The 57,671-nt window shown below is 69.8% G+C and carries 45 protein-coding genes, 1 CRISPR repeat array and 1 riboswitch (1 of these 47 running past the window's edge); of the genes, 6 read left to right on the top strand and 39 right to left on the bottom strand.

Annotated elements, in window-relative coordinates:
- The 15 genes from ABD848_RS11595 to mraZ all read right to left on the bottom strand — a co-directional run.
- Window positions 1–630, bottom strand: the 5' portion of a protein-coding gene (locus ABD848_RS11595; RefSeq protein ID WP_344970854.1) for a YggS family pyridoxal phosphate-dependent enzyme. The gene continues 99 nt to the left of window position 1, outside the view; only the first 630 of its 729 coding nucleotides appear in the window; it begins with the start codon at window positions 628–630; its stop codon lies off the left edge, out of view.
- Window positions 631–651: 21 nt separating this feature from the next.
- Window positions 652–1,377 (bottom strand): peptidoglycan editing factor PgeF, encoded by a 726-nt coding sequence (gene pgeF / locus ABD848_RS11590; RefSeq protein WP_344970852.1) that lies wholly within the window; start codon window positions 1,375–1,377, stop codon window positions 652–654.
- Window positions 1,378–1,822: 445 nt separating this feature from the next.
- Window positions 1,823–3,274 (bottom strand): cell division protein FtsZ, encoded by a 1,452-nt coding sequence (ftsZ, locus tag ABD848_RS11585; protein WP_344970849.1) that lies wholly within the window; start codon window positions 3,272–3,274, stop codon window positions 1,823–1,825.
- 406 nt (window positions 3,275–3,680) lie between these two features.
- Window positions 3,681–4,424: a cell division protein FtsQ/DivIB gene (locus ABD848_RS11580; RefSeq protein WP_344970847.1), complete on the bottom strand. Its 744-nt coding sequence runs from the start codon at window positions 4,422–4,424 to the stop codon at window positions 3,681–3,683.
- An 82-nt stretch (window positions 4,425–4,506) separates the two neighbouring features.
- Window positions 4,507–5,964, bottom strand: coding sequence for a UDP-N-acetylmuramate--L-alanine ligase (gene murC / locus ABD848_RS11575; RefSeq protein ID WP_344970845.1), 1,458 nt, complete (start codon window positions 5,962–5,964; stop codon window positions 4,507–4,509).
- Window positions 5,961–7,130 (bottom strand): undecaprenyldiphospho-muramoylpentapeptide beta-N-acetylglucosaminyltransferase, encoded by a 1,170-nt coding sequence (gene murG / locus ABD848_RS11570; protein ID WP_344970843.1) that lies wholly within the window; start codon window positions 7,128–7,130, stop codon window positions 5,961–5,963. The genes murC and murG overlap by 4 nt, the downstream gene beginning before the upstream one ends.
- A complete protein-coding gene (ftsW, locus tag ABD848_RS11565; protein ID WP_344970841.1) occupies window positions 7,127–8,488 on the bottom strand; it encodes a putative lipid II flippase FtsW in 1,362 nt (453 codons plus the stop codon). Before ftsW ends, murG begins: the two co-directional genes overlap by 4 nt.
- A 214-nt stretch (window positions 8,489–8,702) precedes the next feature.
- Entirely contained in the window at window positions 8,703–10,100 is a 1,398-nt protein-coding gene (gene murD, locus ABD848_RS11560) for a UDP-N-acetylmuramoyl-L-alanine--D-glutamate ligase (protein WP_344971153.1), read from the bottom strand.
- A gap of 80 nt (window positions 10,101–10,180) precedes the next feature.
- Complete coding sequence (gene mraY / locus ABD848_RS11555; RefSeq protein WP_344970839.1) at window positions 10,181–11,242, bottom strand: phospho-N-acetylmuramoyl-pentapeptide-transferase; 1,062 nt, start codon at window positions 11,240–11,242, stop codon at window positions 10,181–10,183.
- A complete protein-coding gene (locus tag ABD848_RS11550) occupies window positions 11,239–12,654 on the bottom strand; it encodes a UDP-N-acetylmuramoyl-tripeptide--D-alanyl-D-alanine ligase (protein WP_344970837.1) in 1,416 nt (471 codons plus the stop codon). The genes mraY and ABD848_RS11550 overlap by 4 nt, the downstream gene beginning before the upstream one ends.
- A 266-nt stretch (window positions 12,655–12,920) precedes the next feature.
- Window positions 12,921–14,540 carry a UDP-N-acetylmuramoyl-L-alanyl-D-glutamate--2,6-diaminopimelate ligase gene (locus tag ABD848_RS11545; protein WP_344971151.1) on the bottom strand — a complete coding sequence of 540 codons (1,620 nt, stop codon included), beginning with the start codon at window positions 14,538–14,540 and terminating at the stop codon, window positions 12,921–12,923.
- Between the two features lie 811 nt (window positions 14,541–15,351).
- Window positions 15,352–17,037 (bottom strand): peptidoglycan D,D-transpeptidase FtsI family protein, encoded by a 1,686-nt coding sequence (locus tag ABD848_RS11540; protein WP_459112879.1) that lies wholly within the window; start codon window positions 17,035–17,037, stop codon window positions 15,352–15,354.
- A 613-nt stretch (window positions 17,038–17,650) separates the two neighbouring features.
- Complete coding sequence (locus tag ABD848_RS11535; RefSeq protein WP_344970832.1) at window positions 17,651–18,130, bottom strand: hypothetical protein; 480 nt, start codon at window positions 18,128–18,130, stop codon at window positions 17,651–17,653.
- Between the two features lie 70 nt (window positions 18,131–18,200).
- Window positions 18,201–19,157: a 16S rRNA (cytosine(1402)-N(4))-methyltransferase RsmH gene (gene rsmH, locus ABD848_RS11530; protein ID WP_344971149.1), complete on the bottom strand. Its 957-nt coding sequence runs from the start codon at window positions 19,155–19,157 to the stop codon at window positions 18,201–18,203.
- A 274-nt stretch (window positions 19,158–19,431) separates the two neighbouring features.
- On the bottom strand, window positions 19,432–19,863 hold the full coding sequence (gene mraZ, locus ABD848_RS11525; protein ID WP_344970830.1) for a division/cell wall cluster transcriptional repressor MraZ: 432 nt from the start codon (window positions 19,861–19,863) through the stop codon (window positions 19,432–19,434).
- Between the two features lie 303 nt (window positions 19,864–20,166).
- Here mraZ and ABD848_RS11520 point away from each other — a divergent pair, with 303 nt between their 5' ends.
- The 3 genes from ABD848_RS11520 to ABD848_RS11510 all read left to right on the top strand — a co-directional run bounded on the left by ABD848_RS11520 (window position 20,167) and on the right by ABD848_RS11510 (window position 25,024).
- Window positions 20,167–21,168: an AAA family ATPase gene (locus tag ABD848_RS11520; RefSeq protein WP_344970828.1), complete on the top strand. Its 1,002-nt coding sequence runs from the start codon at window positions 20,167–20,169 to the stop codon at window positions 21,166–21,168.
- A gap of 89 nt (window positions 21,169–21,257) precedes the next feature.
- The gene (locus ABD848_RS11515) at window positions 21,258–22,499 is read left to right on the top strand and encodes a DUF58 domain-containing protein (RefSeq protein ID WP_344970826.1); all 1,242 of its coding nucleotides are present in this window, start codon (window positions 21,258–21,260) and stop codon (window positions 22,497–22,499) included.
- A 161-nt stretch (window positions 22,500–22,660) separates the two neighbouring features.
- On the top strand, window positions 22,661–25,024 hold the full coding sequence (locus ABD848_RS11510; RefSeq protein WP_344970824.1) for a transglutaminase TgpA family protein: 2,364 nt from the start codon (window positions 22,661–22,663) through the stop codon (window positions 25,022–25,024).
- 112 nt (window positions 25,025–25,136) lie between these two features.
- Here ABD848_RS11510 and ABD848_RS11505 read toward each other — a convergent pair whose 3' ends face one another.
- The 10 genes from ABD848_RS11505 to ABD848_RS11460 form a co-directional block, all read right to left on the bottom strand.
- Window positions 25,137–25,538: a DUF3040 domain-containing protein gene (locus ABD848_RS11505; RefSeq protein ID WP_344970822.1), complete on the bottom strand. Its 402-nt coding sequence runs from the start codon at window positions 25,536–25,538 to the stop codon at window positions 25,137–25,139.
- Between the two features lie 532 nt (window positions 25,539–26,070).
- The gene (locus tag ABD848_RS11500; protein ID WP_344970820.1) at window positions 26,071–26,847 is read right to left on the bottom strand and encodes a methyltransferase; all 777 of its coding nucleotides are present in this window, start codon (window positions 26,845–26,847) and stop codon (window positions 26,071–26,073) included.
- A gap of 37 nt (window positions 26,848–26,884) precedes the next feature.
- Complete coding sequence (gene nusB, locus ABD848_RS11495; RefSeq protein WP_344970818.1) at window positions 26,885–27,298, bottom strand: transcription antitermination factor NusB; 414 nt, start codon at window positions 27,296–27,298, stop codon at window positions 26,885–26,887.
- Between the two features lie 43 nt (window positions 27,299–27,341).
- Window positions 27,342–27,905 carry an elongation factor P gene (gene efp / locus ABD848_RS11490; RefSeq protein ID WP_344970816.1) on the bottom strand — a complete coding sequence of 188 codons (564 nt, stop codon included), beginning with the start codon at window positions 27,903–27,905 and terminating at the stop codon, window positions 27,342–27,344.
- A gap of 237 nt (window positions 27,906–28,142) precedes the next feature.
- Complete coding sequence (aroB, locus tag ABD848_RS11485) at window positions 28,143–29,246, bottom strand: 3-dehydroquinate synthase (protein ID WP_344970814.1); 1,104 nt, start codon at window positions 29,244–29,246, stop codon at window positions 28,143–28,145.
- Window positions 29,243–29,776, bottom strand: a complete 534-nt coding sequence (locus ABD848_RS11480) for a shikimate kinase (RefSeq protein WP_344970812.1) — start codon at window positions 29,774–29,776, stop codon at window positions 29,243–29,245. The genes aroB and ABD848_RS11480 overlap by 4 nt, the downstream gene beginning before the upstream one ends.
- A 58-nt stretch (window positions 29,777–29,834) precedes the next feature.
- Window positions 29,835–31,013 carry a chorismate synthase gene (aroC, locus tag ABD848_RS11475; protein WP_344970810.1) on the bottom strand — a complete coding sequence of 393 codons (1,179 nt, stop codon included), beginning with the start codon at window positions 31,011–31,013 and terminating at the stop codon, window positions 29,835–29,837.
- Window positions 31,014–31,177: 164 nt separating this feature from the next.
- On the bottom strand, window positions 31,178–31,972 hold the full coding sequence (locus ABD848_RS11470) for a prepilin peptidase (protein WP_344970808.1): 795 nt from the start codon (window positions 31,970–31,972) through the stop codon (window positions 31,178–31,180).
- An 86-nt stretch (window positions 31,973–32,058) separates the two neighbouring features.
- On the bottom strand, window positions 32,059–32,763 hold the full coding sequence (locus tag ABD848_RS11465) for an SseB family protein (protein WP_344970806.1): 705 nt from the start codon (window positions 32,761–32,763) through the stop codon (window positions 32,059–32,061).
- Window positions 32,764–32,834: 71 nt separating this feature from the next.
- Window positions 32,835–33,311, bottom strand: coding sequence for a MarR family winged helix-turn-helix transcriptional regulator (locus ABD848_RS11460; protein ID WP_344970803.1), 477 nt, complete (start codon window positions 33,309–33,311; stop codon window positions 32,835–32,837).
- A 138-nt stretch (window positions 33,312–33,449) separates the two neighbouring features.
- Here ABD848_RS11460 and ABD848_RS11455 point away from each other — a divergent pair, with 138 nt between their 5' ends.
- Window positions 33,450–33,995 (top strand): YceI family protein, encoded by a 546-nt coding sequence (locus ABD848_RS11455; protein WP_344970801.1) that lies wholly within the window; start codon window positions 33,450–33,452, stop codon window positions 33,993–33,995.
- 102 nt (window positions 33,996–34,097) lie between these two features.
- Here ABD848_RS11455 and ABD848_RS11450 read toward each other — a convergent pair whose 3' ends face one another.
- Entirely contained in the window at window positions 34,098–35,294 is a 1,197-nt protein-coding gene (locus ABD848_RS11450) for a CaiB/BaiF CoA transferase family protein (RefSeq protein WP_344970799.1), read from the bottom strand.
- A 244-nt stretch (window positions 35,295–35,538) separates the two neighbouring features.
- On the opposite strand from ABD848_RS11450, the gene ABD848_RS11445 reads away from it, so the two are divergent.
- Together ABD848_RS11445 and ABD848_RS11440 are read left to right on the top strand one after the other, a co-directional pair.
- Complete coding sequence (locus ABD848_RS11445; RefSeq protein WP_344970796.1) at window positions 35,539–38,154, top strand: protein kinase domain-containing protein; 2,616 nt, start codon at window positions 35,539–35,541, stop codon at window positions 38,152–38,154.
- 194 nt (window positions 38,155–38,348) lie between these two features.
- Window positions 38,349–39,290, top strand: a complete 942-nt coding sequence (locus ABD848_RS11440) for an aldose 1-epimerase family protein (RefSeq protein ID WP_344970794.1) — start codon at window positions 38,349–38,351, stop codon at window positions 39,288–39,290.
- A gap of 27 nt (window positions 39,291–39,317) precedes the next feature.
- On the opposite strand, the gene ABD848_RS11435 is transcribed toward ABD848_RS11440, so the two are convergent.
- The 13 genes from ABD848_RS11435 to ABD848_RS11375 all read right to left on the bottom strand — a co-directional run bounded on the left by ABD848_RS11435 (window position 39,318) and on the right by ABD848_RS11375 (window position 56,662).
- A complete protein-coding gene (locus tag ABD848_RS11435; protein WP_344970792.1) occupies window positions 39,318–39,950 on the bottom strand; it encodes a nucleotidyltransferase family protein in 633 nt (210 codons plus the stop codon).
- Between the two features lie 255 nt (window positions 39,951–40,205).
- Entirely contained in the window at window positions 40,206–41,363 is a 1,158-nt protein-coding gene (locus tag ABD848_RS11430; protein ID WP_344970789.1) for an XdhC family protein, read from the bottom strand.
- Window positions 41,356–42,510, bottom strand: a complete 1,155-nt coding sequence (locus ABD848_RS11425) for a vWA domain-containing protein (RefSeq protein WP_344970787.1) — start codon at window positions 42,508–42,510, stop codon at window positions 41,356–41,358. The genes ABD848_RS11430 and ABD848_RS11425 overlap by 8 nt, the downstream gene beginning before the upstream one ends.
- 5 nt (window positions 42,511–42,515) lie before the next feature.
- The gene (locus ABD848_RS11420; protein ID WP_344970783.1) at window positions 42,516–43,451 is read right to left on the bottom strand and encodes an AAA family ATPase; all 936 of its coding nucleotides are present in this window, start codon (window positions 43,449–43,451) and stop codon (window positions 42,516–42,518) included.
- A gap of 3,219 nt (window positions 43,452–46,670) precedes the next feature.
- A CRISPR array of direct repeats spans window positions 46,671–47,678; the repeat unit is 28 nt; unit sequence GTGCTCCCCGCGCGTGCGGGGATGGTCC.
- Window positions 47,679–47,953: 275 nt separating this feature from the next.
- Window positions 47,954–48,370 carry a PH domain-containing protein gene (locus tag ABD848_RS11415; RefSeq protein ID WP_344971147.1) on the bottom strand — a complete coding sequence of 139 codons (417 nt, stop codon included), beginning with the start codon at window positions 48,368–48,370 and terminating at the stop codon, window positions 47,954–47,956.
- A 436-nt stretch (window positions 48,371–48,806) separates the two neighbouring features.
- Window positions 48,807–49,283, bottom strand: a complete 477-nt coding sequence (ribH, locus tag ABD848_RS11410) for a 6,7-dimethyl-8-ribityllumazine synthase (RefSeq protein WP_344970779.1) — start codon at window positions 49,281–49,283, stop codon at window positions 48,807–48,809.
- A gap of 120 nt (window positions 49,284–49,403) precedes the next feature.
- A complete protein-coding gene (locus tag ABD848_RS11405) occupies window positions 49,404–50,666 on the bottom strand; it encodes a bifunctional 3,4-dihydroxy-2-butanone-4-phosphate synthase/GTP cyclohydrolase II (RefSeq protein WP_344970777.1) in 1,263 nt (420 codons plus the stop codon).
- A gap of 41 nt (window positions 50,667–50,707) precedes the next feature.
- Window positions 50,708–51,325 (bottom strand): riboflavin synthase, encoded by a 618-nt coding sequence (locus tag ABD848_RS11400; protein WP_344970774.1) that lies wholly within the window; start codon window positions 51,323–51,325, stop codon window positions 50,708–50,710.
- Window positions 51,326–51,425: 100 nt separating this feature from the next.
- Window positions 51,426–51,556, bottom strand: a riboswitch (FMN riboswitch).
- Between the two features lie 157 nt (window positions 51,557–51,713).
- The gene (locus ABD848_RS11395; RefSeq protein WP_344970771.1) at window positions 51,714–52,736 is read right to left on the bottom strand and encodes a phosphatase PAP2 family protein; all 1,023 of its coding nucleotides are present in this window, start codon (window positions 52,734–52,736) and stop codon (window positions 51,714–51,716) included.
- Between the two features lie 252 nt (window positions 52,737–52,988).
- Window positions 52,989–53,663, bottom strand: coding sequence for a ribulose-phosphate 3-epimerase (gene rpe / locus ABD848_RS11390; protein ID WP_344970769.1), 675 nt, complete (start codon window positions 53,661–53,663; stop codon window positions 52,989–52,991).
- Window positions 53,664–53,771: 108 nt separating this feature from the next.
- On the bottom strand, window positions 53,772–55,199 hold the full coding sequence (locus ABD848_RS11385) for an RsmB/NOP family class I SAM-dependent RNA methyltransferase (RefSeq protein WP_344970767.1): 1,428 nt from the start codon (window positions 55,197–55,199) through the stop codon (window positions 53,772–53,774).
- A 229-nt stretch (window positions 55,200–55,428) separates the two neighbouring features.
- Window positions 55,429–56,076: a class I SAM-dependent methyltransferase gene (locus ABD848_RS11380; RefSeq protein ID WP_344970764.1), complete on the bottom strand. Its 648-nt coding sequence runs from the start codon at window positions 56,074–56,076 to the stop codon at window positions 55,429–55,431.
- 424 nt (window positions 56,077–56,500) lie between these two features.
- Window positions 56,501–56,662 carry a hypothetical protein gene (locus ABD848_RS11375; protein WP_344970762.1) on the bottom strand — a complete coding sequence of 54 codons (162 nt, stop codon included), beginning with the start codon at window positions 56,660–56,662 and terminating at the stop codon, window positions 56,501–56,503.
- Window positions 56,663–57,671 lie beyond the last annotated feature (1,009 nt).

Below are 57,671 nucleotides of genomic sequence, written 5' to 3'. Positions count from 1 at the left end.
CGCAGAGATCATCGTGGCCTGAGGGTAACGATCGCGGACCCGCTCAGCGACCGCGGCTAGGCGGCCGAACGCGGCTGCGGGGTCACCCGTGCGGGGAGCCACAGCCATAACCCCGCCCAAAACGAGCCCCTCCTCATCCTCGATGGCGCCAGCGACGTCGAGGACGTCACGGGGATCGGCGCCGCCACGCGGACCCAATACCCCCTCTGCGGAAGCAGGATCTAAGTTGACCTGCACCAAAGACGTGATTTCCCGTCCGTGGAGGCGAGCACCGGCTCCCAGGGCCCGGACGAGCTTGCCCCGGTCCACCGAATGGACGACATCGGCGTACCGAGCCACCGAACGTGCCTTGTTGGTCTGGAGTTGACCCACGAAATGCCATGTCAGATCCAGATCACGGCACTGCTCGGCCTTGTCACCGGCCTCCTGGTCACGGTTCTCGGCGACTTCGGTGATGCCGGCCTCGGCGAGCAGGCGCACGTCGGAGGCCGGATAGGTCTTCGTAACCGCGACGATGGTCACATCGGTGACAGAGCGCCCGGCTGCGGTACACGCCGCAGCAATGCGGTGACGCGCGGATTCGATATTGGCGGTGACCTCTTTGGCCCGCTCACTCACGGTTTCTGCCATATTCGCGCTCCCCCGTGCCATCTAAGAAGACTGCCAGACGTAGCCGGCAAACCGGCCGGTCGGTGCATCACGCCGGTGGGAGAACAACTCCGGAGTCTCGAAGGTACAGCGCTCATCGGAACGGATTTGGCCGATTCCGGCCTGCTGGAGTTGTACGGTCACCGCGGCCCGAAGATCGATCCCCGAACTGCCCCGGTGCGTCCGGCATCCCGCCTCAGCTACGACAGTAACGGCCTCCCGCCACATGTGATCGGGGACCTCATAGCAGCCACCGCAGACGGCAGGCCCCAGCACAGCAACGGTAGCCGCCGGATCGGCGCCATTGCGCACCATCTCCTCCACCAGCGCCGAAGCGACGCCGGCGAGCATGCCGGCGCGGCCCGCGTGCGCGGCACCCACCACGCCGGCGCCGGCGTCGGCAGCCAGAATGGGCAGACAGTCGGCAGCCATAGCGGCCAACACGAGATCGCGTTGGGTGGTCACAACCGCATCGACGCGCCCGGCGTTACCGGGCTCGGTAACAACGGCGACGTCGCGGCCGTGCACTTGGTTCATCCACACCACCCGGCTGGCGTCGATACCGCGGGCGGCAGCGGCGATCTTACGGTTCTCGATGACGGCCTCGGGATCGTCGCCCACGCCCAACCCCAAGTTCAGAGCCGCATACGAGCCCAGGCTGCGACCCCCCTCGTAGCGGTCGGTGAAGCTGGCGCGCACGCCTGGTCCCAACGTGAAAACGGCGCTCATGGTCTGAGGATGTTCCTCCGAGAGGGGGACATGGACGGATACGGGCGGCGCTCCCGGCGAAGCGGCCATCGGCACTCGCCCGAATGAACCTCGCCGGCGCGACCGCCCACCCCGCCGTTGTTTTTCGGCTTGGGGCGGCAAGGGGGCTACGCCCGCGCCCGCCCGAGAGACTGAGGTTTTCTGGCTTCACGGGCCGTTGTCGAGTCGACTCCGGACCAACGGCCCCAGCGTAGACCGCGGGTATGCGCCCGGCTGGCGACGCTGCGACGGTGCGGTTCCCGCCGCCGATTCAGCAGCAAGGTACAAGCGTTCGAGAGGTGGGGCAAGCGGGAACGCGACGCGGCTGCGGCCCGTGAGAGGCCACGTGGCCAGGGCAACCGACCGTGGCGCGCCGCGGTCGCCGTGCCCCTGACAAAGCCGCCGCGGGCTGGCTCGCCCAACCGGATTATTTAAGAAAATCCGGGACGTCCAGGTCGTCGCCATCCTCGAAAACGACGCGGCGCCGCGGTGTGGGAACCTCGCCAGAGCGGGAGAAGGGGCTATCAGTGCCGGTACGCCGCCTCGTGCCGTAACCGCTGTCGCCCACGGCGCGGATGTTGCGCGGCTGGTAGCGCTCGTCGTCGCCACCGGCCTCCTCATCGGATTCGGCCTCGGCCGCCGCGGCGGTGGCCTCCTCATCGGTCTCCTCGCCGCTGTCGGAGTCGGCCGCCGCGGGCGCCGAGGACGCTGCGGCGCTGGCAGGCCGCGCCTCCGGCTCTGGCTGGGCCTCCTCGCGGGAAAGGGCGGTCCGCGGCTCCTGCCGGGACCGCGGCTCGGCGGAAGCGGGAACCTCGGGTGCCGGTTGGACCGGCCGCTCAGCCCGCGGCGGCGTCTGGGGCGCGCTGGGTTGGGCGGCCGGCGGGCTCGTGGGCGCGGTGGCCGACACGTGGGGTGGGGGCACGGTCTCGGTGGCGGGTTCGTCGAAGCCGGCGGCGATGACGGTCACGCGCACCTCGTCGCCCAAAGCGTCGTCGATGACAGCGCCGAAGATGATGTTGGCTTCGGGCGCCGCCGAGTTCGCCACAAGTTGGGCGGCCTCGTTGATCTCGAACAGCCCCAGATCGGAGCCGCCTTGGATGGAGAGCAGGACGCCATGGGCCCCGTCGATGCTGGCTTCCAGCAAGGGTGAGGAGATCGCCATCTCCGCGGCTGCCACGGCACGGTCGTCCCCCCGCGCCGAACCGATCCCCATCAGCGCTGACCCCGCACCCGACATAACCGACTTGACGTCGGCGAAGTCGAGGTTGATCAGCCCTGGCGTGGTGATGAGATCGGTGATGCCCTGCACACCGGAAAGCAGCACCTGGTCGGCGGCCTTGAACGCATCGAGGACGCTGACCTGACGGTCCGAGATCGACAGCAGGCGGTCGTTGGGGATGACGATGAGGGTGTCGACCTCTTCGCGCAGCATGGCGATGCCGGATTCGGCTTGGGTCGCGCGGCGCTTGCCTTCAAAGCCGAATGGGCGCGTGACCACGCCGATCGTGAGGGCGCCCAGCGAGCGGGCGATATCGGCGACCACAGGGGCGCCGCCCGTACCGGTGCCACCGCCCTCGCCGGCGGTCACAAACACCATGTCGGCGCCTTTGAGGACCTCTTCGATTTCCTCGCGGTGATCCTCGGCCGCCTTGCGGCCGACGTCGGGGTCGGCGCCGGCGCCGAGCCCGCGCGTCAGTTCTCGCCCGACGTCGAGTTTGACGTCGGCATCACTCATCAGCAGCGCCTGAGCGTCGGTGTTGATGGCGATGAACTCGACGCCCTTGAGTCCCTCCTCGATCATGCGGTTGACGGCATTGACGCCACCGCCGCCGATACCGACGACCTTGATGACCGCGAGGTAGTTCTGCGGTGCTGCCACGACGAGGGGCCTTTCCGCTCGCTCCTTGCCAGGGTGCCATGGTCTCCGGGTGGGAAACGCCACTGCGTCACCACCGGTGTCCCGGCCGCTTAGCTGTCCGGTTCTTCTCGTGCGCTGATTACGGTCCCATGACCGTGGTCAGGGGCCTTGGGGTAGCGGTTCCGCGACTGCGCAACCGGCTCGCGCGCGCCCCGCCAATGTCGAATCCACAATTCCTGCCAACACTTATGTCAACCGAAGTTTGTGGTTATCGACAGTAAGACGGGCGCCTACCACCGAGCAACCAGCACGACCTCAGACTATCGGCGTGTCGGCCAGGGAGGCGATGCGCGCTCTCGGCGCGTCGCGCCACCGATTATCGCAAGAAAGGCTGGTGCACGTAGCCACGCCCGCGCGCAGCCGGACCTCACTTGACGACGGCGACCTCGGGGGTGCTGACATCGTAGTGGCGTCCCGCCTCAGGTGTGTGGTGACGCAGCAAGATTTCCAGGGCACGAGCCTTGCTCTGGATGTGGGTGTCGTCGCCCCACAGCACGGTGGCCCCGCTGGCGAGTTCGAGCGTGAGCTGCTCGCGGTCGGTGGCGCGGATCGTGGCTACCTCGCCGAGGATCGCAGGTGGAAGCCCCTCGACGACGGCGGCGGTCGCGGCGATGGCAGGGTTGCCCTTGGCCTCCCCCGTGATCTGCACCAAGGGGTACTTCTGGGGACGCTGCTCGGCGTCGGCCACGCGCACCCCGTCATGGTCGACGAGGCGGTAGCCCCCACCGACGTCGATGCTGAGCACCGGTCTCCGTTCGGTGACCCGCACCCGCAGCGTAGCCGGCCAGCCACGGGAAACCTGGGCTGATTCGACCAACCGCAGCCGCTCGACGCGGCCGGCGGCGGCGCTGGTGTCGACCCGCGCCAGGGGGGTGCCGGTGGCCACGTCGACGGCGGCGACGACCTCGGGGGCGTCGATACGGGACACGCCGCTCACCGCAACCTCGCGCACGACCAGCAGCCGCGAGCCCAACAGCACCCAGGTGACGACGGCGAAGACGCCGACAGTGAGAAGAGTGACGAACGCGACCTGCCACGGGTTGGGGTGGCGGCGCACGATGGCGCCGCCGGTGTCGCTCCCGTGGGTCTCGGTCGTTGCTGACGGCTGCACCGCACCCCCTCAATCGGCTCCGCGCCCGCCGGCGTGTCCGTGGGCGCCCCCGGTGCCCCGGGGCAGTGGCGCCCCACCGGGCTCAGTCCGCGGTCACCTCCAGTGCCGCGACAATGCGTGGTCCGAGCTCGGTGATGTCACCAGCCCCCATGGTGAGGATGATGTCGCCCTCGCGCGCCAGGGTGGCGGCTTGGGCCACGGCCGCTGCCGCTTCAGTGTGAGGATGCACACGTTTGTGGCCGATCCGCTCGGCGATGAGGTCGGTGGTGACACCGGGCTCGGGATCTTCCCGTGCGGCGTAGATGGGCAGGAGGAGGACCTCGTCGGCCAGGGTCAGCGCCTCGGCGAACTCGGCCGCGAAGATCCGGGTGCGGCTGTAGAGGTGGGGTTGGAACATCGCGAGGACGCGGCCGGGGGTGGCGGGGGCCGTGGTGTCGGTGCCCGCGCGTTGGCCGGTCGGCGTCGAGTCCAGCGCCGCCCGCGCCGCACGCAGGTCGGCTTCGATCTCGGTGGGGTGGTGGGCGTAGCTGTCGTAGACGCGCACCCCCCGCGCGGCCCCCTTGAGCTCGAAGCGCCGGGCGGCGCCGGTGAAGGTGGTGAGCCCGGGGACCGCGACCTCGGGGTCGTAGCCCAACTCGTCGGCGACGGCTATGGCCGCGGCGGCGTTGAGCGCGTTGTGGCGCCCGGGCAGGGCGAGGGTGCACGAGAGCGCCTCTCCCTCGGGCGGAGTCAGGGTGAAGGCCGTGGTGAACCCTTCGGCGGTGATGGCACTGACGCGGTAGTCAGCCCGGGGCGACTCACCGAAGGTGCGCACGGGGTGGCCACGCTCGCGCGCGATCTCGGCCACCCGCCGCGCGCCAGGGTCGTCGATGCCCACGATCAGCGCACCGGCGACGCGGTCGACGAAAGCGGCGAACTTGTCGTGGATCTCGTCGAGGCCGCCGTAGTTGTCGAGGTGGTCGGCCTCGACGTTGGTGACCACCGCCAGCGAGGGGGCCAGCATGAGAAACGAACCATCGCTCTCGTCAGCCTCGACGACGATGACGTCGTCGGCGCCGGCGTCGGCGCCCACACCGGTGGTGACGAGCTGGCCTCCGATGACGTAGCCGGGATCAGCCTCGACGTGCTGGAGCACCGCGGTAAGCATGCAGGTGGTGGTGGTCTTGCCGTGGGTGCCGGCCACGGCCACACCGCGCCGGCCCAGCAGCAACGCGCCCAGCGCTGCGGCACGCGGCAGAATCCGGATGCCGCGCCGGCGGGCTTCGACCAACTCCGGGTTGTCGACGCGGATGGCCGAGGAGACGACGAGCGTCTCGACGTCACCGAGGTTTTCGGCAGCGTGACCGATGTGGACCTTGGCTCCCAGATCCTCCAGGGAGCGCAGCGTGTCGCTGTCGCGGGCGTCGCTGCCGGAGACGGCCACGCCGCGCTGGAGCAGGATGCGGGCGATGCCCGACATGCCGGCCCCGCCGACACCGACGAGGTGGACCCGCCCCAGGTGCTCCACCGGGACCGGATCGGTCGGTTCGACCAGACTCATCGCTCGTCCTTGCCGTCATCGGGGAGGTCTCCGGCGGCCAAGTCCTCCTCGGGGTCGTCGATGGGGACCTCCGGGGTTGGGGTTTCGCCGCGAGCTATGGCCATGACTTCACGGGCGAGTTCCTCATCGGCGTCGCGCCGGCCCATGCGCGTGGCGGCCTCGGACATGGCGACGACGCGGTCGGTGTCGGTGATCAGCGGCACCAGGGTGTCGCGAATCCACTGCGGGGTCAGCTCGGAGTTGGCGACCATCAGGGCGCCGCCGGCATCGACGATCGGCTCAGCGTTGAGACGCTGTTCGCCATTGCCGATGGGCAGCGGGACGAACGCGGCCGGCAACCCCACAGCGGTCAGCTCGGCGCAGGTCATGGCGCCAGAACGGCACATGGCGATGTCGGCGGCGGAGTAGGCGAGGTCCATACGGTCGACGTAGGGCACGCACACGTAGGGGACACCGTCGCGGGTGCGGTCCTCGGGCTCGCTGAGGTTCTTGGGGCCCACAACGTGCAGTACCTGCACCTCGGCGTCGCGGAAGTGGTCGCTGGCGGCGAAGGCGGCCTCGTTGACCGCCTGCGCCCCTTGCGAGCCGCCGAAGATCAGCAGAGTGGGCAGTTCGGGGCGCAGTCCGAAATGGGCCCGGGCTTTGTCTCCCATGGCCAGCCGGTTCAGCGTGGAGATCTGCTCGCGCAGCGGGATGCCGACGAAGCGGCCGTTGCGGATGTCGGCGTGGGGGTGGCCGGTGAAGACGTGGGTGGTCAGCCGCGCGCCCAGCCGGTTGGCCAGCCCGGGCAAGGGGTTGGCCTCGTGGACGACGATGGGGATGCGGCGCCTGCGGGCGGCCAGGTAGCCGGGGGTGGCGACGTAGCCGCCGAAGCCCACTAAGACGTCGGCGCGCAGCGCGTCGATGTGGCTGGAAGCGGCGCCGATGGCGTTGGCGAGCTTGCCCGGAACGGTCAGTAGTTGGGGGGTGAGCCTGCGGGGCAGGGGCACAGCCGGGATGTGGGCGAGTTCGTAGCCCCGGTTGGGGACGAGCCGGTTCTCCAAGCCGCGCTCTGTACCGAGACAGAGGATCTCGGTGTCGCGGTCGAGGCGCCGCAGCGCGTCAGCTAGGGCGAGCGCGGGCTCGATATGTCCGGCCGTGCCACCTCCGGCGAGGATTACCCTCATCGTCGCCGATTCCTCCTCGCTTGAACCTGCGTCGGACGCGATCTGTTCGTTGCCTGGTTCGTGGTCGTGTTGGCGCTGCTGCCGCCTCGGCCAGTGGTGTCCAGGCCCAGCCAGCTTAGGGCCCTTTGCGTGCGGGTGGGACCGCGAGCGGCCAGGGCTTTGCGTGCGTCGGGCTCGTTTTTGGCGATGGCCAGCAGGATGCCGAGCGCGAGCATCGTGGGGATCAGCGACGATCCGCCCGCTGATACCAGCGGCAGGGGAATGCCGGTGATGGGTAGCACTCCGATAACCGTACCGATGTTGACTGCGGCCTGGACCGTGATCCAGGACGTCAAGGCGGCAGCGGTCAGCCGCAGGAACGGCTCCCTGACCCGGGACGCCACGCGCAGCCCAGCGTAGCCCAGAAGACCGAACAGTCCGACGACGAGGAGGGTGCCGATCAGCCCCAGTTCCTCACCGATGATGGCGAAGATGAAGTCGCTCTCGGGGTGGGGCAGGAACCCCCACTTCTCCCGGCTGCCGCCGATGCCCACGCCGAGCAGGCCGCCGGTGCCCAGCGCGTAGAGGCCGTGGATGAGCTGGAATCCGGCGTCGTAGGGGTCGGCTTGCGGGTTGAGGAACGAGGTGAGGCGAGTGACGCGGAAGTCTTCGACCCCGACCATGATGGCCACGAGAACGGCCACGAGGGCGAACATGGCCAGGAACAGCCGACCGGGGGCGCCGATCACCCACAGCAGGGCCAAGAAGATCACCAGCAGCACGAAGGTGGTGCCCAAGTCGCTGCCGAGCAGCACGAGCAGGACGAGCACCCCGCATCCAGGCAGCAGCGGCATGAGCAGTTGGCGCCAGTCCACCAACTGGTTGAGTTCTTCCTTGCGGGCCAGCACGGTCGCGCCCCACAGCGCGAAGGCCAGCTTGGCGGGTTCCGAAGGCTGGATCGTCAGCCAGCCGATCTCCAGCCAGCGGGTCGCGCCGTAGTACTCCTGGCCGCGCAGCGAGGTGAAGACCAGCAGCGCGATCGAGACCAGCATCGCCGGGTAGCCGATGGCGCGGAACACCTTCGTGGGGGTCTGGGCGGCCAGCAACAGCAGTGGCACGCCGATGGCCGCGGCCGTGATCTGTTTGCGAAACAGCGAGAAAGCCGAGCCGGTCTCGGTGTAGGAGTCGACCATCGACGACGACAGCACCATGAGCAGACCGAGCGCGACCAGCAGCGCACTGCTGCCAAAGAGCAGGTAGTACGAGGTCAGGGGGCGGTTCAACCGCCGCGACAGATAGCCCAGCCTCGCCGGCCACGCTTTGGCCCCCTCTTGGCGCCCGCCCGCTCCGCGTGGCGGAACCAATGTCGATGCCGCCATACGCCACCTCCGCCCATAGCGCCGATTCCCTCGCGTCGCCCAAGTCTGACGGCAACCACTGCCAGTTCGTCTGATCTCGCGGGCGTGTCGGAGTTTCGGAAGGCACGCCTCACACGCCCACGGCGGACCGCACGCGGGCCACGGGCGGCGCGGACAGCGGCCGGCCGTCGCGGATAGCGGCGCTTTTTGGCCCGCTCACCGCGACGGCAGCGGTTCAGCCGTCCAGCCGGTGCACCGCGGCGGCAAACGCCTCGCCGCGGGCGATGTAGTTGGTGAACATGTCCATCGACGCCGCGGCGGGCGCCAACAGCACGGTGTCGCCTTGTTGGGCCAGTCCGGCGGCAGCGGCCACGACTTCGCTCATGGCCTCGGTGTCGGTGCGGTCGATCTCGATGACGGGCACCTGCGGAGCGTGGCGGTGCAGCGCTTCACGCACCTGGGCACGGTCGGTCCCCAACAGCACGGCGGCACGCAGTCGGGAAGCCGCCGCGGCAACGATCTCGTCGACATCGGCGCCCTTGAGCAACCCGCCGGCCACCCACACGACGGAGGTGTAGGCCAACAGCGACGCTACGGCGGCGTGTGGGTTGGTGGCTTTGGAGTCGTCGACGTAGTCGACGCCGCCTCGGGTGGCCACGTGGCTGATGCGGTGCGGCTCGGGCGCGAACGCCGCCAGCCCGGCCCGCACCGCCTCCGGCGCCACGCCGACCGAGCGGGCCAGCGCGGCGGCGGCCAAGGCGTTGGCCACGTTGTGCGGCGCTGCCGGGCGCACGTCGGCCAAGGTGGCGAGCTGTTCGGCGGTGGCGCGCGGGTCGTCGGTGAAAGCGCGGTCGATCAGCAGATCCTCGACCACGCCGAGTTCCCCTGGCGCCGGCGTGTCCAACCGGAAGCCGACCAGACGCGCCGCCGGGTCGCCCTGCTGGGTGGCGAGTTCGCACGACCACGGGTCGGCGGTGTTGACTACGCGGATCGTGTCCTGGGCATAGACGCGCCCCTTGGCGTGAGCGTAGGGGGTGAGCCCACCGTGCCAGTCCAGATGGTCGGGTGCGACGTTGAGCACGACGGCGGCGTGCGGGCGCAGGGAGGCCGACCAGTGCAACTGGAAGCTGGACAGTTCGACGGCGAGGATGTCGTGGATCTGGCCGTGCTCATCGGGCAGCACCGCGTCGATGATGGGGGTGCCCACGTTGCCGACGGCGGCGGCGCACCGGCCGTCGGCGCGCAGCATCGCCTCCAGCATGCGCACGGTGGTCGTTTTGCCGTTGGTGCCGGTGACGGCCAGCCACACTTGCCCGGCGGGTTTGAGCCGCCAGGCCAATTCGATGTCACCGATGACCTCGATGCCCGCGCGCTGGGCGGCGAGGAGGGTGGGCGCGTCGGGACGCCAGCCGGGTGAGGTGACGACGAGTTCGGTGTCGGCGGGAAGCTCCGGCTCGCCCAGTTCTACGGTGGCGCCGGCCTCGCGCAGGTGCGCGGCGTGGTCCTGGGTGGCCTCGTCGGTGCGGGCGTCGACGACCGTAACGCGCGCGCCCTGGGCCAGCAGGGCACGAGCGACCGGCGGTCCTGAGACGCCCAACCCGGTCACGCACACGGCGCGGTCGTTGAGGTCCATCTGGTGACCGGCGCTGCCGGGGGCTGTTTCGACCACAGGCCGCTCCTTCACCTCGTTGGTGTGCCCGACGTCGGACATGGCTACCTCGGCATCCATTCCAGGTAGAACAGGCCGATCCCGATGCCCACGAACAGTCCCTGGATGATCCAGAAGCGGATGACGATCGTGGTCTCTTCCCAGCCTTTTAACTCGAAGTGGTGCTGGATGGGGGCCATGCGGAACAGGCGTTTGCCGGTGAGGCGGAACGAGCCGACTTGGAGGATGACCGAGAGGGTGATCAGCACGAACAGCCCGCCGATGATGAGCAGCAGCAACTGGGTGCGGGTGGTGATGGCCAGGCCGACCAGCAGGCCGCCCAGCGCCAGCGACCCGGTGTCGCCCATGAAGATCTTGGCGGGGGGAGCGTTGTACCACAGGAAGCCGATACAGCCCCCGAGGCCGGCCGCGGCGACCACGGCCAGGTCCAGCGGGTCGCGCACGGTGTAGCAGTTGGGTTCCAGGCCCTCTAGGCAGCTCTGGCGCAGTTGCCAGTTGCCGATGATGACGTAGGCGACGAGGGAGAGGATCGTGGCGCCGGTGGCCAAACCGTCGAGACCGTCGGTGAGGTTGACGGCGTTGGATGTGGCCACGATGAGCATGAGCACCCAGATCACGACCACGGGCAGGGCCAGTGCGGGGCCGAAGTCGCGCAGGAACGACAGGTGGGTGGAGCCGGGGGTGTAGGTGTAGCCGTTGGGGAAGAGGGTGGAGCTGGCGCCGATGGCGAAGCCGATGCCGACGATGGCCTGGCCCAGCATCTTGGCGCCGCTGCGCAGGCCGAGGCTGCGGCGCTTGTAGATCTTGATGAAGTCGTCAAGGAAGCCGACCGTGCCCAGTCCGACGAAGAGGAACATCACGAGCAAGCCCGAGACAGTGGGCCGTGTCACCAGGACCAGGTGGGCGCCGAAGTAGCCGATGACGGCGCCCAGGATGATGACGATGCCGCCCATGGTGGGCGTGCCTTGCTTGGTCTTGTGGCCCTCGGGTCCGTCATCGCGGATTTCCTGGCCGAATTTGAACCGGAACAGAATCCGGATGACCATCGGCATGATCAGTAGGGAGACGAGGAGGGAGAGCGCCGCAGCGACGAGAATGCCGGTCACTTGGCATCCTCCCCGCTGATGAGCTCCTCGGCTACCCGTTCCAGCCCGGCCACACGCGATCCCTTCACCATGACGACGTCCTTGGGCCGCAGCCGCTCCCGGAGGGCGGCAACCGCATGCGCGGCGTCGGGGACCCGCAGGGCCTGCCCGCGCCACGCCGAAACACTCTCCGCACCCGCCGCGACGGGCTCGGCCTGCTCCCCCACGACGATGAGCCCCTCGATGCCGGCCGCGGCGACGGCCTGGCCCAGGCGCTCATGCTCTGCCTCGTGGACCGCTCCGAGTTCGGCCATGTGGCCCAGCACCGCGAACGCGCGGCGCTGCTGCGCCACCGCCGTGAGGGTTTGCAGGGCGGCGGCCATGGACTCGGGGTTGGCGTTGTAGGCATCGTTGATCACCGTCACGCCGTCCCGGCGTTCGGTGACCTCCATCCGCCAGCGGCTCACCGACCCGGCTTGGCTGAGCGCGGCGGCGATGTCGGCCACGCCCATGCCGGCCTCGGCGGCTACAGCAGCCACAGCCAAGGCGTTGTGCACCTGGTGCTCGCCCACCAGCCGCAGCTCGACCGGCGCGGTCCCACGGCCGCGCAGCCACAGCTCGAAACGTGCGCACCCCAGGGGGGTGAGTTCGACGTTGCGGGCGCGCACCTGCGCCTGCTCGCTGCGGCCGTAACTGACGACGCGGGCGCGGGTGCGGGCAGCCATGCCGATCACCGCGTCGTCGTCGGCGTTGAGAACCGCCACTCCCCCGTCCTCGGCGGTGGGAAGCGCCTCAACCAGCTCACCCTTGGCCTGGGCGATCGCCGCCCGGCTGCCGAACTCGCCCACGTGGGCGCTGCCGACGTTGAGCACCACGCCGATGCGCGGCGGGGCGATGGAGCACAGGTGGGCGATGTGGCCGATACCGCGCGCGGCGACTTCCAGGACGATGTGGCGGGTGCTGGTGTCGGCGCGCAGCACGGTCAGCGGATGGCCGATCTCATTGTTGTAGGAGCCGGTGGGGGCGATCGTGGGGCCGAGCGCCCCGAGCACCTGGGCCAGCAGGTCCTTTGTGGTCGTTTTCCCAGACGAGCCGGTGACGCCGACGACGTCGGCGGCAGTCAGCTCGTCGACGACCGTGCGCGCCAGGCGCCCTAGAGCGGTCACCACCCCGGCGTCGCCGCCGTCCACGATCAGGTGGGGCTCTGCCACAGGGCGGGAGGCGAGCACGGCGGTGGCGCCCGCGGCCACGGCCGCGGCGGCGAAGTCGTGACCGTCCACCCTCTCCCCGCTCAACGCGGCGAACAGCGCCCCCGGGGCGACTTGCCGCGAGTCAATGGTGACGGGACCGGTGACGGTATCGGTGAGCCGGGCCGGTCCGCCTACACGCGAGCGGGTGATATCGGCGATCCGATCGAGCGTCAGCGCGATCAAATCCACTCCTCATGTCGGGGCCCGGCGCGTCGCTTGTGCAGGCGTCGTGGATGACGAAACAGCGAAGAGAAAGGGAGAGTACGCTGCATAAAGCCACGGATCGGCGTTGTGACGCCACGGTGCCGGGCTGCATTTGCCGGACCTACCTTAGAACATGTTGGGTTATCCAGGTTGCGTACTGGCCGGAAATGGGAATCGGTTCGTGATTGAATCGCCACGTCAGCGGCCAGAGAAGCCCGCTCAAACACTGCTGGGTAACCTTCTGCTCAACCGGGGGCAGTGCGGTGGGCGAGGGCCTCGCGCAGGGTCTCGCGATCGTCGAACGGTAGCACTCGCCCCGCCACGTACTGGTCCCGTTCATGGCCCTTACCTGCGACGACGATGACATCACCGGGCTCGGCGCGGGCCACGGCCAACTGGATGGCCGTGGCGCGGTCGGGTTCGACCGTCACGCGGGCGCGCTGCTCGATAGGGACCTTCGCCACCCCCTCAAGCATGGCGGTGACGATCGTGATCGGATCTTCACTGCGGGGGTTGTCGTCAGTGATGATGACCGCATCGGCGAACCGCGCGGCGACCTCTCCCATTAAGGGGCGCTTGGCGCGGTCACGGTCGCCCCCACACCCCACGACCATCGTCAGGCGGCCGTTGGTGACCTCACGCACCGGCGCCAGCGACGTCAGCACGGCCTCCAAGGCGCCGGGCTTGTGGGAGTAGTCGACGATGGCGGTGAAGTCCTGGCCGGCGTCGACGCGCTCCATACGTCCCGGCACTCCTGGGGCGGCTGCGATCCCCGCAAGCGCGGTGCCGAGAGGGATACCCCCCTCGACCAACGCGACGGCGGCTGCCAGGGCGTTGGCGACGTTGAAGGGCCCCGGCAGGCCCACCGAGGCTGGGGCCTCGATCCCGCCCGGGCCGACGATGCGGAAGGTGCTTCCTCGGGGGCCGAGCGCGATGTCGACGGCCCGCCAGTCGGCTTCGGGGGCGCCCTCGGCGGAGAACGTGGTGACGGGAACCTCGCCGCGGTCGGTCACCATGTCGATGAGGGCGCGGCCGAAGCGGTCGTCACGGTTGATGACGGCCACGCCGGCGTGCTCGGGGGTGAACAGCCGCGCCTTGGTCTCGAAGTACTCGCGTAGGTCGCTGTGGAAGTCGAGATGGTCTTGGGAGAGGTTGGTGAAGACCGCCACGTCGAAGTGGGTCCCCCCGACCCGGCCCAGCGCCAGGGCGTGGCTGGAGACCTCCATGGCCGCGGCCGTGACGGCGCGTTCGCGCATGAGGGCGAACAGGCCGTGCAGGTCGGTGGCCTCTGGGGTGGTCAGCGGCGAGTCGACACGCTCGTCGGCCACCCGCATCTCGACAGTGCCGATGAGGCCGGTAGGCGAGCCGGTGGCGTGTAGCCCGGCGTCGACGAGGTAGCTGACGGTGGTCTTGCCGCTGGTGCCGGTGGTGCCGATCAGCAGGAGGTCATCGGCCGGATGGCCGTAGACCCAGGCTGCGACTTCGCCCAGTCGGGCACGCGGGTCGGGCACCGTCAGTACGGGCAGCCGGGTGGCCGCGGCGCGGTCGTAGCCCTCGGGGTCGGTGAGGATCGCCACAGCGCCGGCGTGGGCGGCTTGGTGGGCGAAGTCGGCCCCGTGGGTGGTGTTGCCCGGCAGGGCGGCGTAGAGGTCGCCGGGGCGGACCGCGCGCGAGTCGTGCGTGAGGCCGGTGATGGTCGTCTCGGTGACGTCAGGGGCGTCCTCACGCGCCGTGTCAGTGGCTTCGGTGGCCGCAGGAGAGCCCAACGGCGGCTCGGCAGGGTCGGGACAACTGAGGAACCCTTCCGAGCCCAACAGGCGGGCCAACTCGGGAAGCGGGCGAAGCTGAGTGTGAGCGGGACGCATTACCAATGGCACGTCGAGAGCGTATCCCGTGAGCACGGAGGGAGAATAATTGGTGATTCCGGGCGCGTCGCCGGTAGGCGCTTCCGTTGCCGCGCCGCTCCCGCCCCCGTGGCGCTGCCGAAAGGGCGCCCCCGGGGGCCTCTATAGTTTTTCGTCAAGCGGGGCGGGGATCAGCGTCGTTGGCTCGTGCCTTGGGCGCTGCGCGATCTCAGCAGCCCAGGGGGCGGTGCCTGGGCGGGGCGGATACCGCAACAAGTGGGGCACACTCGGCGGGGAACGGGGAGCGCAACGGGTGGACTGCCTGGGGTAGGGGACCGCGGCCTCCCCCTGTGGGGTGCCGTCTGCCATAAGGCGAGCGCGCCCGAGAGGGCTACGCCCATCTGCCGCCCTAGCCCGGAAAGTCGCCCCTGCCGGCAAGCGGAGCCGCGCCCGAATCACCATCCGCCGAGAGCGCGCCGCCCACCGCTGTATCCCGTGCGACAGCGACGTCCCGGGGAGAAGCGAGGTCCTGAGTTGAGCGGTGTCTGGAGGTAGCGCAAGACCCCGCGCTAGAGCGACGTTCCTTCACCCCAGTGGCCACCCGCACCGTTTGCGGTCGCCTCAGCCGCCGTGCCCCTTTTTCCGGCTGTCGAGATCGCGCAGCGATCGAGGCACGAGCGGCGGGAAACCTCCACGCTGTCGGTGCTGTCGACCGGGACCCACTCATGGAAGGGGGGCGAGCACGGCCGGTGGGCCGCCGGGCGGGCACCGGTTTGGTGCCAGTGCGTGGGTGGTGGACCTTCGGCGGGGCACGGCGCCCACCCCGGAGACCTCATTCGAACAGGCGGACCTTGGGCGGCTCGGTCTGCGGCGGCGCGACCTTCAGGGTTTGCAGCGCAAACGACGTCACGTCGGCGAAGGTCGGTGCGGCGGCCTGGCCGCCATAGTAGTCGTGGCCGGGGTCCTCAAGCACCACGTGCACGACGACTTGAGGATCTTGGGCCGGGGCGAAGCCGACGAAGCTACTCGTGTAGCCACCCCCTTGGTAGGTGCCGGTCTGGGGGTTGAAGCGGTCGGCCGTGCCAGTCTTGCCGGCCACGCGGAACCCTGCCACCTGCGCACGCTCGGCCGTGCCCTCCTCGCTGGTGACCGCCTCCAGCATCAGTTGCAACTGTTGGGCGGTCTCCTCGCTGATGACCCGGGCCCGTTCGGGGTTGGACGAGGATGTGAAATCACCCACGCCGTCGTCGATACCGGCGATGACGGTGGGCTCCACGCGGACCCCGTCGTTGGCGATCGTGGCGTAGGCGCTCGCCATCTGTACCGCGTTGACCGAGATGCCCTGCCCGTAGGAGATCGTCGCGAGCTGGGTGCCCCACCACTCCTGGGGTGGGGTGAGGATTCCGGTGTTCTCGCCGGGCAGGTCCAACCCGGTGGGCTGGCCGAAACCGAACTTGCCCAGGTATTCGTAGAGCCGCTCCGCGCCGACCTGCTCGCCGACCTTGATCGCGCCGACGTTGCTCGACGTGGCGATGATCCCGTTGAGCGTCAACCGCTGGGTGGGGTGGGTGTGGGAGTCGCGGAAAACCTGGTCGTAGCGGCTGATGGAGTCGGGCACCGTGTAGACGGTGTCGGGCTCGGCCAAGCCCTCCTCCAAAGCGGCGGCAGCGGTGATCACCTTGCTGGTGCTGCCGGGCTCAAAGGCGCGGGCCACCGCCCCGTTGCTGCGCTGCTCGGGCGTGGAGTCGGCGATGTCGCTGGGGTCGTAGGTGGGCGTGTTGGCCATCGCCAGTACTTGGCCGGTGGGACGCATGACGACGATGCTGCCTCGCACAGCCCCGAGCTCGGTCACGCGCTGGGCCAGCGCCTGCTGGGCGTACCACTGGATGTCACGGTCGAGTGTGAGCCGCACGTCCTTGCCCGGGACGGGTTCCTTGGTCAGTCCCCCCACCATGGGAATGCGGGTACCGTCGGCGCCGGTCTCGACTTGCTGCTTGCCGGGCTCTCCGGCGAGGGTGTCCTCCAGCACGGCCTCCAACCCTTCAAGGCCGTGGTTGTCGGCGCCGACGAAGCCGATCAGGTCGGCCGCGCCCGTCTGGCGCGGGTAGAGGCGCTCGTAGTCGGGGTTGGCCGCGACCCCTTGCAGGTCCAGTTCGGCGAGCTCGCGCCACTCGCTCGGGCGCACGCCGCGGGCGATCACCTCATAGCGGCTGGGTTGGGCGTCGACCTTGGCCGCGACCTCGCTGGGCTCCAGGTCGAAGCGTTGGGCGAGCTCGGTGATGATGGTGTCGCGCTGCTTGGCACGGATGTGGACCGGATCGACGTAGACGGTGCGGACCTCGACCGAGGTCGCCAGCAGGTCGCCGTCGACATCGGTGATGTCGCCGCGCGTCGTGGGGATGTCGATGGTGCTCAACCGCACCTCTGAGGCGGCGTCCGCGTAGTGCGCGGCCTGGAACCCCTGGATCTGCACTAGCCGGCCCGCGAAGATCAGCATCACCGCCGCCATCAAGATCATCGTCACCTTGATGCGCCGTGCGGAGTCGCCGCGGCGCAGCCGCGAGCGATGCCGCGGTGGGCGGGGCGGCGATCCCCCCTGCCTGCGGCGGGGCCGCGCGGGTTGGCCCCCGGCGGGACGCGTGCGCTGAGCCGACGGGGAAGAGGGAGCGGAGCGGCGGCGCGGCGGGTCGCTGGCGCGGCGGCGCGGCTGGCCAGGGGTGCGCGACTGACGCTTATCGCCCGGGCGAGCCGAAGATCCGGGGCCGCGGGAACGGGGACCGCGCGGGTCGCGGGGCGCGTTCATGGGCACCCGCCCCCCAGGGCCTGTGTTGTGGGGCCCCCCGTCGCGCGCGCTACACGCTCAGGCGGCGCCACTGCCCCTGCCCTGAGAGTGTTGTCGCCCTGCCGGTGGGGGCCCCGCTCTGCACGGGGCCACGGGCCGAGTCGCAGGGCCGAGGAAGGGTGCGTCCCTCCTGGCCGGGCTTTGCCCAAGGAGCGGCCAGCGGGGGTCCACGCAACGGCAGGGGGGCTGGGGTGCCGTGCGGCCAGGCGGCCGATCCCTGAGGCGGTGCCGTGGGCGCGCGTGAGCTCGGCTGCGGGCGTGTCGGTCTCCCGCAGCGGCAGCGGCGCCCTCACTCGACAGCCCCGGCGTCGCCGGCGGGGGCACCGACGATCTCGCCGGTCTCCACGTTGATGAACTCCGCGGAGTCGCCAGGGACCATCCCCAACTCCTCGGCTCGCTCGGCGAGCGTCTGCGGTGACTCTGCGTAGAGGACCTTCTCGCGCAGTTCCTCCTCGCGGTGGTTCATCTCCTCGGTTTGGCGCTGCAACTGCGCCAGCGCGTAGGCGTCCTCGGTGAGGACCGTGCGCAGCACCAGCAACGAGACCAGGGCCCCGCCGAGCAGGCCGAGGATGAGCAGCACGAAAGGCATGCGCGGAGCGTTGGGCACCGGTGTGGCGCGGGGGCGGCGCGCCGCGGCGCGGACACCGGGGCGCTGTGGCGCGCTGGCCGAGGTGCGCAGGCGGCTACCCGCCGTGCTGCGCCGGGGAGTTGCCCGCGGCGCGCTCCGGTTCGCGGGCTTGCTGACCTCGGGCTCGGTCGCGCTGCTCATGTACCCTCCCCACTGGCGGTGGCGTGCCTGGCTGGCGGTGGCTGGCCCGGGGCGGGCCAAGCCCCGGTGCTCATGGTTGGCGGACTCGCTCCGCGGCCCGCAGCCGCGCTGAGGCGGAGCGGGGGTTGTGCTGGGTTTCCTCTGGTGTGGGGGTTTCGGCGCCGCGGGTGAGCAGCCGGACTTCGGGCTGGCACTCGGGAAGCGACACCGGAAGGTCGGGGGGCGTGGTGTCGGTGGCGAGAGCGGCCAGGGCTCGCTTGGTGATCCGGTCCTCTAGCGAGTGGTAGGACAGCACGGCGATGCGGCCTCCCACGGCAAGGCGCGCGGCAGCGGCGGGCAGCGCGCGCTCCAGGGTGCTCAACTCGGAGTTGACCTCGATGCGCAGGGCCTGGAAGGTGCGTTTGGCGGGATTGCCCCCGGTACGGCGGGTAGCCGCCGGGATCGCCTCGCGCACGAGGTCAGCCAGGTGGGTAGTGGTCTCGATAGGGGTGGTGACGCGCTCGTCGGCGATAGCGCGGGCGACGCGCGAGGCGAAGCGCTCCTCGCCGTAGTCACGCAGGATGCGGGTGAGTTCGCCCACGGTGGCGCCGTTGACCACATCGGCGGCCGTGCGCTCCTGGGTGGGGTCCATGCGCATGTCGAGGGGGGCCTCGTGGGAGTAGGCGAAGCCGCGCTGGGGCTCGTCGAGTTGAGGGGAAGAGACCCCGAGGTCGAGGAGGATTCCAGCAACCCGGTCGACGCCGAGGTCGTCGAGTACGCCGGGGATCTCGTCGTAGACGGCGTGCACGAGATCGACGCGGTCGGCGTTATCGGAGAGGCGTCGCTCGGCGCGCTCCAGCGCGACGGGGTCTCGGTCGATGCCGACCAGACGCGCCTGCGGCAGCGCCGTGAGGAGGGCGTGGGCGTGACCGGCGAGGCCGAGCGTGGCGTCGACGAGGACCGATCCGGGGGTATCGAGAGCGGGGGAGAGCAACTCCACGACCCGGTCGAGCATCACCGGGACGTGCGCAGCCGACATATCGTTCATCAGCACGTTGACCCCTTGACCCCTCATCGTCGACCGGCCGGCCCCCGCGTAGCCATGACCGCACTACCTCGCTGCCCTGCCCCCCAGCAGGCGGCTCCGGCTCGGCCTTCAGACGCTGGGGACCGCGATCTCGTCCCACCCCGACTACCTGGCACCGGGGAAGATGTGCCAGCTAGCCCAGGTCGCGTCTGAAGGCCGGAACCGGATGGAATGGGCGGGTGGGTGGTTGTGACCGCCGACACCCGAAGAGGTGTCGGCCTGCGGTGCCGCGAACTCACAGCACCCCCGGCAACACCTCCTCCGACAGCTCTGCGAACGCCTGTTCCTGCTTGGCCTCGTAATCGGCCCACGCAGCGGCGTCCCAGATCTCCAGTCGCGTGTTGGCCCCAATGACGACACAGTCACGTTCCAGCCGGGCATACGTGCGAAGCGCCGATGGGATCGTGATTCGACCCTGTTTGTCGGGAACCTCATCGGAGGCGCTGGCGAAAAAGACGCGACTGTAGTCGCGCACTGCTTTGGCGGTGACGGGAGCCGATCGTAGAGCCTCGGTGATGCGCTGGAACTCCTCTAATGGGAAGACGTAGAGGCAGCGCTCCTGGCCCTTCGTGATCACCAGCCCCTCCGACAGCTCGTCGCGGTACTTCGCCGGAAGGAACAACCGTCCCTTCTCGTCGAGGCGCGGTGCGTGGGTGCCGAGGAACATCGGCCCCTCCTCCCGAGCCCCTGTGGAGCAGTCCCCGCCTCCACGATGCTCCACTCTACTCCACTCTCCCCCACGGTCAACAGCTTCAACGCCGCGCGCGGCGCCCCCACATCACCGAAATTGCAGGTCATAAGGGGGAGAAGGGAGTGGAGCGGCAGGGGGCGCTCCGGAGCGCTCAAAGCGTCACCAAAAGGCCCTCGTCACGGCCGGTCCGCTATGGGACACTTCACCGATTTAGTTTTCAAAGCTCCCCGTTTACGCCTAGCCTCAAGTCGTCAGCTCAGGCGGCGTGGGAGGGGCTACGTGTCAGTCGGCACGCAACACAATGGCCGGGGGAGCACCACCAGCACCATGGACGGGGACACCCTCGCGGTTCTAGAGACCGCTGATCGAATCCGATCGACCATCGAGACGGTCATCGAAGGCAAGTCCGGCGTCGTGCGGATCGCACTGACGGTTCTGCTCGCTGAGGGGCATCTCCTCATCGAGGACATCCCGGGGGTCGGCAAGACGATGCTGGCCAAAGCGCTGGGGCGCGCGATCGACTGCTCGGTGACGCGCATCCAGTTCACCCCAGACCTGCTCCCCAGCGACATCACGGGGGTCAACGCCTACCACCAGCGCAGCGGGGAATTCGAGTTCAAACCCGGCCCCGTGTTCGCCAACGTCGTCGTGGGAGACGAGATCAACCGGGCTTCTCCCAAGACACAGTCGGCCCTGCTGGAGTGCATGGAGGAAGGGCAGGTCAGTGTCGACGGCGCCACACGGGAACTGGAGCGGCCCTTCATGGTCGTGGCCACCCAGAACCCGATCGACATGGAGGGCACCTATCCACTGCCCGAGGCCCAGCGCGACCGGTTCATGGCGCGGATCGCGGTGGGGTACCCCCAGCCCCAAGCCGAGCTCGACATGATCAACTCGCATGGAGCACGCTCTCCGCTGGAGGAGCTACGCCCCGTCGCCACCGTGGCCGATGTGCGCACGATGGTGGAGCAGGTGCGCTCCATCCACGTCGCTCCGGCGATCCAGCGCTACGCTGTCGATTTGATCTCGGCCACGCGCACCTCGCCGGCGCTGCGGCTCGGGGCATCCCCACGCGCCACGCTGCACCTGGTGCGCGCTGCCCGCGCCTACGCCGCACTGCACAGCCGCGACTACGTGCTCCCCGACGACGTCCAGGACCTCGCCGTGCCCATCCTGGCCCACCGGCTCCTGCCCAGCCCCGAGGCCCAGATGGAGCAGCGTAGTCCCGAACAGGTCGTCAGCGAACTCGTGGCCCGTCTGCCCGTGGCCAATCGCCGCTGACGGACCGCGCCGACGTGGCCATGCAGCCGCACCCGCCCCCGCCTCGGCGACCTCCCCCACCGAGGCACTAGTGCACGGAAGGCCAAACCATGATCCTTGTGCGACTCTTGGGCGCCTTCACCTTGCGCGGCTACCTGTTCCTGCTGGCCGGAGCAGCGATCGTCACCGGTGCCCTGATCGTGGGGGAACGCGACTTGATGCGCATCGGCGTGTTCGTGGTGGTGCTGCCCGTGCTGTCGATGCTGACCGCGCTGCGGGCGCCTCGCACGGTGACCCACACCCGCACGCTGGAGCCGGTTCGGGTGGTCGCCGGCACAGAGGCCCGCGTACGTATCCACCTCACCAATACCGCGAAGCTGCTGCCGGCCACCGGCGTGCTCGCTGAGGACGCACTGCCCTACACCTTCGGCGAGGCACCCCGGTTCGGGATCGGGCGGCTGCGCGCCGGGGAGACGCGCGAACTGAGCTACCGGCTGCGTTCGCAGATGCGCGGACGCTACCCCATCGGACCGTTGACGCTTCGCTTCCGCGACCCGCTGGGGTGCGTCCACCTGTCGCGCAGCGTGGGGCCGAGCATGTCGCTGTTGGTGACCCCGGCCATGATCGCGCTGCCGGGGAGCGTGCCGCGGGGCGCCTCAGCCGACAGCGGAGCAAGCCGCTCCCGGGTGATGGCCAGCGCGGGCGAGGACGACATCGTGCCCCGCGCCTACCAACAGGGCGACGACATACGCCGCGTGCACTGGCGCACGACAGCGCGGCGCGGCGAGCTGATGGTGCGCCGCGAGGAGCAGCAGTGGCGTGAGCACACCTCGCTGCTGCTCGACACCCGCCGCAACGCCCACACCGGCGCCGGCCCGGGATCATCGCTGGAGGTTTCGGTCTCGGCGGCGGCCTCGATCGCGGTGCACCTGCTGGCCCAGGGCCAGGAGCTGCGCTTTGTCACCAATGAGGCCGAGATCACCGCCGCCCGCAGCAGGGATGGCGTGCTCGACGCCCTCGCCACGACCACATCTTCGTCTTCGGCGGATCTCAGGCGGGGAATCAGCCTGCTCAACAACGTCGCAGCCTCAGGACGGGGCCTGCTGGTGGCCGTGGTGGGAGCGCTGAGCTCAACGGAGGTGGCGGCGCTGGCCGACTACGCCGGCGGCAGTGGCCGCAGTTGTGTCGCCGTGCTGTGCGCCGATGCCGCTTGGGACTCCCCCGAGCGGGCGCGGCAGACACAGGAGTACCTTACGGGGACGGGCTGGCGTGTGATTATGCTCAACCGGCTCGACGAACTGCCCGAGGGGTGGCGACAGTTACTGTCCTCGACGGGACTCGCACATGGGTGATCTGGCTCTCCCCGACGCGGGGCGGCAGCGTCGCCGTCGCGCGAACCGGGCACCAGAACAATGGACAGCATTGAGGACGCGCGCACTCGAATGACAGGTGAGGAGGACGGCGTTTCCTCCCCGCCGGGGTGGCCGGCCGGGGGCGCACGCCGAACGACCAGATGAATGTGCGAACGCCGATCGCGATCGCGGCGACGATCTGCACGCTGTGTGCCCTGACGCTGCTGCTACCGATCTTCGCCTCACCAGGGTGGCTGGATGACGTAGTCGTCGCCGTGCTCACCGTCGGCATTTCCGGCATCGTCGCCCGGCTGGTACGGGTGCCGCTGAGCCTGGCGCCGCTCGTGCAGGCCCTGGCACTGGTATGTGCCATGACCGCGCTCTACGTGCCGCATTACGCGCTGCTGGGCGTGATCCCCACCGGCGAGTCCATCGCCTCGCTGCGCGTGATGGCCGACGCCGGGTGGACCGAGATCATCCTCAAACCCACACCGGTGGCCGTCAGTGCCCCGCTGGCGCTCGTGGCGGCGTTGAGCCTGGGCCTGTTCGCGATCCTGGTGGACTTCCTGGCCGTGACCCTGCGGTTGCCCGCGCTGACGGGCCTGGCGCTGCTGGCGCTGATCTTCGTGCCCTTGTCGGTGTATCACAAGGGCATCCCCTGGCCCGCCTTCGTGGCCACGGCGACGGGTTTCCTGCTGCTGCTCGCGGTGGACAACTGGGATCGGCTCTGGCGGTGGGGCGCCGCCGCTCCTAACCATTCCGGCGAGGGACAACGGAGCCCCAGCATGGGCGGCGCCGGCCGGCACCTGTGGTTTACCGCCCAGGTGGCGGCGATGGCGGTGGCAGTGGCGCTGCTGGTGCCCACAGCCTTGCCCGGGCTGGTCAACGACGCGGTGTTCGCCTTGGCCAGCGGCGTCCAGAGCAACGGGCAACGGGTCACCACGACCCATCCCATCGCCTCGATGCGCCGCGATCTCACCTCGGTGAGCGACCGCCAGGTCCTGCGGTACACCACCACCGCCGACCGGCCGGACTATCTGCGGATGTACGTGCTCGACAGCTTCGACGGGGAAGTGTGGACCATGTCGGCGGTCGAAGCCTCGGCACGCAACCGTGTCGACGACTCCGAACTGCCCCTGCCCGCGGGGCGCGCCACCGACGACGTAGCCGAAGACGAGCTGGTACGCACCACGATCACGGTGGCGAGCCGGGTGTCACGCATGGACTTCCTGCCGGTGCCGGCTCCAGCCCGCCACGTCGAGATCTCGGGTGAGTGGTTCGCCGACCCGAGCACTCTGATGGTGTTCTCGACTCGCGACGAGGCCGGCGGACGCACCTACGAGGTGCAAAGCCTGCCGGACAACGCCGACCGCAGCGCGCTGGCCGAGGTCTCCTACCCGGTGAGCGGTTCGGTGGACCAGCGCTACCTCGAAGTGCCCGACCACCTCGACCCGCGTATCGCCCCCCTCACCGACTCCATCGTCAACGACGCCTCCGGCCCCCACGAGGCGGCGGTCCAACTCCAGAAGTGGTTCACCGAGGAGGGACGCTTCACCTACAATCTGCAACCCCCGCCCGTGCCCGAAGGCTCCGACCCCCTCAGGCACTTCCTGTTCGACAGCCGAGTGGGCTACTGTCAACAGTTCGCGGCGGCGATGGCGCTCATGGCACGCCAGGCGGGAATCCCGGCCCGGGTGGCGGTGGGCTACACCGAGGGCGAGCGCAGGTCCAACGGCGAGTGGGTGGTCACCGAAAGCAACGCCCACGCCTGGCCAGAACTGTACTTCCAAGACTTTGGCTGGCTGCGGTTCGAGCCCACCCCCTCCAGCACGACAGGCCAAGACAGCGCCTCAGTACCGTTCTACGCCTACTCCGCTCCCGATTCCTCCACCGACAGTGACACCGACGACGCCCCCGACACCGATGACGCCCCTGGGGACTCCCCCGGCGAGGACGCGCAGGCGCCAAGCGATTCGTCGGCCTCGCCTGTGGACGACGGCGCACTCTCCACCTCTCCCACCACCAACAGGATGGACGGTCTGCTGGTGGTGGCCGTGGCCGGGACGGTCATCGCGGCAGCGCTCCTGCTGCTGGTACCGGCGCTGCCCACCCTGATCCGGCTGCTCGTGCGACGGCTGCGGTGGGGGCGGGCGAACGGAGCCGGTGAGCGGGCCCACGCGGCGTGGCGCGAACTCCAAGACGACGTCGTCGATCTGGGGCTAGTGTGGAACGTCGCCGAGAGTCCGCGGGCCGCGGCCCGCCGGCTCAGCGAGACGGCCAGGCTGGCGGAGCCGGCCACCGCGGCCCTATGGCGACTGGCCAAGGCCGAAGAGAGCGCACGGTATGCTCCCCACCCCGCCGATGGGCAAGGGTTGGAGGCCGACAGCCGGACGGTGCGGCTGGCGCTGCGGGCCTCGGTTAGCAGTGGGCAGCGACTCCAGGCGATCCTGTTGCCCCGGTCACTGTGGCGAACGTGGCCCAACGGCGAGGCGTCGCTACCGGCACCTCAGCCGCGTTCAACGTGAAAGAAAACGTTGATCGCCCGGCCCGACGTGTTCGCCACGTCGGGCCGGGCGATCAACGCGACGGCCGGTGCTGCGGCTGCCGAAGCGGCCACTCAGCCATGAGGGGACGGTGCTACTGCTCGCCTTCCTGGCGGCGGCGCCACCGCTCCTCGAACCGATTCATCATGCCGGGCCGCTGCTGGTTACGCTTGCGCCCCTTGGACTTGGACTGCGGCGAAGCGGCGGTGTCGGCGGGCGCTGTACCCGACGCACGACGCCACCCGGACAGCCCCCATAGGGTGCAAGCCAACATGACGAGGAACCCGATAGCACCGATCGCCGGCTGCTGGACGATGACGCCCCCCATGAGAAGGCACACACCCAGGACGAAACCGATCGAGGAGTAAACGATCCAGCGCTTGTAATGAACCTGAGGATTCGTTTGCCGAACGGTGTGGGCGAACTTCGGGTCCTCGGCATACAGCGCCCGCTCGATCTGGTCGAGCATACGCTGCTCGTGTTCAGAGAGCGGCACGACGCCTCCCAAAGACAGTCCCCGGTTGGGGCGACGGGTACTGAACGACAACGTGATAGCCAGTGGTATGCCCAGAATACGGCGCCTTAGCACTTCGTGAAAAGAAAAGTTGGATGTAGAGATGGCCTACATACGCCACACTATCCTCACTCTGTACCGCGGGCACCGAAGTCGCCGGGAGATACCCCCAACGGCGGGGTCAAGCCACCTCGTCGAGGGGGATGGAACCCGTCGAAGATAGACGAATCATACGTCATTCCGGTCACGATTCGCTAACGTCGCCGAGGTGAGAGTGGGGTGACCTCTCTCTCCGTGGACACGGCTATCCAGAGCCGGTCCACGCCGCCGCTAGGTTGTTTTTCGGAAGGGGCGGCGGGTGGAAGCGGGTGAGCGTGTCCGCCCTCGCCCGACAGGCTGCCGAGATCGCGAAGCGATCGAGGCACGAGCGAACGAGGAACACCCCCACAGCCTCCACACCCCAGCCGTCCGCACAACAGAACCCAGGCACCAGCCGTGCCCAGGAGAAAGGCGGCTATTCGGGTCGCTCCACCAGCAGGTGGAGCTGTGTGGCGATACCACGCAGCTCCGGCGATTGGGCGGCGGCGCGCTCCAGGTCGAGGAGCTGGCTGCTGGCCTGCGGCTCACCGTCGAAGACCCGGCCCGGCAGCAGGTCGGCGAAGACGCGCACCCCGTGCACCTCGGGCCGGACACAGCCGGCCTCCGTGGCGAGTTCGACGAGCCGGGCCTCCGTGAAGCGCCGTGGCATGGGGTCGTGCTCTCCCCACCGGCCTTGGGGGGCGGCCAGCAGGGCACGCGCCTCGTCGAGATGGCCGGCGAGCGCACGGTGGAGCACGGTGGCCACGACGTTGGTGGCCAACAGGCTGATTACTCCGCCGGGTCGCGTGATGGCCATAGCGTCGGTGAGCGCGTCGAGGGGGTCGTCGACGTACTCCAAGACGTTGTGCATCAGTACCAGATGGGCCTGGCACTCCGGCAGCAACTGGGGCAGGTCACGGGACTCCCCCTGGAGGGCGCGCACCCGCACCCCCGCCTCGGCCGCCCGCCGCTCCAGCGCAGCCAAGGAGTCAGGGTTGGGCTCGACCACCGTGACGTCGTGGCCCAGCTCGGCCAGGGGGACGGCGGCACCGCCCGTGCCACCGCCGGCGTCGACGATCTCCAGCGGGGCGTCGTCACCGGTGTGGAACCTGGCCAGCGCCCCTCGCAACACGTCCCACACGACGGCGGTGCGGGCCGCGGTCGGCGCCCGCTGCGGCCCCGTGGGGGACACGGCACCGGCTCTGTCGCTCACGAACGACTCCCCTTCGGTTTGCGTTGACGGCGGATGTCTACAGCGCGAGTTTGGGCTTGTTCTCCATCAACCGCGAAAGTAGGCCGTTGACGAAGGCGGGCGACTCAGCGGCCGACAGTTCCCTGACAACAGCGACCGCCTCGGAAATGGCGACCCCATCGGGGATGTCGCTGTCCCACAGCAGCTCATAGACGCCCATCCGCAAGACGTTGCGGTCGACGGCGGGCATTCGGTCCAGCGTCCAGCCGATGGCGTACTCGCCGAGCAAGGCGTCGATACGGTCGCGCCGCTCGTCGACCGCCGCCGCCAAACGCTCGGTGAACTCGTTGATCGGAGGCTCAGGTTGCAGCCGTCTGCGCTGGATGACCTCCGCGACAGGCACGCCGCGCAGTTCGGCTTCGTAGAGCACTTCCACCGCACGGGTGCGGGCCTTGTGCCGCGATCCACTCATCGCTCTCCTGCTTGAAACGCCACCGGGCAGGGACGTAGTCGCATCAGTTGACGCGGCCGAGGTACTCGCCGGTGCGGGTGTCGACCTTGATGCGCTCCCCCGTGGTGATGAACAGGGGAACCTGAACCACCGCACCGGTCTCCAATGTGGCGGGCTTGGTGCCGCCGGTGGAACGGTCGCCCTGCACGCCGGGGTCGGTCTCGGCGATCTCCAGCTCCACGGCGGCGGGCAGCTCGACGTAGAGCGGGTTGCCCTCGTTGATGGCGACCGTGGCGGTCATGCTTTCCAGCAGATAGTCGGCGTTCTTACCAGCGACGTCTTTGGAGACGTTGAGCTGGTCGTAGGTCTCGGTGTCCATGAAGATGAACGACTCGCCGTCGGAGTAGAGGTACTGCATCTCCCGGCGGTCGACGTTGGCAACCTCGACCTTGATACCGGCGTTGAAGGTCTTGTCGACGACCTTGCCAGAGGTGATGTTTTTGAGCTTGGTGCGGACGAACGCACCGCCCTTGCCGGGCTTGACGTGCTGGAACTCCACGACGTTCCAGAGCTCGCCGCCGTCGAGTTTCAGGGTCATGCCGTTCTTGAGGTCGTTCGTCGTGGCCACTTCGGTCGTCTCTCCCAGCAGTCGGCAGGGTCTGAATGGTCGTTGGAACGCCCGAGAGCCACGCGCCTGCGGCCATTGCCCCCGTAGGCGGCACGGTGCGCGTACCAGCGGCTCTCGACTGGGGTCACGGCGAGACAGCGCCACCGGAGCCAATACCGGGCGCACAAGCCGAAACCGTTCCTTGTAGCACGAGTCTAGTGGGTACTGCGAGCCGGCTCGTGCGCCGTATCCGACCCGCTAGCGCGCCTGTGCCCGCTCACCGCCACTGACGTGAGTGTAGGCGGCGGCCAGCAAGGTGTCATCGGGCCCGGTGCGGATCGTGGGCACGCCTACAGCATCCAGCAGGACGAAGCGCAGCGTCGCGCCCCGCGCCTTCTTGTCGACTCGCATGATCGTGCGCAACTGCTCCCATGCCTCCGGCGGGTAGCTGACGGGCAGCCCGACACTGGACAAGATCGCGCGATGGCGGTCGACCGCCGCCGCGTCGAGACGACCGTCCAGCCGCGCCAACTCCGCGGCGAAGACCATGCCGATCGAGACCGCGTAGCCGTGCCGGAAGGTGTAGTTCTCGACCCGCTCGATGGCGTGACCGAGCGTGTGCCCGTAGTTGAGGATCTCGCGGCGTCCGCTTTCGCGCAGGTCCTCCGAGACCACTTCGGCCTTGACGGCGATGGCGCGTTCGATGAGCTCTCGGGCGTGGCGCCCCGTGGGGTGGGTGGCGCCCTCGGGGTCGCTCTCGATGAGGTCGAGGATGGTGGGGTCGGCGATGAAGCCGGCCTTGACCACCTCAGCGAGCCCGCCGATGTAGTCGGCGCTGGGCAAGGTGGGCAGGGTCGCCAGGTCACACACGACACCGGCGGGCGGGTGGAACGAGCCCACCAGGTTCTTGCCCTCGCCGGTGTTGATGCCGGTCTTGCCGCCGACCGCGGCGTCGACCATCCCCAGCAACGTGGTGGGGACGAGTACCACGCGGACCCCGCGCAGCCACGTCGCGGCGACAAAGCCGGCGAGGTCGGTGGCCGCGCCGCCTCCCACGCCGACGATGGCGTCGCTGCGGGTGAACCCGGCCTGGCCCAACCGGGACCACAGGTCAGCGGCCACGGTCACGTCCTTGGCCGCCTCACCGTCGGGGATGGGCATCGGGTGCACCTCGTGCCCGGCGGCCGTGAGGGCCGCTGCCACCGGGCGGGCGATCTCGCCAAGACCGGCCGGATGGATGACCGCGACCCGCTGGACTCGCTCGGCGGAGCCGACCAGCCCGGGCAGTTCCGCCAGCACTCCCGTGCCCACGGCCACGGTGTAGCCGTTGGCGCCGCCGACCCCGATGCGCGTAGCCGTCATGACCGGTTCTCCCCTCGCAGCGGCAGCTCGGCGACGATAGCGTCGACGACCTCCTCGGGGTGGTAGGAGCTGGTGGAGACTGTGGTGGTGGCCAACCGCTCGTAGACGGGCAGGCGCTGTTCCAGCAGGGCCTTGAGCTTGGCGCGCGGGTTGCCCAGCAGCAGCGGGCGCGCCTGGTCGATCCCGACGCGCTTGGCGGCGTCGGCGAACTCCACCTGGAGATAGACCACGTGGTGGTCGGCGAGGTCGGCCTGAGTGTCGGGGTCGAGGACAGCGCCGCCGCCGAGCGCGACGACACCCGACCACGAGGTCAGGGCCGTGGCGACCACCTCGCGCTCCATCGCGCGGAAGGTCTCCTCGCCGTCATCGACGAAGATCTCGCTGATGGGTTTGCCCGCGCGCGTTTCGATCTCGGCGTCGGTGTCGCCCAGGGGTACGCCGAGCCGGTCGGCCAGGGCACGCCCCACGGTGGACTTGCCCGATCCGGGCGAACCGATGAGGACCGCGATCGGTGAGCTCAACTTTTCCATCCTTGCTCTGAGGCCGTTGGCTGGCATGGGGCCGGCCGGCTTCGCTGTCGGCCGGCTCTCAGGTCTGCGGAAGTGACGCCAGGTAGCCGTCGAGATTACGGGCGACCTCCTGCACTGAGTCGCCGCCGAACTTCTCAAGAGCGGCCTCGGCGAGCACGAGGGCGACCATGGCCTCAGCGACCACGCCTGAGGCGGGCACGGCGGTGACGTCGCTGCGCTGGTGGTGGGCTTGGGCGGGTTCGCCGCTGGCGGTGTCGACGGTGTCGAGGGCGCGCGGCACGGTGGCGATGGGCTTCATGGCCGTGCGCACCCGAAGCGGGTCGCCGGTAGTCATGCCGCCTTCGACGCCGCCGGCGCGGTTGGTGCGGCGCTGGATGCCGTCGGGGCCGGGCTCGATCTCGTCGTGGGCCACCGAGCCGCGGCGGGCCGCGGTGCGGAAACCGTCACCGACCTCGACTCCCTTGATGGCCTGGATACTCATCAGCGCTGCGGCCAGTCGGCCGTCGAGTCGGCGGTCCCAGTGGACGTGGCTGCCCAACCCGGGGGGCAGGCCGTAGGCGAGCACCTCGACGACGCCTCCCAGGGTGTCGCCGGCTTTCTTGGTGTCGTCGACCTCGGCGACCATGCGTGCGCTGGTTTCGGGGTCATAGCAGCGCAGCGGGTCGGCGTCGATGCGCTCCAGGTCAGCGGGACCGGGCAGGGTGTCCTCGGGCACGCTGATCTCGCCCATCGCCACCACGTGGCTGAGGATGTCCACGCCGAGCACCTGGTGGCAGAACCGGCGCGCGACCTCCCCGAGGGCGACCCGCGCGGCGGTTTCGCGCGCGCTGGCGCGCTCCAGAATGGGCCGAGCTTCGTCGTAGCCGTACTTTTGCATGCCCACGAGGTCGGCGTGACCGGGGCGGGGGCGGGTGAGCGGCGCGTTGCGGGCCGTGCCCTCCAATTCTTCGGCCGACACCGGGTCGGGAGACATCACTTTCTCCCACTTGGGCCACTCGGTGTTGGCCACTTGGACCGCCACGGGGCCGCCCAGGGTGCGGCCGTGGCGAATCCCGCCGATGATGGTGACGTGGTCCTGCTCGAACTTCATCCGGGCGCCCCGGCCGTACCCGGCGCGGCGGCGGCGCAACGCGGCGGCGATGTCGTCTGAGGTGACGGACACACCGGCCGGAAGGCCCTCCACGATCGCGACGAGTGCCGGCCCATGAGATTCCCCAGCGGTCAGCCAACGCAACATGGCTCCGATCCTTTCACGAATCGCACAGTGGCGGCACCTCTGGGGCGGGAATGGGAACACCGCCACTTCTTGCTGGCCAGAGCCGTTAGCGCTGTCCTCGGACCTGGTGAGGGCCAGCTAAGGCCGGCGGAGTAGTACCGGTGGAATATTACGCGGTGCGATCGTCACGAACCGGCCAGCAGTAAGGGCAGCGGGTCGCCCAACAGCAGGATCGCCAGGGCGCCGGCGAGCATGAACGGTCCGAAGGGGATCTGGGTCTTGCGGGTGGCTCGGCCCAGCGCGATGAGCATCACCCCCCAGCAAGCCGACAGTAGGAAGGCCACGAAGGTGCCCGACAGCAGCGAGCCCAGGCCAGACCAGCCCAGGTACAGCCCGACCACCCCGGAGAGCTTGACGTCGCCCCAGCCCATGCCGGCGGGGTTGACAAACCACAGCAGCCAGTAGAACGCGGCGAGACCGGCCATGCCCACAGCGGCCGAGAACAGTCGCTGGGTGCTGTCGGGCGCGAGCGCGCCGGCCAGAGCCACGACTGCGACGGCCACCGGATAGGCGGGCAGCACCAGGGGGTTGGGCAGGCGCCGCGTTCGGGCGTCGATGACGGCCAGCAGCGTCGCCCACACACCGAAGAACGCCAGCGCCGCCACATCGGCGGGTCCTCGCTCGGCGCTGGTGAGGCCCACAACAGCCAAGACCACGGCTGCGCCCCAGCCCACGATGGCCGGCCGGGGCAGAGCATGGCCGCAGTGGGGGCAGCGCCCCGACCGCAGCAGCCACCAGGGCAGGAGCACGGCCCGCGGCCAGGGGAGGTGACACCGGCAATGGGGGCAGGTGGGAGGCGGCGCTGTGGTGGTGGCATCGACGGGGGGAAACAGCGTGACCGCGCGCGCGGCCAGCGATCCCACTGCCAGTCCCACCAAGGCCAGGATCGCGGCGGTGCCGATGGCGGGCAGAAGGGGCATGGGGGGACTCTAACGGCCGCGCCGCGGCGATGCGGGCCGGCGGCGAAGCCGGCACAACGGGCGCACTCCCGCAGCCGGGGGCGGGGTCACTCGCGCCGGGCGCGCACGACGGCGCTCAGTTCGATGCCGCCGGGCAGCAACTGACTGAGTTCGGCGCTGAGCCGCTCGGCGACGCGGCGCAGCGACTCGTCGTCGCGGCGCTGCAACTCCAGCCGGATACCGATGTCGGCGCGTTCGGACTCGTGCAGTCGCACCCGCTGGATACCGAACTCGGTGTGGGTAACCCGGTAGATCTTGGCCAGCACTTGAGGGTCGTCCTTGGGTGCGGGCAGGGCGCCGTGTTCGGCGATGCTGGTGAGGAAACGCCCTTCGATGGGGTAGACGACGGGGCCGGCGACGTCGACGACGAGGGCGTCGACCCCCTCTTCGACGGCGGCGCCGCAGGCGTCGACTGTGGTGAAGGGCACGGGGCGGGCATCCTGGTTCCAGCGGCGGGCGGTCTCCACCGAGGTGAAGGCGAGCACCCCGCGGCGACCGTCCTGGCCGGTCATGATGGGCAGGGCGACCTCGCTGCGCCCCTCGTGGTCGAGGTCGTGGGCGGTGGGCTGGGAGTCGGTGGCCACGGGAGAGACCGGGATGAGCAGCCGCGAGGCGCTCAGGGCCGCGAGCACGTGACGGTCGCTGGCGGCTCCTCGGGCATAGGCGTCGAGCCTGTCGCGTACCTCGGGAGGAGCGCTGCCGTCGTCGTCGCGGAAACCGCGTGCGCCGCTGATCGTAGGTCCAGTGGTCACGCCCGCGACTCTACTTGGTCAGTGGTGGGCCCAGGCGCGGTGGCGGCCTGCCGTGGGCCGGCTCTCGTGTCTCACCGCTGCTCGGCTTCGCGCAGCCCAAGTTCCAACTGGGCCATGATTTCTCCCAACTGTTGCACCCGCTCGGGGCCGATCCGGTCGAACAGGTGCTGTCGGACCAGGGCAACGTGATCGGGAGCGCTCTCGCGCAGTGCCTTCTCGCCCTGATCGGTGAGGATGGCCCATGCGCCCCGGCGATCCTCCTGACAGTTCTCGCGGCGCACGTAGCCGTCACGCTCAAGGCGGGCGATCTGGTGGGACAGCCGGCTCTTGGAAACGATGACGGTCTCGGCGAGGTTGCGCATGCGCATCCGGGCGCCTTCGGCTTCGGAGAGGTGTACGAGGATGCCGTACTCGACGAGGGAGAGGCTGTGGCGCCGTTGAAGGTCCCGGTCGAGTATCTCGGCAAGCATGGAGTTGACGTTGAGATAGCTGCGCCAGATCCGTTGTTCGTCGTCTGTTAGCCAGGTGACCGAGTCCACGCTGTCCATGGGGATCATCGTACTTGCAGGTTGGTGCAGCTCACCCTAATATCTTCCCAGAAAGATTCTTTCAAGGATAAATTGCATCTTTCAACCATCATACGTCATGATGGTGCTCTTCCAACGCAGCGAACACAAGGAGGAACTGTGACCGAGCAGCAACTCACGCCCGGCACTTGGACGATCGACCCGGCCCACTCCGTGGTGGGCTTTTCCGTGCGGCACATGATGGTCAGCCGCGTGCGCGGGCGTTTCACCAAGTTCGACGCAACTTTGCAGGTCGCCCAAGATCCGCTCCAGTCCTCGCTGACCGCCTCGATCGACGCGACCTCGATCGACACCGACAACGAACAGCGCGACGAGCACGTGCGCTCGGCCGACTTCTTCGACGTCGCCACGCACCCGGAGTTCACCTTCACCGCCACCGGTGCCACGCAAAAGGACGAGGAGTTCATCGTGGCCGGAGAGCTGACCATCAAGGGCCACACCCGGCCGGTGGAACTGACCGTGGAGTTCAACGGCGCCACCACCGACCCCTGGGGGATGGAGCGCGCCGGCTTCCACGCCGTCACCGAGATCAACCGCAAGGACTTCGGGGTCGACATCGAGATGCCGATGGACGGCGGCGGCGTCGTTGTCAGCGACAAGATCAAGATCGAGATCGATGCCGAGTTCACCCGGCAGGCCGACTGACTGCGGGTCCCCGCCACTGGCGCGGTCGTCCCGGGGGAGTCGGCTCCGCAGCCGCTACTAGCGCCGGCTCCTCCACCGCCGGGCCGCCGGCGCGCCGTAGCGTTACTCCTGGTCGGCGTCGAGCTCGTCGAGCCAGGCCCGAATGGCGGAGCTGTGCTCCCCTAGAGCGGGCGGCGGCAGGTGCTCGCTCCGGTCCTCGGCGGCGTCGCCGGGCCGCGGGTCGAAGCGCACCGGCGGCCCGGGCAACTCGATCGGGCCCCACTGCGGGTGCTCCACCGACAACACGAGCCCCTGCGAGCGGGTCTGCTCCCAGTCATAAACCTGGTCAAGGGTGCGGATGGCGCCACAGGGCACCCCGATGCCGCTGATTTCGGCCAGCCAGGTATCGCGCCCGGCCGAGCGTAAAACGGCCTCGATCTCGGCGATGAGTTCGTCGCGGTGGGCCACCCGCTCGGCATTGTCGGCGAACCGCGCATCGGCGGGGTCCAGGCCCAGCAGCGCGGCGAACCGCTCCCACTGGCTCTGGCTGGCCACCGCCACCTGCAACGTGCCATCGGCGCAGGAAAACGCGCCGTAGGGGGCGATGGAGGGGTGGTGGTTGCCCGCGGCGCGGGGAATCTGCCCGGCCACCGTCCAGCGCGTGCCTTGGAACGCGTGGGTGGACACCAAAGAGGACAGCAGCGAGGTGCGCACTACCCGCCCCCGGCCGGTGCGCTCACGCTCGTAGAGGGCGCTGAGCGTGCCGTAGGCGCCGTGGATGCCGGCCAGCAGGTCGCCGATGGGCACCCCCACCTTGGTGGGGTGCTCCGGGTCGGGGCCGGTCATACTCATCAGCCCGGCCTCCCCTTGGGCGATCTGGTCGTAGCCGGCGCGGCCCCCTTCGGGGCCGTCGTGACCGAAACCGGTGATGGAGCAGATCACCAGGCGCGCATTGAGCTGGTGCAGGCGTTCGACGCCAAACCCCAGCCGATCAAGCACCCCCGCGCGGAAGTTCTCCACCAGCACGTCGCAGGCACGCACGAGCCGAGTGAGCTGCTCCCGGCCGTCCGCGGACTTCAGGTCCAGCTCGATGGACTCTTTGTTGCGGTTGCACGAGAGAAAGTAGGTACTGACCTGTTCCTGGCCGGTGCCGGCGAACGGCGGCCCCCACCAGCGCGTGTCGTCGCCGGTCCCGGTCTGCTCGACTTTGATGACGCGGGCGCCGAGGTCACCCAAGAGCATCGCGGCGTGCGGTCCCGCCAGCGCCCTGGAGAGGTCCACGACCACGATGCCGGCCAAGGGACCACCGGAGTCGGCCATGTTCGTCCTTTCCCTCGCGTGGACGTGGCAGCCCCCGCAGGAGTGGCGGCCACCGAGTTAAGCTAACGAAGCCGGTCGCACCCGGGCAATACTGGCCCGCCCAAAGCGGTGCCGGACTGGGGAAGGTTGCCGACCGTCTCCACCAGTACTCGGCGACGATCTAGGCTGGAAAGCAGCGAACGCCCCGTCCACGACAGCCGTGTTAGCTGGAACGGACCGCAGCCGAAAGACGTCGGTTATCACGATGGTCACGCCCGAACCGCCCGACCCCACCGCTCCCCTCCCCTCACACGACGAGTCCACCGATCCGGCGGCCCCCACCACCCGGATCACGGCGACGCGCGCCGCCACGCGCCGGCTGACCGCGTTCTTTGCCCCGCGTGGCCGGTCGCCCTCCCCCGCCGAGCGCACCGCCACCCTGCCGGCGCAGCCTTCCTCTCCCACGCGCGTCGACGCCCCCGGGGCGCGTGGTGCGGCCCCCGCCCGGTGGCGGCGCGTCGTGGCAAAGCCGCTGAACCAGATGGGCCGCCTGGCGGGACGGATCTTGGCCGACCCCGGCGGCGAACTCGACTACTTTGAATACACGGTTCCGGCCGAGGTCCGCCGCCACTACACCGTCGTCGACCACATCGGCTCCGGCGGCGAGGCGGTCGTCTACCTCGCCGAGCCCGCGGCCGGGGCCGCGCCGGCGGGCAACCGCCAGGTGGCGCTGAAGATTTACCGGCCCGGGCACGACCTCAACCGCGAACTGCTGGAGCGGTTGCGTGCCCGCGGCGAGAGCTCCCCCCACACCCCGGCCATCCACGGCTACGGCCATGCCCGCAGCTCGTGGGGCGAGACCCTGGCGTGGGAGGCCCAAGAGTACTTCGCCGCCGGGTCGCTGCGCACCCTGATGGAACAGGCCCCACTGCCCCAAGATCGGGCTGGGGCCATCGTGGCGGCCGTCGCCGAGTGCCTGCACTACTGGCAGGACTCGTTGCAGCACAACCACACCGACGTCAAACCGGAGAACCTGCTCGTCCGCAGCCTCGACCCGCCGGTGTTCGCGCTGACCGACTTCGGCGGCGCGGTGCGGGCCACGATGAGCCGTGTCTACGGGGGGCTGGCCATCACTGAGGACTACGCCGCGCCCGAGGTCGTGGAGGGCCGACGCGAGGCCCCCGCCGCGTGGTGGTCGCTGGGGGTGATCGTCCACGAGCTGGTGACCGGTCGCCGCCCCGCGCGCGGCGAGAACTGGCTGAGTGCACGCTCCAGCGAGATCGACGTCTCCGCCGTGCCCGACGGGCACTGGCGGCTGCTGGCTCGGGGACTGCTGGCACCGGTGCCCGAGTCGCGGTGGGGCTACCGCGAGGTCACGGCGTGGCTGGCCGGGGAGAAACCGAAGGTGGTCAAGGCCCGCCGCCACGCTCCCATCCGCTTCGGCGACGTCTCCCACGACGATCCGCCCAGCCTCGCCTTCGACCTGCTCGACCGCTCCGAGACCGGCGCGCTGTGGCTGCGCACCCACTGGCCTGAACTGCGCACCTGGCTGGATCGCGAGGTCAACGACTACACCTTCGACCGCTCCTACCTGACCCGGCTACGCGACCACCCCGACCAGGCACACCTCGCCATCAGCGCGTTGGCCGCCCGGTTCGTCCCGGGGATGGTGCCGCGCTACCGCGGCCACGAGGTCACCGCGGCCGGCGTGCTCGCGTTGGCCACCGGCGACAGCAGCCGCTACGAGGCGCTGCGGGAGGCGATCGAGCTGGGCGCGCTCGGGCTGGCCGCGCGGCACTGGTGCACCCACCCCACGTGCCAGGCCGAGGGCACCAACCGGTGCGCGCTGCTGGAGCGGGTCCAGCACGAGGTTCCGCTGGTGATGCGGCGCGTGGCCGCCGAGGTCGACCGGCTGGTGCGCGCGGGTGACGGAAGCGTCGTCTGGCCCGGTCAACACGAGTGGAACGTGGCCTGGGCCAACGCGACCGAACTGGTCCTCGACCCCGAAGCGCCCGGACGCTACCGCCGGATGCTGCGCGCCCAGTCATGGCACCCCGCCCAGCGCAGCACCGCTCCCCGCAGTCAGTGGTGGCTGGAGCAGCGCCGCGCCGGGCTGCGGGGCACGGTCGGCCAGGGTGAGATCGCCACCCCGGCCGCGATCGTCACGGCCGTACTGCTGCTGCCCAGCGCCGCACGGGCCGGCGCCGTGGAACGCGAGCAGCGGCGCGCGGCGACCCGGCAGCGGTGGCGCAGCCGTTGGCAACGGGCCAACGGCGCCGTCTCCCAGGGGTGGGAGGGGGTGCGCTCCCGGTGGCCTCGCCGCGACCGTGACGCCGGCGGCCCGGGCGAGCAGGCGCCGAGGGAGGGAAGGTGGCGCTGGCGCGGCCAAGACGAACCGGGACGCGAACGCGACCGGGTCGAACGCGGCATGCGGCGGTTGCAGCGCGCGATGCGTGCCGGGCGGTGCCGGCGCTTCGCCTACCCGGCCGCGGGGGTGGCGCTGCTCGACGGCGCCGGCCAGTGGCTGTGGCACGCCCAAGGCCTCTACAGCAACCAGCCGTGGATGGCTTCAGCTTTGCAAGGCGTCGAGACCTTCGGCCAGAGTGGGCTGGTCAGCGCGGTGGCGGGGGCCGCTGCCAGCGTGATGGGGCTCGTGCCGGGCGGGGTGGGGGTGGTCTGGTGGTTCCCGGTGCTGCTCGCGGTGGCGCTGGTGCTGCTGGGCCACACCGCGGCCAACCGGCGCCGCAAGGCGCGCAGCCAACTCGTGGCGCGGCGTCTCGCGATCATCGGTACGGCCCTGACCGGGGTGCGCGTACTGGCCAGCGGACTATTTTACCTGGCTATGGGGGTTCTCATCCCGCTGAGCCTGATCACGGGGTAGACGCGGACACCTCCGGCCCCACGGCGGGGAAGACGCCCAGCCCGACGCCGTATGTTACTCACTGGTCATAACTCCACACATACACTACGTGAATTATGTCCGATTGCGGCCCATTATGCTGCTACCAGTTTAGTAAGCAACTACCGTCGGTATTCTGACGGCAGTGTCACAGTTGGCGGGATGGCAGTAAACGCATGAGCACTCTTGAGGCAACGACCGCGACCGAAAGAGCGGGTGGGATCGAACTCACCGCCGGAGACTACCGGGCGGTGATCGACCAGCGGGGCGCTGCCCTGCAACAGCTCACCTTCGGCGACCGGGACATCGTATGGAGCTACGCTCCCGACCACGGCCCCACTGCCTTCCAAGGCCAAATCCTGGCCCCCTGGCCCAACCGCATCGAGGACGGCCGCTACCTCTTCGACGGGGTCGACCACCAACTCGACATCAACGAGGCCGCGCGCAACAACGCCATCCACGGCCTGGTCTACTCCCACACATGGACGCCGACCACGGTGAGCCCCAGCCACGCAGACCTGTCGCTGCACCTCGCCGACACCCCCGGCTACCCCTTTAACCTCGCCATGACGGTGAGCTATGACCTCGACGCCGACACCGGTCTCACCGTCGAGATCGCCGCGCGCAACACGGGCGAACGGCCGGCCCCCTACGGCGTGAGCAGCCACCCCTACCTGACCCTGGGCACCCGGCTGGACAACGCCACCCTGGCGCTACCCGGCGAAGAGTACCTGCCCACCAACGAGCGGCTGCTGCCGGCTGGAGCACCGAAATCGGTCGAGGGCAGCGAACGCGACTTCCTCACGGCCCGGCGTATCGGCCCCACCGTCTTGGACACCGCCTTCACCGGGCTGCGCCGCGACTCCGAAGGCCTGACCTGGACAGTGCTCTCCGAGGAGTCCTTCGCCGTGGCTATGTGGGCCGACGATTCCTACCCGTGGCTCCAGGTGTTCACCTCCGACACGCTGCCCCCCGACCACCAGCGCGGCCAACTGGCGGTCGAGCCGATGACGTGCCCACCCAACGCCTTCGTCTCAGGAACCGACCTGACCGTGCTCGCCCCCGGCGAGTCCACCCGCTCGCGCCACGGCATCCGTCGCCTAGCCACCACCGGCTGAGACGACCGCGGCGCGGACCCACACGACTCACAAGGTGGTCTTGGGCGTGGTCTTGGGCGAGGCCAGCAGCTTACGCATCCGCGCGAGGTCCTCAGGGGTGTCGATGTCCTCGGCGCTGGCGACGTCGTCACAGGGCACCGTGGTCACCAGGTGAGAGTAGGCGTTGAGGAACGGACGCGCCCCCACGTCACCCTCGGCCAGCGCGCACACGCTGGGCCAGTGCTCGCGCCCCAGCAAAACCGGGTTACGCAGGTTGCCACCGTAGGTGGCCGCGGCGGCGCCGGCACCGCTGTAGTAGGCGCACAGCAGCCGGGCCACGGCCGCGGCGGTGACCAGCGGCTGGTCCACCAGCGCCACGAGCACTGCGCCCGCCTCGGCGGGCAGGGCCGCCAGCCCGGCCCGCAGGGACGACCCAAGGCCGCTGTCCCAGTCGGCGTTGCGCACCTGCACCGCGCCCGAGACCGTCACCTCGCCCGCACCGGTCACCACGTAGAGCGGAGCGCACCCCCCATCGCGCAGCACGCGCACCCCGCGGTCGACCAGCCGCTCTCCGGCGAGCTCGACCGTCGCTTTCGGCCGGCCCAGGCGCATTCCAGCACCCGCGGCCAGCAGCAGTCCCGCGACGGCGTCGGTGCCGCCGTCGTGTTCCCGTGTCGTCATCTGCTGTCTTGGCGTACGGCCCCACCCGTGGGCAGGCGGGGGAAACGCCGTCCTCCCTACTTCGCGATCGCGTGGGGATAAGGAGCGTGCGGCCTTCGGGGCGGGTCGGGCGCGAACACCGGCTCGACCTGCGAGGGCGGATATCCCCGACCCACCGGCCGGGGAGGTGTTTAGAGCGCGATGATGCCATGCGGCCTGCCCGTGGCGAGGCCGGCGCCCCCAGCAACACCACGATGGCCGATTCCGGCCGTCCCCTCACCGGGGTGCGGTCTCAGCCGCCGACGGAGTGACCGCCGCCGGGGAGGTCAGCGGGTCGTTGTGGATACGCCCCCGCGTTTCGGACAGCGGCCGGCCGCTGCCGCCCCAGCGGGTCTGGATCAACTCGGCCGCGATCGACACCGCCGTCTCCTCTGGGGTGCGCGCCCCCAGCTCCAGACCTATGGGCGAGCGTAGCCGAGAAAGATCCTCCTCGGCGATTCCGATCTCACGCAACCGCGCCATGCGCTCGTCGTGGGTGCGGCGGCTGCCCATCGCCCCGATGTAGCCGGCGCGAGTACGCAGCGCCGCCTCCAGCACCGGCACGTCGAACTTGGGGTCATGGGTGAGCACGCAGATCGCGGTGCGCTCGTCGAGTTCCGCGGCGATCTCGGTGAGGAACACGTGCGGCCACTTGACGATGACCTCGTCGGCGCCGGGGAAACGCTTGGAAGTGGCAAACACCGGCCGAGCGTCACAGACCGTGACCCGATAGCCCAGGTAGGAGCCGATCTGGGCGACCGCGGCGGCGAAGTCGATGGCCCCGAAGACCAGCATGCGCGCCGCCGGCGCGAACGCCTGCACGAACACCTCCAACTCGTCACCGCGACGCTGGCCGTGCGCGCCATAGCGCAGCACCCCGGTGCGGCCCTGGGCGAGCATGCCGCGGGCATCGTCGTCGACAGCGGCCTCCAACCGCGCCGACCCCAACTCCCCCGCGGCGTCCTCGGCCCCGATGACGCGGCGGGCCCCGAAACGGCCGGGACCAGCCACCACGGTGGCCACCGCCACCGGCCGGTGCTCCTCGATGGCGGCCAGGACCGTGCCCAACTGCGGGTAGCGGGCGGCGTCGATCGGCTCCACCAGGACATGCAGGACTCCACCGCAGGTCAACCCCACGGCGAAGGCGTCGTCGTCGCTGACGCCGTAGCGCTCGCGCACCGGCTGGCCGGTGCGGATGACCTCCTGGCTCAACTCGTAGACAGCGCCCTCCACGCACCCGCCGGAGACGCTGCCGATCACCTCTCCCGAAGGGGTGACCGCCATCGCCGCCCCGGCCTCCCGGGGAGAACTGCGGTAGGTGTCGATGACTGTGGCGAGCGCGAACGTCTCGCCGGAAGCGTAGAGGTCGGCGACGGCTGCACGGATGTCACGCACGGGGCGCTCCTTCCCTGGCACGATCGGCCCGGCCGCCGGTGACCACGGTGGCGAGCCGCTCCAAAGCGTCCAGGCTGTGCCCGGAGACGAAATCGTCGATGTGGGGTAGCGCCGCCCGCATGCCAGCCGCCAACGGCTGGTAGCCAGGCTGCGCCTTGTGGGGATTGACCCAGACGACGCGGTACGCCAGCCGCCCCAGCCGCGCCATCTGTGCCCCCAGCAGGGACACGTCGCCGCGCTCCCAACCATCGGAGGCGATGAGCACCAAAGCGCCGCGCGCCATCCCCCGCTGGCCGTGGCTGTCCAGGAACTCTTTGAGTTCGGTCCCCAACCGGGTGCCGCCGCTCCAGTCGGGGATCGCCGACCCGGCGGCGCGCAACGCGGCGTCGGGGTCGCGCAGCCGCATCTCCCGGCTCAACCGGGTGAGCCGGGTGCCCACACTGAACACTTCGGTGCTGCCGGGGTGGCCCCGCGCCAGCGCGTGGGCCAGCCGCAGCAGCGCGTCGGCATAGGGCGACATGGAGCCGCTGATATCGACCAGCAGCACGACCCGGCGCGGGCGGGTGGCGCGGTCGCGGCGCAGCAGCCGCAGCGGCTCACCCCCATGCGCCAGCGAGGCGCGGATGGTGCGCGCCCGGTCGAGCCGGCCGTGCCGGGCCGGGGCGGTGCGGCGGGTGCGCCGACGCGGCCGGTGGGTGGCCAGCGCGGCCAGCAGGCGAGCCACCTCGGCGCGCTCTTCGACCGTCAACGTCGCGATGTCGCGCGAACGCAGCACCTCGACGTCGCTGGCCGCGGCGGCGTGCTCCTCGGCGGCGACGTCGCCGCCGCTGTCGCGCCGGCCGGCGGCGGGCCACACCGCCGGCCTGGACACGGCAAACGGCGCGGGAGAGCGGCCCGACCGGAACGGATGGGCCGAGAAGTAGTGGGCGAAGCAGGCGTCGTAGTGCTCCAGGTCGGCCGCGGCAGAGCACAGCGTGACCCGACCGGCCCAGTACACGCGGGCCGGGTCGGTCACGTCGAGGGTGTCCAACGCGGCGAAGAACGCCTGCGCCCGGCCGGTGTCGGCGGCCACCCCCGCCGCGCGCAGCGTCCGCACGAACCCGAGCATCGTCTCGGTGACCTCGCGAGGCTGGAGCGTGCTGGCCATCGTGGTTACCTCGTCGCCTCGTGCCCGTTGAGGAGCGCCGAGAGGCGCCGGCTGACGCTCTCGTGATCCTCCCGGTGCTTGACCAGCGCCCCCAGCGTGCGCGCCGCGTTCTCGGGTGACAACTCCCTGGCGCCCAGCGCCATGAGGGCCGCCGTCCAGTCGATACTCTCGGCGATACCGGGCGGTTTGAGCAGGTCGGCCCCAGGGTCGACCGGGTCGCGCAACTGTTGCACCGCGGCGGTGACCTCCTCGACCAGCCGGCTTGTGGCCTCGGGAAGGCGGCGGCGGATGATGGCGGCCTCCCGGTCGAACTCAGGGTGGGCCATCCAGTGGTAGAGGCAGCGGCGCTTGAGCGCGTCGTGGACCTCGCGGGTGCGGTTGGAGGTGAGGACCACCACGGGTGGGGTGGTGGCCCGCACGGTACCCAATTCGGGGATGGAGATAGTGAAGTCGGAGAGGAATTCCAGTAGGAACGCCTCGAACTCGTCGTCGGCGCGGTCGATCTCGTCGATCAGCAGCACGCCCCGCGCGCCGTCGCCGGCCTCCAGGGCGCGCAGCAGGGGGCGGGCCAGCAGGAACCGGCGGTCGTACAGCCCCGACTCCAGTTGCGCGGTGTCGGCGGCCCCGGCCACCTGGGCGGCGCGCAGGTGCAGCAGTTGGCGCGGATAGTCCCAGTCGTAGAGCGCTTGGGCGGCGTCGATGCCCTCGTAGCACTGCAACCGGATGAACGGCCCGCCGAGGGCGCCGGCGAGTGCTTTGGCGAGTTCGGTCTTACCCACGCCGGCGTCGCCTTCGAGAAACAGGGGACGCCCCATGCGCAGGGCGAGGAAGCAGGCGGTGGCCACACCGTCGTCGGCGAGGTAGTCGCGCTGGTCGAGCAGCGCGGCAAGGTCCTCCGGCGTGGTGATGTCGGCGTGGGCTGCGCGAGTGGTGGTGCTCATGAGTGTGCGGCATGCCGGCCGGACAGACGCGGCGCCGATCCCTCCTTTCGCGCGCAACGCGGAGGCGGCGGAGGGCGCCGACCGTGGCACCGGCTACGGACAGCGCTGCGGCCCGAGGGCTTGCCCAGACGGCGCCGCTGGCGGCCTGCGTGGTCTCCGCCGTGGGTGGTGACGTTTTCCGACCCGCGGGCCAGAAAAACGTCCCTCATCACACTATGCCCACTAATCGGCCGATGCACTGCCAACATTCTCGGTCGGATCGGGCGCGGTGTGGAGTGGCTGCGCCGACGGTGAAGCGGGGTGGCGCGGTGCTATGCGGCCACCGGCCGCCCGCCTCGCCGTGGGCACGAAGCATCGGTCAAGAGAAGAAGATCGAGAGGGCGGCCAGGATGGTGACTACGCACCAGATCAGCCCGGCCACCTGGTCCATACGGGATCGCGGGGTACGGTTGTCCTTCACGGCTCGCCTTTCGGGGACGTCCTCAGTCGTCGCGGCCCGGGGGAGCTCGCTGCTGTCGAGCGGGCGGGCCACCGTGGACGGCGCGGAGGCTCGCCGCTCCACGAGGGCGCGCCGGTGGGCGAGGCGAAGCGCGCCCGACCGCTCCCCTGCCGGGCCGCTGGCGGGTGCTAACGGCCGTGAACGGTCGCGGCCCCGTGAGCGCCCCTCAGTCGTCGGGGCTTTGCCACCGCCCCGGCGCCGCCGCCGGGCCACCGAGCGAGACCCGCGCACCGTCGAGACGGACATCTTCGACTTGGAACTGGCGGAAAAGTCACGAAGGTTCATGTCCCATTGGACGCAAACGGCGGGTGAGACGTTGCACATAGTTTGCACAGGAACCTGCACGCGCCTCCCGTGCTGCCCCGCAGGCGGAGATGGACCGACTCACCCCAGATGGTCCGGCGTCGGCAGGGGTCGGTAGGGGAGCCTCGGGCGGGGGATGGTCCTCGATCCCCAATCCCTTGGTGCTACAGAGTCGGTGGCATGAAAGCAGCGCTCTCCGCGCGGGGGTGGCGCAGGTTGGTGGAGCGGCGCGCTTTGGCGCGCGCCCAGCGCTGTCCACACGCGGGGGTGGCGCGTGCTGGCGGGGGCCGCGCACTTCCCACACCCCCAGCGCTCTCCGCACGCGGGGGTGGCGCGGCGGGCTAGCAGCGGAGGCTGGTGTCGCCGCAGTGCTCTCCGCACGCACGGGAGTGGCCCGAGTGCCCGGGAGGCGTGGGCGACGGTGTAGGCGGGCTCTGCGCGCGCACGGGAGTGGCGACCATGACCCCAATACCGTGCAGGTCCGTCCCCGCGTGCTCTCGGCGCGCACGGGAGTGGCCCTGCCGAGCCCTCCCTCGGTGTGCTCGTCCGGTGCTTTTCCGCGCGGGGGTAGTTGGGGGAGGTGGGAGGTACGTCGTTCGCTCGTGCCTCGATCGCTCCGCGATCTCGGCAGCCTGAGGGGGCGCGGTGGTTGAGGTGACCGCCACTGACGAGGGCGGCCATCAGCGGCGGCCTCCTCGACCATGTCGGCGAGGTCGCCGGTTGAGGTGCCCTCAAATGGTGCAGGCGGCCACCGGGGAAGGAATGTCGCTGTCGCTCGGGACGCAGCAACGGGGATGCCCCTCCCCGAGGCATGGCACCAAGCTGCGCCCCGGCCCCAGACACCGCCCCTAGCGAGGGTGGCGCCCTCTCGGGGGTGCCCATCATGGTGGGGTGCCTATCTGTGCTGTTCCCGGCCGCAGCGGGCACCGTCTGCCGTCATCCACATTACGAAGATCCTGCCCATGGGGGCGGATCGTGCTTCTATCAGCGGTCTGGCGGTGCCTTCGGTCCCGAGGACACCACCCCCAGATCATGGACGACAGGGGGACAAGTCATGCAGGGCCAAAGGCCGGGAGTTCCCTTGCGGAACTCCCTAAAAGCTAATGGGGGAGCACCCGGCCACGGCACCCGCTCCAGACAAGCTGCCCCATGGCAGGCTGCGGCCTCTCTGGAGTGGCGGCAGGTTATGGCACCCACCCCAAGCACGACCCCACCCCTGAGCTGCCGAGATCGCGGAGCGATCGAGGTACGAGCGACGGGAAACGCCTATGCCCTTCCTCGCCCCCACCCCACGGTGGTGCTGATGCCCGGCACGATCCCCGGATGGACATGCGTCCCCTCACCCCCAACCCCACGCCGCGCCGCACGCCAGAACAACCGCCGCCTCAGCGGGAGCTCTGAGTGTCGGTGCTGTGCGCTGGAGGTCCTGATGGCAACGAGGGGCAGCGAGGACGAGCAGCCGGGTAGGGGTGGCCTCTCGGGTGCGGCCTGCTTTGAAGCAGGTGCAGCGGAGGGGACACATCTTCCCGCGTCTCACTCAATGAGACGCGGGAAGGCAGAATGAACACGGACCGCGCCCAGTGTCGCGGGGAGCGCAACACTGGGCGCAGCCACCCAACAAAAACGGCGCCACAAAAGCGACAAACCCTCCCATAGCACCTCGCAGCAGCGACACGAATGTCCAGAATGCGAGAAAACCACGCGAGAACAAACATTCTCGCCAATCAGAAAAACGACATAACATTTCAAAACGGGCAGCAAATAGCCAATGAGTGTGCTCAGCGTTGCCATGATCACGACGAGGGGCGCCCGTTAGGCGATTCTCGCGGCCGAGGATCGCCGAGCGGACACCTTTCGCGGCGATCTTGCTCCCCAGCCCGCCTATCCCCCATCGAAGCCCCCACTCACCGGAACCAACCCGGTGCCACCTCGGCCACCGCTCGCCCTCGCTGCTCCACGTCACCCGCCCCACGCCCCAACCAGCAGCACCGACCGGGTGCCTGCCCAGCCACCACCACCCCTCGCTGTTGCTCGTTACCGCAGCCCCCGTGAGGACGGCACCGACACCCGTTTCCTCATCCCGGCTACCTTCGCCGCCCCTCGTCGCCGCCAGCCGCCCCAGCGAGGCGGCCTCGACGCCCGAGCCGCCCAACCACCAGCCGACCCTCGCTGCCTCCCGTTGCCGCCAGCAGCCCAAGGGAACGGGTACCGACGTGGCACCTACTCCGCCGCCGGCCAGCACGATTGGAGCCCTTGCCCCAAACCACCCGCACGGGTCCGGCATCACGGCTACACTGCGGGACGTGCGCCACCAATCAACACCCTTGCGAACTTTGCGGAAAATAGGCCATTTGCCCGATTCTCAACAAGTGGTCAAAACAGCCACCCACCGCCGATAGCGTCGCAGGTCAACGAGGGTGCTCCCCGCGCGTGCGGGGATGGTCCCGATTCGGCGAAAAACGCCCTGCTCACGGGGGGGGTGCTCCCCGCGCGTGCGGGGATGGTCCCGGGGGCGCTGGACGGTGCGCCCCCAAAAACGAGTGCTCCCCGCGCGTGCGGGGATGGTCCCGACACCTGCCGCCAGTACCGGCAGGGGCGACCGGTGCTCCCCGCGCGTGCGGGGATGGTCCCAGGGGGCGAGAGCAGGTCAAAGCAGGTCGGTGGTGCTCCCCGCGCGTGCGGGGATGGTCCCGTGGGGGGCCGTGTCGGTGAGAGGGGCCGGCGGTGCTCCCCGCGCGTGCGGGGATGGTCCTGCCTCGAATCATATCGAGGCATTCCTGATGCAGTGCTCCCCGCGCGTGCGGGGATGGTCCCACCTACCTCGAAGAGCCCACCGTTGTCCCCAAAGTGCTCCCCGCGCGTGCGGGGATGGTCCCGATTCTGGCGGCGCACCTTGGACCGGATGATTGTGCTCCCCGCGCGTGCGGGGATGGTCCTGGCTGCCTGAGCCGACCACACGTCGCTCTGAGGTGCTCCCCGCGCGTGCGGGGATGGTCCCACCAGCGCGATATTCACCCGCCGGTCACCACTGTACTCCCCGCGCGTGCGGGGATGGTCCCTAGTTGATTACGTGATCTCCATGTCAGGTGGCGTGCTCCCCGCGCGTGCGGGGATGGTCCCAGCTCCCGCAGAGCTAGACGCACGACCGGGCTGTGCTCCCCGCGCGTGCGGGGATGGTCCCGTGCTGACACTCGTCACCGTGCTCAGAGCACGGTGCTCCCCGCGCGTGCGGGGATGGTCCTAGACCTGGGCGGCCTCCACCGGCTCCCGCTCGGTGCTCCCCGCGCGTGCGGGGATGGTCCCACCTACCTCGAAGAGCCCACCGTTGTCCCCAAAGTGCTCCCCGCGCGTGCGGGGATGGTCCCCTCTGCGTCCCTGCATCGCTTCACCCCACCTCGTGCTCCCCGCGCGTGCGGGGATTGGGAGGGTGCGTCGTTCGCTCGTGCCTCGATCGCTGCGCGATCTCGGCAGCCTGAGGGGACGCAGAGGTTGAGATGAAGCGATGCGGGCGGTCACCGGGGTGAAGGGCGGTGACGGTAGCTCGGGATGCACAGCGGCGGGTGATGGTTTCTCGGGGGCGGCGCCAGGCTGTTGGCAGCTACCCCAGGCACAGCCCACCTTTGGCTGTCGAGATCGCGGAGCGATCGAGACACGAGCGGCGGGAGACGGCTTCTGGTCTCCCCAAAAGACTCGGGCCTGCTCAGGAGGGGCCGTTGTCTCCCGGCTCCTGAGCTTCGCCTCGTTCGTGGAGGAGGGCGCGGAATTGGGCGAGGCAGGATCGGGCGAGGGCGCCGTCGTTGCTTTGAATGCCCATCACGGCGAGGGTGGAGCCGTCGGCGAGGTCGACGGTGGGCCAGGGTTCGCCTACGGGCATGCGCACGTCGATGATTTCGGCCCATTCCAGCACGTAGGTGCGGATGACGTTGACCACGGTGACGCTACTCTCGGCCACGACGACCTTGGGGCGGGTGAGTAGGTACAGCCCGCCGACGAGGAGGAGCCCGAGGAAGACCAGACCCAGCCGGTCTTGGAGTCGCCACGTCTCGGGCAGGATGATGGCGAGAGTGACCATGGTCGCCATGCACAGCACGGCCAGCCCGTAGCCGACCACGCGCATGTTGCGGGGTCGCCAGGTCACCGGTAGCCGCGGCACCGCCTGATTGTTCACCGACTGCCTTTCCGGGATGCCCGGCCATGACGACCGGGGAGGGATCGCAACTCCTGGCGGGGAAGCCGCCCACGTGGCCGCTGGGGACAGTACCGCCGGCGCCGGGGTGAAGCATAAGACGACCCCCGGCCGACGCGGCAGCGCCTTGCGGCGTCGGGACGACGGTGGCGCGCTAGGCCATGCCTTGTGTCGACGGACGGCGAGCAGCCCCCGCCACTCCGGGAACCTAGCAGCACTGTTAGGTCCGCGTGCCCTGCCCGCCCCCTGCTGTTTCTTACTGCTGTCTGCTGCGGCCGGCCGACACTCCCTGCGGCTCGGGCTGCCTTACGCGGCGCGCCTCCGTGCTCGTGCGAGCCGGCCGGGCTCGCTCAACGAAAGGGCTACGTTACCCGGAGCGCAGCCTGTGCAGCACCGTGGCGGCGTCTAGGGCGGCGAGGGTGGCTTCGCGTCCTTTGTCTTCGTGGCTGCCGGGCCGTCCTGAGCGGTCGCGGGCCTGCTCCAGGGTGTCGCAGGTGAGCACGCCGTTACCCACGGGCTTGGACTCGGTGAGCGCGATCTCGGTGAGCCCGTGGGTGACGGACTGGCACACGTAGTCGAAGTGGGGTGTCCCGCCTCGGATGACGGCGCCCAAGGCGACGACCGCGTCGTGGGAGCGGGCCAACTCTTGGGCCACGACCGGCAGTTCGATGGCCCCGGCCACGCGCACGACCGTGGGCGGCTCGGTCCCGGCTTCCTTGGCCGCCGCCAGCGCGCGGTCCAGCATCGTGTCGACGATGTCGGCGTTCCACCGGGTCGCGACGATTCCCAACGTCAAGCCCGTGGCCTCTACGGAGAGGTCGTCGGGGCGTCCTGATCCGCTCATCTGGCTTGTCCGGCGCCCCGGGGCCACTGGCTGGGGCGCCGCCCTCCTCACTGTGGATTGCGACTGTGGGGTGCGACGGCTGGTATGGCTGCCCCGGCGGCGTGCTGCCGGGGTGGGGTGTCAGGTGGCGGCGACGCCGCTGGGGATGTCGTGGCCGAGACGGTCGCGCTTGGTTTGCAGGTAGCGCAGGTTGTCGGTGGTGATGGCGGTGGGCACGGCGAGGCGCTCGGCCACGGAGATGCCGTGGCTGGTCAGGTCTTCGGATTTGTGGGGGTTGTTGCTGAGCAGTTTGACCGAGGTGATGCCCAGGTCGGTGAGGATGTGGGCGCCGGCGCTGAATTCGCGGGCGTCGGCGGGCAGCCCCAGTTCGAGGTTGGCGTCGACGGTGTCGGCGCCGGCGTCTTGCAGGCGGTAGGCGCGCAGCTTGTGCAGCAGCCCGATTCCGCGTCCTTCGTGGCCGCGCATGTAGACCACGACGCCGCGGCCTTCCTCGGCGATGCGGGCCATCGCTGCGTCGAGTTGGGCGCCGCAGTCGCAGCGGTGCGAGCCGAACGCATCCCCGGTTAGGCATTCGGAGTGCAGTCGGACTGTGATGTCGCGTCCGTCGCCGATGTCGCCGTAGACGAGTGCGACGTGTTCGGCGCCGTCGAGGGTGCCCTGGTAGCCCACGGCGCGCCATTCGCCGTAGCGGTTGGGCATGCGGGTTTCGACGACGCGCTCGACGAGGGTTTCGGTGCGGCGCCGGTATTCGACGAGCTGTTCGATGGAGACGAGTTTGAGGCCGTGGGCGTCGGCGAAGGTGCGCAGTCGGGGTAGCCGTGCCATCGTGCCGTCGTCGTTGACGATTTCGGCGAGGACGCCCGCGCTGCCCCTGCCGGCTAGGCGCGCCATGTCGACGGCGGCTTCGGTGTGGCCGCGGCGGGTGAGCACGCCGCCGGAGCGGTAGCGCAGCGGCAGCACGTGGCCGGGGCGCACGAGGTCGCCGGCGGTGGTGGCCGTGTCGCCGAGGAGCCGGATCGTGCGTGCGCGGTCGGCTGCGGAGATGCCCGTGGTCACTCCGTGGCGGGCGTCGACGGTGACCGTGTAGGCGGTGCGCATGCTTTCTTCGTTGCCCACCGTCATCAGCGGAAGGTTGAGCCGGTCGAGGTCCTCGCCGAGCATGGGGACGCAGATGACACCGGAGGTGTAGCGGATCATGAACGCGAGCAGTTCCGGGGTCGCCGCTTCGGCCGCGAAGATGAGGTCGCCCTCGTTCTCCCGGTCGGCGTCGTCGACCACGACGACGGGGCGGCCGGCCGCGATGTCGGTGATCGCGTCTTCGATGTCGTCGAGCGCGACGGGTCCGATGGGGTCGTCGGTGCGGTCCACCGCGGCGATGTGCATGTGCGCTCCTTGGAATATGGTGCTGCTGGGGACGGCGGGGCTCATGACGCGACCTGCGAACGGTCACCGATGAGGCGTTCGACGTATTTGGCGAGGACGTCGACCTCAAGGTTGAGGGCGGCGCCGGGCTCCTTGCGTCCCAGGGTGGTGCGGTCGAGCGTGGTGGGGATGAGGCCGACGGTGAAGGAGTCGGCGTCGAGGGCGGCCACGGTGAGGCTGATGCCGTCGACGGCGATGGAGCCCTTCTCGACGACGTAGCGGGACAGGTGCGCGGGCAGCGCGATGCGGACGCTCTCCCACTCGGTGCCGGGGGTGCGTTCGATGATGTGGCCGATGCCGTCGACGTGGCCCTGCACGATGTGCCCGCCGATGCGGGCGGAGACGTGGGCGGCGCGTTCGAGGTTGACCGGTGTGCCGGGCTGGAGCGCGCCGAGGTGGGAGCGGTCGAGCGTTTCCTTCATAACGTCGGCGCTGAAGCTGGCGCCGGAGATGTCGGTGACGGTGACGCAGACGCCCTCGACCGCGACTGAGTCTCCGTGGGCGAGATCGGAGGTGACGGTGGGCGCGTGGATCGTGATCCGCGCTGCCTCGCCGGGGCTATCGCCGACGGGCGTGATCGCGGTGACCTCGCCCAGCTCCTCTACGATTCCGGTGAACACGGCGGAACCATCCCCTTTACCTGGTCAGGCTCCGGGGATGTGGCTAGGCGGCTCCTGCCGCCAGGAACCGGTCGTGCCACGACGGCCAGGGGCCGGTTCCACGCGCGCTGCCTCCCATCCGGACTTTCACCGTCGGTACCGGAATTTCACCGGTTCAACCGGCCGATGGCTTCGGCCGGGTCGCGGACTGTCACCGCCGGTTCGGACTTTCACCGACCCCGGAGCACGCGGTTTCACAATGTGTGCGGAAACAAGTTTGCCATGACGGGCTATTCCCGGAACAGGGTGGGGGTGGTTTTCGCGAGCCGCCGGCTCGAAAGCGAGCATTCGGGGAGAAGCCAGGGCGTCACCGGGGGCAGCGGGCACGCCCCGCCGGCGTTCGGGCTGTTCAGGAGGGGGGAGCCTGCTGGGGTGTGGGCGGTGGGCTCGGGTGGGTTTCCGCCGGGCGCTGGGCGAGTTTGAGGGCGATGAACAGCTCCGGCGCCCCCAGCGAGATCCATCCCGCGACCACGGCGTAGCAGAGGTAGTCGCGGATCGGCGTCAAGATTCCCTGCGTGTCGGGCACGGTCATTTGGAAGGCCACCAAGAACAGCACCAGGATCGTGATACCTATCACATAGCGGGCTGCTCGGGAGACGAGGGAGCCCGCGGCGCTGTACCAGCCGCGCGCCGCCAGCACGGAAAGGCCGGCCAGCGCCCCGAACATGGCTCCGGCCACCAGGAACACGCGCTCCATCGAGGCGGCGGTGACCTCCGGCGGGATGCCGCCGGTCCACGCCTGGGGCGCGCTCCATTGGCTATGGACCACCGTTTGCCAGGCCACGGCCGCCAGCGGCGCCAGCAGCGAGGCGGCCAGCGCTAGTCCCACCTGTGCGCGCAGGGCGCGCCCGCGCCACCACGCCAGGACCGTTGTCTCGTAGCGCAGGATCAGCCATAGCGCTGCCACGCCGAGCGCCATGCCGGCCAGGACCGCGGTGAGGAAGTGTGTGCCCAGGTAGACACCGGAGAAGGCGATGAGGATGGCGGCGGCCAGCGCTGCCGGCACCGCCCAGCGCCACCGGGTCTTGAGCGCGAGGTAGCCCCAGAGGGTGACGGGGAGTTGGGCTTGGGCTGTGGGCAGGCCGAAGGTCGTGGCCATGGCTAGTGGCTGCACCCGAACGCTGTACCAGTAGGGGCGCGGCGCGTGGGCGAGGATCGTGCACAGTGCGTTGACCGCGGCGCCGGCCGTCAAGAACACCGACAGCCGCGCTCCGAGGCCGGCGTTGACACACCACAGCAGCAGGGGGAGCGCTGCCAGGTAGAACAGTTCGCCGCCCAGGGCCGAGACCGCTGTGGCCGGGAGTGTGAGCCAGTCGCCGATGGCCTGAATCCCGGCGATGATCCCGGTTTCGGCGCCCCAGATCGCATCCATTACCGCACCTCGCGCAGTCACCGTCGCGTACGGCGCCAATGAGATCGCCGTCACAGTGACCCGCGAGCTTACCAATCAGTAACTAAGGAGGACAGTCACCCTCCCACACATTCGACTCCCCCAACCGCGCACCTGCGGTCGATGTTGTTCGACGGTGTGACGGCCAAACACACGCCGGGCCTCCTCTTCAGCGACCCAACGGCCAACCGCTGAAAAAGAGGCCCGGCCTGCCTCGAACTCCCTGGAATCCCCTCAAACGCCGACAGCGGTCACCCGCTGGGCCTGCGCCCGCAGCGCGTCGACGGCCGCAGCCGGATCAGCGGATTTGTACACCGCCGAGCCCGCCACGAACACGTCGGCGCCGGCCTCGGCACAGCGCTCGATCGTCTCGTCACTGACACCACCATCGACTTGGAGCCACACGTCGGTGTCACGGGTGGAGATCAACTCGCGGGCACGACGGATCTTGGGCAGCATCAAATCGAGAAACGGCTGCCCGCCGAACCCGGGCTCGACCGTCATCACCAGCAGCATGTCAACCTCGGCGAGCAGGTCGGCATAGACATCGACCGACGTGGCCGGGTTCAACGCCAACCCCGCGCGCGCCCCGGCGGAGCGGATCGTGCGCAACGTGCGGATCGGCGACTTGGCCGCCTCGGCGTGAATCGTGACACTGCCGGCGCCCACCTCGGCATAGTCGGGAGCCCACCGGTCGGGGTCTTCGATCATGAGATGGCAGTCCAACGGCACAGCCGCCGCCTTGCGCAGCGATTCCACCACCGGCAGCCCCAACGTCAGGTTGGGTACGAAATGGTTGTCCATGACGTCGACGTGCAGCCAGTCGGCGGAGGAGGCGACAACGGCGGCCTCGTCGGCCAGCCGCGCGAAGTCGGCGGAAAGGATGCTGGGTGAGATCTGGATGGCCACACCGCTGAGTCTAGAGCCCGCCGGCGCAACGGCCGCGCAAGGGACAGACCCGGCACGAGCATCCACCCATCGCGCCCCCGCTCACCGGCCACAGCGAGCCGACGAGCCTCACTGGCGACGCAGCAGCGCCAGAAACATGGCATCGGTGCCGTGGCGGTGCGGCCAGAATTGCAGGAAGTTCCCTGAAGCCACGTCGGGCACCTCCGGTAGGTGGTCAGCCGCGCGCAGCACCACCGCATCGTCGCGCTCGGACGTGATCGCTTCCACGACGCCGCTGGTCTCGGCCAGGTGCGGCGAGCAGGTCACGTAGGCCACCACCCCGCCCCGGCGGGTGGAGTCCAACGCGCTGCGCAGCAGAGCACGCTGGGCGTCGACCAGCTCGGGCACGCTCTCGGCCGAACGCCGCCACCGCGACTCCGGCCGGCGCCGCAGCGACCCCAAACCGGTGCAGGGCGCGTCCACCAGCACACGGTCGAATGCGCCAGCGCGCCACGGCGGGCGCGTGGAGTCGGCGACCACCACCCGCGCCGCGTCGTTGATGGTGCGATCCACCGCGCCGGCCACGAGCCCGGCGCGTGCGGGCTGAAGCTCGGCCGCCAGCAGGCGCGCGCCGCGTTGGCCCGCCAAACCCCCCAGCAGGGTCGCCTTGCCTCCTGGCCCCGCGCACGCATCCAGCCACCGCGCGTCCTCGCCTTTTAGTCGCACCCGCGTCAGCGCCAACGTGACCAACTGGCTGGCCTCGTCCTGCACACCGGCGCGGCGCTGGCGCACCACAGGCAACGCGGCCGGGTCCCCTTCGGGCAGGTAGGCCGCGAACGGCGAGTAGCGCGCCCGCTCGGCCCCCTGGGCAACCAGATCGTCGACCTCGGCCCGGCCCGGCTTGGCCGCCAGCGTCACCTGCGGACGCTCGTTGTGGGCCGCCAACAACCGCCGCGTCTCGGGCATGTCGACGGTGATCTCCTCACCCAGCGCCGCCGCGAACGCCTCGATCACCCAGCGCGGGTGACTGTGCAACACCGCGAGATGACCCACGGGGTCGGCTTCGGCTTGCGGCGCGACGATCTCCAGCCACGCTTCCAAGTCGCGGGCGCTCACGCGGCGCAGCACCGCGTTGGCGAAACGCGCGCGGTGTTGGCCCACCGTGCGGCGCGCAAGATCCACGGTCGCGCTGACGGCAGCATGGTCGGGGATGTTGGTGGAGAGAAGCTGGTGGGCACCCATGCGCAGCAGCGGCAGCACAGCGGTGTCGACCGAGCGCAACGACCGGTCGACGCAGGCGTCCAGGATCGCGTCGTAGGTGCCCTGCATGCGCAAAGCACCGTAGGTCAACTCGGTGGCCAGCGCGGCGTCCCGACCGGCGATCCCGCGCTCGCGCAGCAGCGAGGGAAGCAGCAGGTTGGCGTAGGCCGACCGAGACTCCACAGCGCTCAAGACGTCGTAGGCGACCCGCCGCGCCGGGTCCTTGGGCGCCGGCGGCCCGCCAGAACGCTTCGGACCACGGCGCTTGGGACGGCGGGCGGGACGGGAGTCAGTCACAGATGATCAGCCTCAAGCCATAACGATTTTCGGTGGCCCGCCTCGGCACAGCACGGCGAAACGGACTGTAAACGAGGATACCCAGCATGGACATGCGCGGTTGCATCTCAGCCGACCGCTGCGACGGGACGCACGTGCGGCTGTGGTAACGATGGCGACGGTGCGCCTTGGCCCACGGCGTGACCATTCGGCAAGGCGCACCCGAAAACTCGGGGCGCGTGCGCGGCCCCTAGCCGGCGGTGGTGGCCCACCCGTTTATGTGGGGAATCTTGACTCCCAACGGCGCGGGCAGCAGGAACTCTTCCATCTCCACCGTGGCGAATCCGGCGGTTTCGATAGCGCGCCCGGTTTCGCGGGTGGGGTCGCAGCCGGCGTCGAGTCGGCGCGAGAGCGGCGCCACCAGCCGCAGCGCTCCTTGCGACCAGGTTCCGCGCGGGGCGGCGACGTGTTCCAGGAACACGTAGCGCCCCTGGGGACGCAGCACGCGGACGATCTCAGCCAGCACCCGATCCTGGTCGGGGATCGAGCACAGCACGCTGGTGGCGACGACGGCGTCCACGCTGTGGTCGGCAAGCGGCAGGTGCTGTGCGTCACCGCTGAGCACCGGCCCTCGGGCGGTGCGGCGCAGCCGCTCGTGCAGGTAAGGATTGGGTTCCAGACCCACCCAGCGGACAGCGGACGGAAAATAGGCGCCGTTAGGGCCGAACCCGGGGCCGATCTCAAGGACGGTTCCGGTCAGCTCCGCGAGCAGCCGGCGACGGTGCTGAGCGTAGACCGCGGCCCCTCGGGGAGACTGGTTGCGGGCCGCCCGCCGCCACGCCCGCGCCGAACGCCCCGTCACGGTGTCGTGGTTTCTTCGGCGGTGACGAACATCCACATCTCCATCCTGGCTGTCGGCTCAAGGCACCCTAAGAGACCGAGACCGAGGTCGCCACCTGACGGCGGGCCCGTGCACTCATGAGGTTCAAGGAGGCTCGGGAGCCGCCGCGCCCGTGGGGCCGGGCAGCGCGGCCCGCTGCGATCCCGAACAGCCTCATGCGATGCAGCCTTACGCGACGGCCGCGGCCGTAAGCCGAAGGCGCCGACGTCGTTGCCGAGGTAGTCGACGAGGTAGCGGCACGGGCCGGTCGCCTCCGGCGCCGCCCTGTCCTCAGGCCAAAATCTCACCGAACGATTCGACGGCGCCGGAAACGACAACGTTCCCTCGCAGCCGAACGAAGCCGCGACTGGAATTCTCGTCACCCCGGGCACGGTCCACGGGGACGTGAGGACGCGCCGGGCTTCGCCGCAGCCGTCGAGGCTCAGCGCTTGGGCTTGAGGTACTTGTTGAACGCCGCGATACCGAGCGCGATGGCGCCGATGATCAGCGCCCACTTGAACAGCCCACCCAGCAGGCCGAGCAACCAACCACCAGCGACAAAGGCAACGAGGACTATGAGTGCGGTCAGGAGAATACGTTTCATACCGCCACAGTACGCAGCGGTCCCTCCACGATTCGAGCGCTCCCGGCAGGAACCCGGGCCGGACTCAGGGACCTGTGGGGGTATCCCTGACACACGGTCACGTCGCACCCCACGCAACCGCACTCCCTAACCTCAAGCCCCACCAACCACCCAACAGCCCCGCGCTAAGGACCATCCCCACGTGCACGGGGAGCACATCGAGCGCGCCCAGCACAACCTGGGGGCTCCCAGACCATCCCCACGTGCGCGGGGAGCCCCACCCCGCATTGGGGTGGGGCTTGTGCTGCGAGGGACGATTCCCGCATGTGCGGGCCTTCGGCGCTGTGTGGGTTTGGGCTGAGGGAGACGTGTGGTGTTTCCCGTCGCTCGTGCCTCGATCGCTTCGCGATCTCAGCAGCCAGGGGTGAGCTGTGCCTGGGGCGGGTGCCATAGCGCCGCGGCCCCACAGGAGTCCGGACTGTGCCTGGAGCGGGTGCCCTAGCCTGGCGCCGCCCCTCGGGGCTGCCGCAGGGGGTGCCTGGGGGCCTAGCTTGGTGTCGCCTCTCGGAGTGTCTGCCGCAGGGGGTGCCGCCTGTCCTTGGGCGGGTGTGCTCACCAGGCCCCGTATCCGGGGAGGTTGTCGCCTGCTTGTTGCGTCCTGACCTAGCGCAGTGTTCCTTCACCCGGGCGGCCACCGGCCTCGTTTCATGCTCCCTCACCTCCGGTGTGCCCGTATGTCTCGCGCCACCTCAACCACCGCATCCCCTTCGGGCGCCTCAACTACCGCGCCCCCACACTTCTCATGTCACCCCAGCCACCGCGCCCCCTCAGGCTGCTGAGATCGCGCAGCGATCGAGGCACGAGCGAACGACGCACTCTCCCATCCCGCCAAACACAACCACCTGTCGGCGACGCGCCAATACTGACCACGTGACGTCGCGTGAAATCTGACCACCCCGGTTGATCATCGGAGGGGTGATCACTGTGGAGGACTGGGCCGAGATCCGCCGTCTGCGCAGATCAGAGGATA

The sequence above is a fragment of the Salinactinospora qingdaonensis genome, assembly GCF_039539445.1.
Classification (GTDB): Bacteria; Actinomycetota; Actinomycetes; order Streptosporangiales; family Streptosporangiaceae; genus Salinactinospora; species Salinactinospora qingdaonensis.
Note: the sequence above shows the minus strand (reverse complement) of the source record. Positions and strands in the feature narration are given on the sequence as shown.

Bases quoted from the DNA above. Each gene is read 5' to 3' on its own strand.
- ABD848_RS11375 (WP_344970762.1), bottom strand. From the start codon at position 56,662: ATGAAACGTATTCTCCTGACCGCACTCATAGTCCTCGTTGCCTTTGTC.
- rsmH (WP_344971149.1), bottom strand. From the start codon at position 19,157: ATGAACGATATGTCGGCTGCGCACGTCCCGGTGATGCTCGACCGGGTC.
- murC (WP_344970845.1), bottom strand. From the start codon at position 5,964: ATGAGTCTGGTCGAACCGACCGATCCGGTCCCGGTGGAGCACCTGGGG.
- ABD848_RS11540 (WP_459112879.1), bottom strand. From the start codon at position 17,037: ATGATCTTGATGGCGGCGGTGATGCTGATCTTCGCGGGCCGGCTAGTG.
- ABD848_RS11435 (WP_344970792.1), bottom strand. From the start codon at position 39,950: ATGACGACACGGGAACACGACGGCGGCACCGACGCCGTCGCGGGACTG.
- nusB (WP_344970818.1), bottom strand. From the start codon at position 27,298: ATGAGTGGATCGCGGCACAAGGCCCGCACCCGTGCGGTGGAAGTGCTC.
- ABD848_RS11460 (WP_344970803.1), bottom strand. From the start codon at position 33,311: ATGGACAGCGTGGACTCGGTCACCTGGCTAACAGACGACGAACAACGG.
- ABD848_RS11470 (WP_344970808.1), bottom strand. From the start codon at position 31,972: ATGCCCCTTCTGCCCGCCATCGGCACCGCCGCGATCCTGGCCTTGGTG.
- ftsW (WP_344970841.1), bottom strand. From the start codon at position 8,488: ATGGCGGCATCGACATTGGTTCCGCCACGCGGAGCGGGCGGGCGCCAA.
- aroC (WP_344970810.1), bottom strand. From the start codon at position 31,013: ATGTTGCGTTGGCTGACCGCTGGGGAATCTCATGGGCCGGCACTCGTC.
- ABD848_RS11425 (WP_344970787.1), bottom strand. From the start codon at position 42,510: ATGGCCAGCACGCTCCAGCCTCGCGAGGTCACCGAGACGATGCTCGGG.
- ABD848_RS11415 (WP_344971147.1), bottom strand. From the start codon at position 48,370: ATGCGCGTGGTCGGCTACGGGCTGGCCGTGCTGTGCATGGCGACCATG.
- ABD848_RS11420 (WP_344970783.1), bottom strand. From the start codon at position 43,451: ATGAGCACCACCACTCGCGCAGCCCACGCCGACATCACCACGCCGGAG.
- aroB (WP_344970814.1), bottom strand. From the start codon at position 29,246: ATGACGGCTACGCGCATCGGGGTCGGCGGCGCCAACGGCTACACCGTG.
- ABD848_RS11515 (WP_344970826.1), top strand. From the start codon at position 21,258: ATGATCCTTGTGCGACTCTTGGGCGCCTTCACCTTGCGCGGCTACCTG.
- ABD848_RS11405 (WP_344970777.1), bottom strand. From the start codon at position 50,666: ATGCACATCGCCGCGGTGGACCGCACCGACGACCCCATCGGACCCGTC.
- murD (WP_344971153.1), bottom strand. From the start codon at position 10,100: ATGGACCTCAACGACCGCGCCGTGTGCGTGACCGGGTTGGGCGTCTCA.
- mraZ (WP_344970830.1), bottom strand. From the start codon at position 19,863: ATGTTCCTCGGCACCCACGCACCGCGCCTCGACGAGAAGGGACGGTTG.
- ABD848_RS11545 (WP_344971151.1), bottom strand. From the start codon at position 14,540: ATGCGTCCCGCTCACACTCAGCTTCGCCCGCTTCCCGAGTTGGCCCGC.
- ABD848_RS11440 (WP_344970794.1), top strand. From the start codon at position 38,349: ATGAGCACTCTTGAGGCAACGACCGCGACCGAAAGAGCGGGTGGGATC.
- ABD848_RS11510 (WP_344970824.1), top strand. From the start codon at position 22,661: ATGAATGTGCGAACGCCGATCGCGATCGCGGCGACGATCTGCACGCTG.
- ABD848_RS11445 (WP_344970796.1), top strand. From the start codon at position 35,539: ATGGTCACGCCCGAACCGCCCGACCCCACCGCTCCCCTCCCCTCACAC.
- ABD848_RS11395 (WP_344970771.1), bottom strand. From the start codon at position 52,736: ATGGATGCGATCTGGGGCGCCGAAACCGGGATCATCGCCGGGATTCAG.
- murG (WP_344970843.1), bottom strand. From the start codon at position 7,130: ATGAGGGTAATCCTCGCCGGAGGTGGCACGGCCGGACATATCGAGCCC.
- ABD848_RS11480 (WP_344970812.1), bottom strand. From the start codon at position 29,776: ATGGAAAAGTTGAGCTCACCGATCGCGGTCCTCATCGGTTCGCCCGGA.
- ABD848_RS11535 (WP_344970832.1), bottom strand. From the start codon at position 18,130: ATGAGCAGCGCGACCGAGCCCGAGGTCAGCAAGCCCGCGAACCGGAGC.
- ABD848_RS11450 (WP_344970799.1), bottom strand. From the start codon at position 35,294: ATGGCCGACTCCGGTGGTCCCTTGGCCGGCATCGTGGTCGTGGACCTC.
- ribH (WP_344970779.1), bottom strand. From the start codon at position 49,283: ATGAGCGGATCAGGACGCCCCGACGACCTCTCCGTAGAGGCCACGGGC.
- pgeF (WP_344970852.1), bottom strand. From the start codon at position 1,377: ATGAGCGCCGTTTTCACGTTGGGACCAGGCGTGCGCGCCAGCTTCACC.